Source organism: Leisingera sp. S2M4 (assembly GCF_055398055.1).
Map to the genome: position 1 here is coordinate 1,672,055 of NZ_AP040861.1, position 54,999 is coordinate 1,727,053.

57 protein-coding genes and 1 pseudogene (1 of these 58 running past the window's edge) are annotated in these 54,999 nt (G+C 63.9%); 24 read left to right on the plus strand and 34 right to left on the minus strand.

The features are described 5' to 3' along the window. Positions 1–11: the final stretch of a flagellar basal body P-ring protein FlgI gene (locus ACZ52D_RS08145; protein WP_222454336.1), read on the plus strand. It extends 1,096 nt beyond the left edge of the window; 11 of the gene's 1,107 nt are visible here — the last part of the coding sequence; its start codon lies beyond the left edge, outside the window; its stop codon occupies positions 9–11. A 435-nt stretch (positions 12–446) separates the two neighbouring features. Here the strand turns inward: ACZ52D_RS08145 and fliP are convergent, their stop codons facing one another. From fliP to fliF, 4 genes are read right to left on the minus strand one after another with little or no spacing between them, the layout of a single operon-like run. Further along, complete coding sequence (gene fliP / locus ACZ52D_RS08150) at positions 447–1,190, minus strand: flagellar type III secretion system pore protein FliP (RefSeq protein ID WP_222454335.1); 744 nt, start codon at positions 1,188–1,190, stop codon at positions 447–449. Further along, complete coding sequence (locus tag ACZ52D_RS08155) at positions 1,187–1,483, minus strand: FliM/FliN family flagellar motor switch protein (protein WP_222454334.1); 297 nt, start codon at positions 1,481–1,483, stop codon at positions 1,187–1,189. The genes fliP and ACZ52D_RS08155 overlap by 4 nt, the downstream gene beginning before the upstream one ends. Then, positions 1,476–2,075 (minus strand): FliH/SctL family protein, encoded by a 600-nt coding sequence (locus ACZ52D_RS08160; RefSeq protein WP_222454333.1) that lies wholly within the window; start codon positions 2,073–2,075, stop codon positions 1,476–1,478. Before ACZ52D_RS08160 ends, ACZ52D_RS08155 begins: the two co-directional genes overlap by 8 nt. Then, complete coding sequence (gene fliF, locus ACZ52D_RS08165; protein ID WP_222454332.1) at positions 2,075–3,751, minus strand: flagellar basal-body MS-ring/collar protein FliF; 1,677 nt, start codon at positions 3,749–3,751, stop codon at positions 2,075–2,077. The genes ACZ52D_RS08160 and fliF overlap by 1 nt, the downstream gene beginning before the upstream one ends. Positions 3,752–3,870: 119 nt before the next feature. Between fliF and ACZ52D_RS08170 the strand changes: the two genes are divergently transcribed. From ACZ52D_RS08170 to ACZ52D_RS08210, 9 genes are all read left to right on the plus strand, one after another. Then, positions 3,871–4,395: a flagellar basal body-associated FliL family protein gene (locus tag ACZ52D_RS08170; protein WP_369930220.1), complete on the plus strand. Its 525-nt coding sequence runs from the start codon at positions 3,871–3,873 to the stop codon at positions 4,393–4,395. 9 nt (positions 4,396–4,404) lie between these two features. Continuing rightward, positions 4,405–4,866, plus strand: a complete 462-nt coding sequence (locus tag ACZ52D_RS08175; protein WP_464443097.1) for a hypothetical protein — start codon at positions 4,405–4,407, stop codon at positions 4,864–4,866. Then, on the plus strand, positions 4,866–5,486 hold the full coding sequence (locus ACZ52D_RS08180; RefSeq protein WP_222454329.1) for a MotE family protein: 621 nt from the start codon (positions 4,866–4,868) through the stop codon (positions 5,484–5,486). Before ACZ52D_RS08175 ends, ACZ52D_RS08180 begins: the two co-directional genes overlap by 1 nt. An 83-nt stretch (positions 5,487–5,569) precedes the next feature. Beyond that, on the plus strand, positions 5,570–6,439 hold the full coding sequence (gene motA, locus ACZ52D_RS08185; protein WP_222454328.1) for a flagellar motor stator protein MotA: 870 nt from the start codon (positions 5,570–5,572) through the stop codon (positions 6,437–6,439). Beyond that, complete coding sequence (locus ACZ52D_RS08190) at positions 6,436–8,922, plus strand: hypothetical protein (RefSeq protein WP_464443098.1); 2,487 nt, start codon at positions 6,436–6,438, stop codon at positions 8,920–8,922. The genes motA and ACZ52D_RS08190 overlap by 4 nt, the downstream gene beginning before the upstream one ends. Positions 8,923–9,275: 353 nt before the next feature. Next, positions 9,276–11,309 (plus strand): flagellar biosynthesis protein FlhA, encoded by a 2,034-nt coding sequence (gene flhA, locus ACZ52D_RS08195; protein ID WP_464443124.1) that lies wholly within the window; start codon positions 9,276–9,278, stop codon positions 11,307–11,309. Beyond that, the gene (locus ACZ52D_RS08200; RefSeq protein ID WP_222454325.1) at positions 11,306–12,085 is read left to right on the plus strand and encodes a flagellar biosynthetic protein FliR; all 780 of its coding nucleotides are present in this window, start codon (positions 11,306–11,308) and stop codon (positions 12,083–12,085) included. The genes flhA and ACZ52D_RS08200 overlap by 4 nt, the downstream gene beginning before the upstream one ends. After that, positions 12,082–13,170, plus strand: coding sequence for a flagellar type III secretion system protein FlhB (gene flhB / locus ACZ52D_RS08205; protein ID WP_464443099.1), 1,089 nt, complete (start codon positions 12,082–12,084; stop codon positions 13,168–13,170). Before ACZ52D_RS08200 ends, flhB begins: the two co-directional genes overlap by 4 nt. Continuing rightward, on the plus strand, positions 13,167–13,565 hold the full coding sequence (locus ACZ52D_RS08210; RefSeq protein WP_369929667.1) for a hypothetical protein: 399 nt from the start codon (positions 13,167–13,169) through the stop codon (positions 13,563–13,565). Before flhB ends, ACZ52D_RS08210 begins: the two co-directional genes overlap by 4 nt. A 79-nt stretch (positions 13,566–13,644) precedes the next feature. Here the strand turns inward: ACZ52D_RS08210 and ACZ52D_RS08215 are convergent, their stop codons facing one another. Genes ACZ52D_RS08215 through ACZ52D_RS08255 form a run of 9 tightly spaced genes read right to left on the minus strand, consistent with a single transcriptional unit; the run spans position 13,645 to position 18,221 of the window. Further along, positions 13,645–14,139 carry a flagellar basal body-associated FliL family protein gene (locus ACZ52D_RS08215; protein WP_369929665.1) on the minus strand — a complete coding sequence of 165 codons (495 nt, stop codon included), beginning with the start codon at positions 14,137–14,139 and terminating at the stop codon, positions 13,645–13,647. An 8-nt stretch (positions 14,140–14,147) separates the two neighbouring features. After that, a complete protein-coding gene (gene flgH, locus ACZ52D_RS08220) occupies positions 14,148–14,888 on the minus strand; it encodes a flagellar basal body L-ring protein FlgH (protein WP_369929663.1) in 741 nt (246 codons plus the stop codon). Next, a complete protein-coding gene (flgA, locus tag ACZ52D_RS08225; protein ID WP_222454320.1) occupies positions 14,888–15,310 on the minus strand; it encodes a flagellar basal body P-ring formation chaperone FlgA in 423 nt (140 codons plus the stop codon). Before flgA ends, flgH begins: the two co-directional genes overlap by 1 nt. Next, positions 15,310–16,095 (minus strand): flagellar basal-body rod protein FlgG, encoded by a 786-nt coding sequence (gene flgG / locus ACZ52D_RS08230; RefSeq protein WP_222454319.1) that lies wholly within the window; start codon positions 16,093–16,095, stop codon positions 15,310–15,312. Before flgG ends, flgA begins: the two co-directional genes overlap by 1 nt. Before the next feature lie 10 nt (positions 16,096–16,105). Beyond that, positions 16,106–16,825 (minus strand): flagellar hook-basal body complex protein, encoded by a 720-nt coding sequence (locus ACZ52D_RS08235; RefSeq protein WP_222454318.1) that lies wholly within the window; start codon positions 16,823–16,825, stop codon positions 16,106–16,108. After that, positions 16,825–17,097 (minus strand): flagellar biosynthetic protein FliQ, encoded by a 273-nt coding sequence (locus tag ACZ52D_RS08240; protein ID WP_369929660.1) that lies wholly within the window; start codon positions 17,095–17,097, stop codon positions 16,825–16,827. Before ACZ52D_RS08240 ends, ACZ52D_RS08235 begins: the two co-directional genes overlap by 1 nt. A gap of 3 nt (positions 17,098–17,100) precedes the next feature. Next, positions 17,101–17,397 (minus strand): flagellar hook-basal body complex protein FliE, encoded by a 297-nt coding sequence (fliE, locus tag ACZ52D_RS08245; RefSeq protein WP_222454316.1) that lies wholly within the window; start codon positions 17,395–17,397, stop codon positions 17,101–17,103. A 27-nt stretch (positions 17,398–17,424) separates the two neighbouring features. Further along, on the minus strand, positions 17,425–17,817 hold the full coding sequence (flgC, locus tag ACZ52D_RS08250) for a flagellar basal body rod protein FlgC (RefSeq protein WP_222454315.1): 393 nt from the start codon (positions 17,815–17,817) through the stop codon (positions 17,425–17,427). 14 nt (positions 17,818–17,831) lie between these two features. Next, positions 17,832–18,221, minus strand: a complete 390-nt coding sequence (locus tag ACZ52D_RS08255) for a FlgB family protein (protein ID WP_369929657.1) — start codon at positions 18,219–18,221, stop codon at positions 17,832–17,834. An 88-nt stretch (positions 18,222–18,309) separates the two neighbouring features. Here ACZ52D_RS08255 and ACZ52D_RS08260 point away from each other — a divergent pair, with 88 nt between their 5' ends. Then, entirely contained in the window at positions 18,310–19,638 is a 1,329-nt protein-coding gene (locus tag ACZ52D_RS08260; RefSeq protein ID WP_222454313.1) for a FliI/YscN family ATPase, read from the plus strand. A 246-nt stretch (positions 19,639–19,884) separates the two neighbouring features. On the opposite strand, the gene flbT is transcribed toward ACZ52D_RS08260, so the two are convergent. The 5 genes from flbT to ACZ52D_RS08285 all read right to left on the minus strand — a co-directional run bounded on the left by flbT (position 19,885) and on the right by ACZ52D_RS08285 (position 22,377). Then, the gene (gene flbT / locus ACZ52D_RS08265; protein ID WP_222454312.1) at positions 19,885–20,289 is read right to left on the minus strand and encodes a flagellar biosynthesis repressor FlbT; all 405 of its coding nucleotides are present in this window, start codon (positions 20,287–20,289) and stop codon (positions 19,885–19,887) included. A gap of 2 nt (positions 20,290–20,291) precedes the next feature. Beyond that, the gene (flaF, locus tag ACZ52D_RS08270; protein WP_222454311.1) at positions 20,292–20,663 is read right to left on the minus strand and encodes a flagellar biosynthesis regulator FlaF; all 372 of its coding nucleotides are present in this window, start codon (positions 20,661–20,663) and stop codon (positions 20,292–20,294) included. A 78-nt stretch (positions 20,664–20,741) separates the two neighbouring features. Then, positions 20,742–21,551 carry a flagellin N-terminal helical domain-containing protein gene (locus ACZ52D_RS08275; RefSeq protein WP_417474562.1) on the minus strand — a complete coding sequence of 270 codons (810 nt, stop codon included), beginning with the start codon at positions 21,549–21,551 and terminating at the stop codon, positions 20,742–20,744. 204 nt (positions 21,552–21,755) lie between these two features. Then, positions 21,756–22,115, minus strand: coding sequence for a flagellar biosynthesis protein FlgN (locus ACZ52D_RS08280; RefSeq protein WP_369929652.1), 360 nt, complete (start codon positions 22,113–22,115; stop codon positions 21,756–21,758). Further along, positions 22,108–22,377, minus strand: a complete 270-nt coding sequence (locus ACZ52D_RS08285) for a rod-binding protein (RefSeq protein ID WP_369930216.1) — start codon at positions 22,375–22,377, stop codon at positions 22,108–22,110. Before ACZ52D_RS08285 ends, ACZ52D_RS08280 begins: the two co-directional genes overlap by 8 nt. 215 nt (positions 22,378–22,592) lie before the next feature. Between ACZ52D_RS08285 and fliK the strand changes: the two genes are divergently transcribed. From fliK to ACZ52D_RS08300, 3 genes are all read left to right on the plus strand, one after another. Beyond that, complete coding sequence (fliK, locus tag ACZ52D_RS08290) at positions 22,593–24,641, plus strand: flagellar hook-length control protein FliK (RefSeq protein ID WP_464443100.1); 2,049 nt, start codon at positions 22,593–22,595, stop codon at positions 24,639–24,641. A 4-nt stretch (positions 24,642–24,645) separates the two neighbouring features. Further along, positions 24,646–25,326 carry a flagellar hook capping FlgD N-terminal domain-containing protein gene (locus ACZ52D_RS08295; protein ID WP_222454306.1) on the plus strand — a complete coding sequence of 227 codons (681 nt, stop codon included), beginning with the start codon at positions 24,646–24,648 and terminating at the stop codon, positions 25,324–25,326. 147 nt (positions 25,327–25,473) lie between these two features. After that, positions 25,474–26,250, plus strand: a complete 777-nt coding sequence (locus tag ACZ52D_RS08300) for a phosphotransferase (RefSeq protein ID WP_464441014.1) — start codon at positions 25,474–25,476, stop codon at positions 26,248–26,250. Here ACZ52D_RS08300 and ACZ52D_RS08305 read toward each other — a convergent pair. From ACZ52D_RS08305 to ACZ52D_RS08325, 5 genes are all read right to left on the minus strand, one after another. Beyond that, the gene (locus tag ACZ52D_RS08305) at positions 26,223–27,542 is read right to left on the minus strand and encodes an NAD(P)/FAD-dependent oxidoreductase (protein ID WP_464441015.1); all 1,320 of its coding nucleotides are present in this window, start codon (positions 27,540–27,542) and stop codon (positions 26,223–26,225) included. The two genes, ACZ52D_RS08300 and ACZ52D_RS08305, sit on opposite strands and share 28 nt — an antisense overlap. Next, positions 27,542–28,357 (minus strand): ABC transporter permease, encoded by an 816-nt coding sequence (locus tag ACZ52D_RS08310; protein WP_222454303.1) that lies wholly within the window; start codon positions 28,355–28,357, stop codon positions 27,542–27,544. Before ACZ52D_RS08310 ends, ACZ52D_RS08305 begins: the two co-directional genes overlap by 1 nt. Next, complete coding sequence (locus tag ACZ52D_RS08315) at positions 28,354–29,235, minus strand: ABC transporter permease subunit (protein WP_222454302.1); 882 nt, start codon at positions 29,233–29,235, stop codon at positions 28,354–28,356. Before ACZ52D_RS08315 ends, ACZ52D_RS08310 begins: the two co-directional genes overlap by 4 nt. Further along, positions 29,235–30,362 carry an ABC transporter ATP-binding protein gene (locus tag ACZ52D_RS08320; RefSeq protein ID WP_222454301.1) on the minus strand — a complete coding sequence of 376 codons (1,128 nt, stop codon included), beginning with the start codon at positions 30,360–30,362 and terminating at the stop codon, positions 29,235–29,237. The genes ACZ52D_RS08315 and ACZ52D_RS08320 overlap by 1 nt, the downstream gene beginning before the upstream one ends. Before the next feature lie 135 nt (positions 30,363–30,497). Beyond that, on the minus strand, positions 30,498–31,586 hold the full coding sequence (locus tag ACZ52D_RS08325; protein ID WP_222454300.1) for a polyamine ABC transporter substrate-binding protein: 1,089 nt from the start codon (positions 31,584–31,586) through the stop codon (positions 30,498–30,500). Positions 31,587–31,689: 103 nt separating this feature from the next. Between ACZ52D_RS08325 and ACZ52D_RS08330 the strand changes: the two genes are divergently transcribed. The 6 genes and pseudogenes from ACZ52D_RS08330 to ACZ52D_RS08355 all read left to right on the plus strand — a co-directional run. After that, on the plus strand, positions 31,690–32,415 hold the full coding sequence (locus tag ACZ52D_RS08330) for a GntR family transcriptional regulator (protein ID WP_464441016.1): 726 nt from the start codon (positions 31,690–31,692) through the stop codon (positions 32,413–32,415). A 66-nt stretch (positions 32,416–32,481) separates the two neighbouring features. Further along, entirely contained in the window at positions 32,482–33,876 is a 1,395-nt protein-coding gene (locus ACZ52D_RS08335; RefSeq protein ID WP_369929637.1) for an aspartate aminotransferase family protein, read from the plus strand. Positions 33,877–34,253: 377 nt separating this feature from the next. Beyond that, positions 34,254–35,354: an ABC transporter ATP-binding protein gene (locus ACZ52D_RS08340; RefSeq protein ID WP_464441017.1), complete on the plus strand. Its 1,101-nt coding sequence runs from the start codon at positions 34,254–34,256 to the stop codon at positions 35,352–35,354. 76 nt (positions 35,355–35,430) lie between these two features. Further along, positions 35,431–36,531 carry an extracellular solute-binding protein gene (locus tag ACZ52D_RS08345; protein WP_222454296.1) on the plus strand — a complete coding sequence of 367 codons (1,101 nt, stop codon included), beginning with the start codon at positions 35,431–35,433 and terminating at the stop codon, positions 36,529–36,531. 89 nt (positions 36,532–36,620) lie between these two features. Next, on the plus strand, positions 36,621–37,892 hold the full coding sequence (locus ACZ52D_RS08350) for an ABC transporter permease (RefSeq protein ID WP_222454295.1): 1,272 nt from the start codon (positions 36,621–36,623) through the stop codon (positions 37,890–37,892). A gap of 14 nt (positions 37,893–37,906) precedes the next feature. Next, positions 37,907–38,752 (plus strand): annotated as a pseudogene (locus tag ACZ52D_RS08355) (ABC transporter permease); the annotation flags it as partial. 103 nt (positions 38,753–38,855) lie between these two features. Here ACZ52D_RS08355 and ACZ52D_RS08360 read toward each other — a convergent pair. From ACZ52D_RS08360 to dapE, 5 genes are all read right to left on the minus strand, one after another. Next, positions 38,856–40,178: a lytic murein transglycosylase gene (locus tag ACZ52D_RS08360; protein ID WP_464441018.1), complete on the minus strand. Its 1,323-nt coding sequence runs from the start codon at positions 40,176–40,178 to the stop codon at positions 38,856–38,858. Between the two features lie 140 nt (positions 40,179–40,318). Next, positions 40,319–42,601 carry a ribonuclease R gene (gene rnr, locus ACZ52D_RS08365; RefSeq protein WP_464441019.1) on the minus strand — a complete coding sequence of 761 codons (2,283 nt, stop codon included), beginning with the start codon at positions 42,599–42,601 and terminating at the stop codon, positions 40,319–40,321. A 10-nt stretch (positions 42,602–42,611) separates the two neighbouring features. Next, on the minus strand, positions 42,612–43,229 hold the full coding sequence (locus tag ACZ52D_RS08370) for a TIGR04282 family arsenosugar biosynthesis glycosyltransferase (protein ID WP_464441020.1): 618 nt from the start codon (positions 43,227–43,229) through the stop codon (positions 42,612–42,614). After that, complete coding sequence (locus ACZ52D_RS08375) at positions 43,226–43,651, minus strand: GNAT family N-acetyltransferase (protein ID WP_222454290.1); 426 nt, start codon at positions 43,649–43,651, stop codon at positions 43,226–43,228. Before ACZ52D_RS08375 ends, ACZ52D_RS08370 begins: the two co-directional genes overlap by 4 nt. Beyond that, a complete protein-coding gene (gene dapE, locus ACZ52D_RS08380; protein ID WP_464441021.1) occupies positions 43,648–44,793 on the minus strand; it encodes a succinyl-diaminopimelate desuccinylase in 1,146 nt (381 codons plus the stop codon). Before dapE ends, ACZ52D_RS08375 begins: the two co-directional genes overlap by 4 nt. A 197-nt stretch (positions 44,794–44,990) precedes the next feature. Between dapE and ACZ52D_RS08385 the strand changes: the two genes are divergently transcribed. Beyond that, positions 44,991–46,046, plus strand: coding sequence for a transporter substrate-binding domain-containing protein (locus ACZ52D_RS08385; RefSeq protein ID WP_222454288.1), 1,056 nt, complete (start codon positions 44,991–44,993; stop codon positions 46,044–46,046). A gap of 38 nt (positions 46,047–46,084) precedes the next feature. Here the strand turns inward: ACZ52D_RS08385 and ACZ52D_RS08390 are convergent, their stop codons facing one another. Continuing rightward, positions 46,085–46,432: a hypothetical protein gene (locus ACZ52D_RS08390; RefSeq protein ID WP_464441022.1), complete on the minus strand. Its 348-nt coding sequence runs from the start codon at positions 46,430–46,432 to the stop codon at positions 46,085–46,087. Positions 46,433–46,550: 118 nt separating this feature from the next. Here ACZ52D_RS08390 and ACZ52D_RS08395 point away from each other — a divergent pair, with 118 nt between their 5' ends. Continuing rightward, a complete protein-coding gene (locus tag ACZ52D_RS08395; protein WP_464441023.1) occupies positions 46,551–47,090 on the plus strand; it encodes a HutD/Ves family protein in 540 nt (179 codons plus the stop codon). On the opposite strand, the gene ACZ52D_RS08400 is transcribed toward ACZ52D_RS08395, so the two are convergent. The 4 genes from ACZ52D_RS08400 to ACZ52D_RS08415 all read right to left on the minus strand — a co-directional run bounded on the left by ACZ52D_RS08400 (position 47,091) and on the right by ACZ52D_RS08415 (position 51,122). Then, a complete protein-coding gene (locus ACZ52D_RS08400; RefSeq protein ID WP_464441024.1) occupies positions 47,091–48,458 on the minus strand; it encodes a formimidoylglutamate deiminase in 1,368 nt (455 codons plus the stop codon). 141 nt (positions 48,459–48,599) lie between these two features. Continuing rightward, positions 48,600–49,427, minus strand: coding sequence for a 2,3,4,5-tetrahydropyridine-2,6-dicarboxylate N-succinyltransferase (gene dapD, locus ACZ52D_RS08405; RefSeq protein WP_417474592.1), 828 nt, complete (start codon positions 49,425–49,427; stop codon positions 48,600–48,602). Between the two features lie 120 nt (positions 49,428–49,547). Beyond that, the gene (locus tag ACZ52D_RS08410) at positions 49,548–50,147 is read right to left on the minus strand and encodes a GntR family transcriptional regulator (RefSeq protein WP_464441025.1); all 600 of its coding nucleotides are present in this window, start codon (positions 50,145–50,147) and stop codon (positions 49,548–49,550) included. A gap of 54 nt (positions 50,148–50,201) precedes the next feature. Continuing rightward, complete coding sequence (locus ACZ52D_RS08415) at positions 50,202–51,122, minus strand: threonine/serine dehydratase (RefSeq protein WP_464441026.1); 921 nt, start codon at positions 51,120–51,122, stop codon at positions 50,202–50,204. Between the two features lie 148 nt (positions 51,123–51,270). Here ACZ52D_RS08415 and ACZ52D_RS08420 point away from each other — a divergent pair, with 148 nt between their 5' ends. Both ACZ52D_RS08420 and ACZ52D_RS08425 read left to right on the plus strand, forming a co-directional pair. Beyond that, a complete protein-coding gene (locus tag ACZ52D_RS08420) occupies positions 51,271–52,119 on the plus strand; it encodes an LOG family protein (RefSeq protein WP_369929615.1) in 849 nt (282 codons plus the stop codon). Positions 52,120–52,278: 159 nt separating this feature from the next. Next, a complete protein-coding gene (locus ACZ52D_RS08425; protein WP_464441027.1) occupies positions 52,279–53,745 on the plus strand; it encodes a M10 family metallopeptidase C-terminal domain-containing protein in 1,467 nt (488 codons plus the stop codon). A 33-nt stretch (positions 53,746–53,778) separates the two neighbouring features. Here ACZ52D_RS08425 and rlmN read toward each other — a convergent pair whose 3' ends face one another. Continuing rightward, positions 53,779–54,966: a dual-specificity RNA methyltransferase RlmN gene (gene rlmN / locus ACZ52D_RS08430; protein ID WP_222454280.1), complete on the minus strand. Its 1,188-nt coding sequence runs from the start codon at positions 54,964–54,966 to the stop codon at positions 53,779–53,781. Positions 54,967–54,999: the final 33 nt, after the last annotated feature.

Here is a 54,999-nt window from a genome sequence, read left to right on the forward strand (position 1 = left end):
TCGTCCGCTGATCAACTGCCCAAGTTTCTGCCAAAGCCCCGGACCTGCCTGTCGCAGCCGGGGCTTTTCGCTTTGGCAGGGGACACCCGGACAACGGGGGGCTGACAGCTGCGGCGGCAGAGCCAACCGCTCTGGCAGAGCTGCGGTGCCGCAAAGCAGGTGAACCCGCCAAGGGATCGCTCTGGCGATCGCCGTCAGCGCGCGCCCTTCCAGCAGCGCTTGTCTTCGCGATATCGGTGCCGCGCGCCAATGTCCGGGCCGGCCGGATCAGCGGCGTTCGCGGGGCTTTTCAGGTGGGAACGGGCCGGTTGCGGCGGCGATGCGTTAATTCGCACAGGCAAGCGACAAAGAGGGGCACGGAGGGCAAGGCGGATCGGGTGTCTGATGCAGACACGAAAAAACCGGGTACAGGGTACCCGGTTTCAGAAGGTCGCCAGAGTGGCGGATCAGGGGTAGTAGCTGCGGACCAGGGCGCTGGCGATCAGGCTCCAGCCGTCGGCAACCACGAAGAACGCCAGTTTGAACGGCAGCGACACGATGGCCGGAGGCACCATCATCATGCCCATCGACATCAGGATCGCCGCCACCACGAGATCGATCACGAGGAAGGGCAGGAACACCAGGAAGCCGATCTGGAAGGCCCGGGCGATTTCCGACAGCATGAAGCTGGGAATCAGCGCCGACAGCGGCGCGTCGGCCGTCGGGTCAATGCCCTGGGTTGCCGGGCGCAGATCCGCAATGGCGTAGAAGGTGTCCGGGTCGAGCCGGTTCGCCATGAAACCGCGGAACGGTTCGAGGCTTCGACTGATGGCCTCGCCGGGCTCTAGGCGCTCTTCCAGCATCGGGCTGATCCCGGTCTCCCAAGCCTCGGTAAAGACCGGCTCCATCACGAAATAGGTGAGGAACAGGGCGAGGCTGATCATCAGCATGTTCGGGGGGGCCTGTTGCAGCCCCAATCCCTGACGCAGGATCGAAAGCACCGTCACGAGAAACGGGAAACAGGTAATCATGATCAGCAGGCCGGGGGCCAGGCTGAGCACGGTAATCAGAAGTATCAGCTGGATCGAACGGGCCGAGATCGATTCGCCGTCTGCCAGCGAAAGGCTCAATTCTTGAGCCAGGGCGGTCTGCGGCATGGCCAGCAGGATCGCTGCCGCCAGTGCCGCCCGCACAAATGTCGTATGTGTCATCCCAGCCCGCTTTGCAGATCCGCGATCTCGGTCAGGCGCACGGCAAGCTGGCCTGCCTGGTCGCCCTCCAGCTCCTCCAGCTGGCCGCGCGCGACCAGCCGGTCGCCAACGTAGAGGTCAACCGGGTCTTCGACCCGCTTGTCCAGCGTCAGCACCGCATTTTCGCCCAGGTTGACCAGGTCACGGATCAGTGGCCGGGCCTTGCCGACCGAGACGACGACCTCGACCGGGACAGAGACAAAGGGATTGCCGGCGTCGGCAGATTTCATGTTGAGATCGGCAGCGTCATCCATAATGGCTGTCCTCTTTTGCGTGATAGGTGAAGGCTTCTATCGATTCGTGGATCGTTTCGAGCAGCGCATCGCAGTTGATTTCGCATTCCGACGCGCCAACCCGCAGGTAGGCCTGCCCGGCGGACAGGGTACTGTCTTCCTTGACGGTGACCGGCACCGCGAAATTTTCCGGCAACAGCTTGCGCACCGGGGCGCCTTCGCCGGGGGAGACCATGATCTGCATCGGCTGATCGGTCCGCCCCTTGGCCATCTCACTCAGCTGGTCGACGATATGGTGTCCGAAGGACGCGGCCATCGCATCGGGCAGGATCGCGCTGGTCAGGACCTTGAACATCGGGTCGAGCGATTCGAGCAGCTGATTCTGCGCTTCGTGGTAGGTGAAGTTGAGATCCTCCAGCGAGCTGGCCAGCTCGGCGGAAATGCGGCTGCTTTCCTTGTCCTTGGCGGCGACCGCATCTTCCCAGCCGGCCGTGTAGCCGCTTTCAAAGGATGCCAGCCGCTGTTCTTCGGCCAATTCCTCGGAGATCGTGGGCAGAGCAGGCTCCGCGGTGGTGTCGATCCCGAAGTTTTCCAAAAGATGCGCAATGGTCATCAGGCACGCTCCTCGTTTTCTTCCAGCCAGCCGCGCAGGATCTGGACGGTTTCTTCCTGGCGCTCACCGATCATGCTGCGCAGCCGGTCAACCGGATCGGCGGAGTTGCCGCCCAGGGCAGGCAGGCCCGCAGCGCCCATCATGTCACCGGCGGTGCCCATGGCAGGCAGGTCACCCATCGGTTCGAACTGGCCGGTTTCATTGTTCTGGATCTCGCCGTCCAGCGCCAGCCCGGCACCCAGGTCGGGCGGCGTCATGAAGCCGTCACCGCCGAGGCCCGGCAGGGCAGGCAGCGCGCCCGGGGTTGGACCGTCCAGCGCGGCGCCTGCCGCTGCGGGTTGGTTCGACAGGATCGGACGGACCACAAACAGTCCCAGGATCAGGCTGACGATGGCGAGGGCGGCGATCTGGATCAGCGACATGGCGTCGAAATAGAGGTTGTCCATGAAGGAGCTGGTCGCCACCGTGCCCTGCGGCTCGACCGCGGGCAGGTCCATCGATTTGAGCGTGATGACGTCGCCGCGCTCGGCATCAAAGCCGACCGCCGCCGAGATCAGCTCGCGCATGGCGTTCAGCTCGTCTTCGGGACGCGGCTGGAAGACGGTTTCGCCGGCGTCATTGGTGATGGTCTCACCATTGACCAGGACCGCAACCGTAAGACGCTTGATGGCGCCGGGGCCGCGCACGATTTCCTTCTCGGTCTCCGAAATCTCGTAGTTGATCCGTTCGCGGGTTGCGCTGGTGCTGGCCTTGGAGCCCTGGCCGGAGGCGGCATCCCCATCGGGAATATTGGAGGCAACAGTGACTTCGCCGGCCTGGTTGGTCGAGGAATCCGCGCGCTCCTCGACGTCGGTGCTGACCGCGACGCGGCTTTTCGGATCAACGCGCTTTTCGCGGATCGATTCGGTGTCGGTGACGGTCTCGACACTGACTTCGACCACGGCGTTGCCCTGACCAACCCGGGCTTCGACAAGGCGCAGCACGCGCTCACGAATCATCTGCGAGCGGTCATCGCTGCCTGCCCCGGCGGCCGCAGCCGCATCGGTGGAACCGATCAGGGCGCCATTGGCGTCGATCACGGCAACATTTTCCACCGCCAGACCGGTGACGGCCGAGGCGACCAGGAAGCGAATCGCGTTCGCCTGCGCCGGGGTGATCGGCGATCCCATCGGCACGATCGAGACCGAGGCGGTCGGCTCAACCGTGCGCTGGAAGGGATTCGAGCCGGTGTTGGCGAGATGCACGCGCGCCTGGCTGACATGCGGGCTGGCCACGATGGTTCGGGCCAGCTCGCCTTCCTTGGCGCGCCAGTATGCGGCATCGAACATCTGCGAGGTCGTTCCGAAACCGCTAAGAGAATCAAGGAGTTCGTACCCTTTGCCGCCATTTGCAGGCAGGCCTTCGCTGGCGAGGGTCATGCGAAGTTCGTCGCGTTGCACCGAGGGCACGTAAATCGAGCCGCCGCGCACTTCATATTGGGTGCCGCGCTGTTCCAGCGCCCGCACCACATCTCCTGCCGTGCCGCTTTCGAGCCCGGCATAAAGCAGTGTCATTGTTGGCTTGCTTGCCACATGGGACATGGCGATGACGCTGAGAAACATGATGACCGTGGCCCCCACGGCAATCAGGCGCTTCCGCATGTCCATTTCTGCCCAGACATTCTTGATCTGCTGCACATTAACCTCCGTCGCACCGGCGTTCTGTCCGGTCTGCAACCCTTTTGACGGATCGGCCTTAACATTCGGTTAGTCCCTCGCAGGTTATGAAGATGCTGCACGACGTTTTAGGGATAGCCATGACAGACGCTGCAGTAGACACAGAAGCAGAAGTACCGGCCAAGAAAGGCAAACTGCCCCTGATCATCGGGGTGGTGCTGGCTTTGGTGGGTGCAGGCGGAGGTTTCTTCGCCGTTCAGTCAGGCCTTCTTCCCTTTGGTCAGCAAGCAGCGCCAGAACCGGCGACTGTGACCGAAGAGGCGCCAGAAGGCGTGGACATGGGTGAGTCGGCGGAGGATATCGCCAATATCGCCTTTATCGAAATGGACCCGATTGTGATTACCCTGCGCAAAGCCAGCGGTTTGAAGCATTTGCGGTTCCGCGCGCAACTTGAGGTCGACCTGGTCCACCAGGCCGAGGTCGAGAAAATCCTGCCGCGGGTTGTCGATGTCCTTAACAGCTACCTGAGAGCACTGGAGCTTGACGATCTGACCGATCCGATGGCTCTGCCTAAACTGAGAGCGCAGATGCTGCGGCGGATCAACATTGCCACCGGCCAGGGCCGGGTGCGTGATCTGCTGATTATGGATTTCGTACTTAACTAGGAGGACAGGATGGACCTTATAGCTGATATCCTGCTTGCGGCCGGGGCGTTGGGCGCCGGATTCTATTGCTTGGTGCTGTCGCGCCGGCTGAAGCGGTTCAATGACCTGGAAAAGGGCGTTGGCGGCGCGGTTGCCGTGCTGTCCGCCCAGGTTGATGACCTGAACAAATCGCTGCAATCGGCGCAGCAGATCTCCGACGGCTCCAGCAAGGCGCTGCAGCAGCTGACCGGACGCGCCGAAACGGTGGCGCAGCGGCTGGAGCTGATGATGGCCTCGATGCATGACATCCCCGAGGCCGCGCCCCAAGCCCAGCCCCAGGCCCAGGCGCCTGCGGCGGAAGATGCCGCGATGGCCGCTGCCTATGAGGCCGAATCGCAGTCGCAAGACGCCGATCAGCCGCAACCGGAAGACGGTAAACCGTCCGGCCTGATGTTCGTGCGTCACAATCGCAGCCAGAATCGGGTGGCGTGATGGCCGGCAAGACCAAGACCAGAAAGCCGCGCCGGTTCCGGCGCAGTGGCACGCTGATGATGCTGGCGCTCCTGCTGATGGGCTCGGCCGTTGTGCGGCTCGCCCTAGAGGCGGGACCGGCCATCGCCCGCGAAGTGGCCAGTCTGCAGGACTCCGACAAGGCCGCCGCGGCGCATAACGGCGAACCAAACCGCGAATCGCTGCCGTCCTCGGCGGAGCTGCAGACCATGCTGGCAGCCTTCAAGGAGCGGGAAGCGGCGCTGGCCGCCCGCGAGGCCGAGATCCAGGACCGCGCCAAGGCGCTGGAGATCGCAGATCAGGCGATCGAAAAGAAACTGGCGGCACTGGAAGAGGCCGAATCGCGGCTGCGGGCGACCCTGTCGATGGCCGATGGCGCGACCGAGGCGGATGTGACCCGTCTGACCACAGTCTACGAGCAGATGAAACCCAAGGAAGCCGCCGCCCTGTTCGAGGAAATGGATCCCGGCTTTGCCGCGGGTTTCCTGGCACGCATGCAGCCGGAATCGGCCGCGGGTATCATGGCAGGGCTGAGCCCCGAGGCCGCCTATACCATCAGCGTGGTGCTGGCCGGGCGCAACGGTGCCGTGCCCAAGGAATGAGCCCAGGCGCAGGCGCCTGTTTAGTCTTTCCTTAGGACGACTCGCCTAAACTGGTAAAAACCAATGGAATTTGGAGTGGACCTATGATCGGTATTGTAGGCATCGTGGTGATCTTTGCCATGGTATTTGGCGGCTACCTTCTGGCTGGCGGCAAATTGGCGATCATCATCAAGGCGCTGCCGTTCGAAATGATGATGATTGGTGGGGCCGCCGTCGGCACTTTCCTGATCAGCAACGACATGGGCGGGATCAAGCATACGCTCAAGGATGTCGGCAAGGTCTTCAAGGGCCCAAAGTGGAAGCCGGACGACTACCGCGACCTGCTGTGTCTGCTGTTTGCCCTGATCCGGATCGCGCGCGCCAACCCGGTTGAGGTCGAGCAGCACATCGAGGATCCGGAAAACTCCGCCGTGTTCAACAAGTACCCCAAGATCATGGGCGACAAGGAAGCCATCAACCTGATCTGCGACACCATGCGCTCGGCGTCGATGAACTACGACGATCCGCACCAGGTGGAAGAGGTGCTGGAAAAGCGGATCGAGGCGAACCACCATCACGCCATGCACGGCAGCCATGCCCTGCAGACCCTGGCGGACGGCCTGCCCGCGCTGGGCATCGTTGCCGCGGTTCTGGGCGTGATCAAGACCATGGGCTCGATCGACCAGCCGCCAGAGGTGCTGGGCAAGATGATTGGCGGCGCGCTGGTGGGGACCTTTCTGGGCATCTTCCTGGCCTACTGCCTGGCGGCGCCCTTTGCCGGTAAGGTGAAGAACGTGGTCGAGGAAGACGCGCATTTCTACCAGCTCATCCGCGAGGTGCTGGTGGCCAACCTGCACAACCACGCGGCGGCGATCTGCATCGAAGTGGGCCGCCAGAACACGCCCTCACATTTCCGCCCCGGTTTCTCGGAACTGGAAGAGGCGCTTAAATCGGTGAAACAGGACGCAGCATGATCTGGCGTGCAATTGCCCTTACAGCTACCCTTCTGACGGCGGTCGGTGCCCAGGCACAGACCATCGTGACCCGCTCGGGCGAGCATGACGGCTTTACCCGGCTGGTGATGCGACTGCCCGGAAACGCGGATTGGTCCCTGACCCAGAGTGGTAAGACGGCGACGGTGAACATCGACGCGCCGGAGGCGGTGTTCGATACCTCCCGCGTCTTCCGCATGATCCCGCGGACCCGGCTGCAATCCCTGGGGCAGATCGGCCCCGGCCAGCCGCTGCGTCTGCAGTTGGGCTGTGACTGCAAGGTGACGTCCTACGTGCAGCAGAACGGCTACCTGGTGGTGGACATCCGGGACCTTGATACGCCGGTGCCGCGCGGCGCGACCGTGGCGACATCCTCGGCGCCTCTTGGCGGTGGCGTGCTGCCCCTGACCTCGCCCGGGTCCGGCTACAGGTTCCGGTTCTCGGGCGGCGCGGCCACCGATGCGCGTATGGCGCTGGAGCTGGCGACGGCAGCCAGCCAGCCCGCCAGCACCCGGGTGACCCCGCAGGCCGCGACGGAACAGACGTCGCAAAGCCCCGACCCCGTTGCCGCGCCGCCCGAGGCGCGGATCGAGGATCTGGGGGATGTGATGCTGGCCCAGGGCCGCGACAGCCAGCCGATCCGGACGCCGAAGCTTGTCCAGCCCGAGGCCGATCCGCAGGTGGCCACCAGCCGCATGCCGGACGCCGGTTTCCTGCTCGACATGGTGGAAACCGAACGGGCGGCCGTCGTCAACGAATCGGAGCAGCGCCTGCTGCAGCAGATTGGCCGTGCCGCGCGGCAGGGCCTGTTGAAGGTCGGCGCGGACGGCCTGCCAGAGGCCGCGATTGCCGGGCTGGATCCGCTGGGGCGCAGCGACCGGCCCCTGAACCCGCTGGATCATATCGCCGTGACCTCGGCCATCGACCGCGAAACCGGCCTGAAGGCGGGGCTGGACGGGGCGGCAAACCAGCAGATGCACTGTCTGCCGGATCGCGCCGTTGCCATCCAGACCTGGGGCGATGACAGCCCGTTTGCGGACCAGGTGTCTGCCCTGCGCAGCGCCCTGGTGCGGGAATTCGACGATGTGAACCCGGCCAGTGTCTACGCCCTGTCGCGGATCTATCTGTACTTCGGCTTTGGTGCCGAATCGCGTTCGATGCTGGAAATCCTGCCAGAGCAGGATCGTGACCACCCCGACGCGGCGCTGCTGACCGCCATGGCCAGCCTGCTCGACGGCGAATCGCTGCCTGTGAACCACCCGTTCTCGGGGCAGCAGGGCTGCGAAGGCGACACCGCGCTCTGGGGCGCGCTTGCCGATGGCGAAATCAAGCGCAACGCCAGCTCGGATGCCATTCAGCTGGCGTTCTCGAAGCTGCCGGTGCACCTGCGCGTGCATCTTGGCCCGCGGGTGAGCAAGATGTTTGCCAAAACCGGCGATCATCACGTGGCCGAAGCGATCCTGCGCGCCGTCGACCGGACAGGTGTCGAGGATGTGCCGGAGATCAACCTGGCGGAAGCCGCCATTGCCGAGCTGGAAGGGGACACGGAAAAGGTCGCCGAGGAGCTGACCAGTGAAGTGGCCGAGCGGACGGGCAGTGCGCCCACCGCCCTGATCGAGCTGGTCGCGCTGAGCGTGAAGGAACGCAAGGCGCTGTCGCCGGATGTGCCGGACCTCGTGGCCTCGTATGAACTGGAAAACCGTGACACCGAGCTGGGCGCGGATCTGCGGCTTGCGCAGGTGTCCTCCCTGGCGCTGATGGGCCAGTTTCACGATGCCTTCGAGGAACTGGATGACCTGACCGAGCGTGATGGCCCGGCCGCACGGGTGGCCGCGATCGAGCCGCTGATGCTGCTGCTGACCGAGCGCGCCGATGATGTGACCTTCCTGCAATACGCGCTGGTGTTCTCGGGCCAGGCCACGGCGGGCGAGGCCGCGCCGGTTGCCGCGGATGTGGCGCGTCGCCTGCTGGATCTCGGCTTTGCCGAGCAGGCACAGACAATGCTGAACAAGCTGTCGCTTGAGCCCGAGGACGAGCGCCGCCGCCTGATGATGGCGGAAGCGGCTCTGGAACTGGGCAAACCGCACCGGGCGCTGGTCGAGCTGATGGGGCTGGAGGGCACCGAGGCCAACCGTCTGCGCGCCGAAGCCCTGTGGCGCAATGGCGAATATGGCCGCGCCGGTGAGTATCTGCTGGCCGAGGACGACGCCAATGCGGCGGCGCGTGGGTTCTGGCATTCGGAAAACCTGGACGCCATCGAGGCGATCAACACGGACGAAGAACCCCAGTTCAAAGCGGTCGCCACCGTGACCACCCAGATCAGCGAGACCGCCCGCGACCCCGAGGGGCTGTCGCCGCTGGCCCACGCCCGGGCGCTGGTCGAAAGCAGCGAGGGCACGCGCGGCGGTATCACCGACCTTTTGCGCCGTGTCGGCAGCGCGCAGGGAGCGGCCAAGGTCAACTGACCGTTTTGCCTTCTTTTGATGGTCTTTTGCAGGTCGCCCCCGGGGCGGCCTGCGGCTGTCGTGATAACACTTTGTCAACGGCCTGCCGGTAATCTGAAGATCGGGTGAATCCTGATTTGGAATGGGCAGAATGCCGAAAAACGATACGATACAAGGCCTGCAAGGGCCGAATCCCTGTGGTACAGGCGCCGCCGGGTTCAATCTTGCACCAGCTGCGGCGCCCTTTGTTTCCGTAACTTCGGGGCAACCACGCTCAGTCGCGGATGCACCGCGCGGGACGCGAGGGCCGAGCCGTGCCTAAGCTGACAAAAGAACAACTTTTCAGTCCCACCGTGCTGCTGGCGCTGGCGCTGATGGCGATCATCGTGATGATGATCCTGCCGATGCCGGCCTGGGTGCTGGACGTGGGTCTGGCGGCCTCCTTTGCGCTGGCGATCCTGATCTTCACCATCACCCTGTTCATCGAGCGGCCGCTGGATTTCTCGTCGTTCCCGACGATCCTGCTGGCCTCGCTGATGCTGCGTCTGTCGCTGAACGTCTCCTCGACCAAGCTGATCATCGGCCAGGGCCATTCCGGCACCGATGCCGCCGGCAATGTGATCGAAGGCTTTGCCCAGTTCGTGATGGGCGGCAGCGTGTTCCTGGGCCTGGTGGTGTTCGGGGTGCTTCTGATCGTCAACTTCATGGTGATCACCAAGGGTGCGGCGCGGATGGCCGAAGTGGGCGCGCGCTTTGCCCTGGACGGCATGCCGGGCAAGCAGCTGGCCATCGACGCGGACATGTCCGCCGGCGCCATCGACCACCAGACCGCCAAGGAACGCCGCGAGCGCGAGCAGCAGGAGACCACCTTCTTCGGGTCGCTGGACGGTGCCTCGAAATTCGTCAAGGGCGACGCAATTGCCGGGCTTCTCATCACCCTGCTGAACCTGGTGATGGGTCTGATCATGGGCGTTCTCGTCCATGGCATGCCGGTCGGCAGTGCCTTCGAGACCTATGCCATCCTGACCGTCGGCGACGGTCTGGTGTCGCAGATCCCCTCGGTCATCATCTCCATCGCGGCGGCGCTGCTGCTGGCGCGTGGCGGGGCAACCGGCGCCACCGATACGGCGCTGGTGGACCAGTTCGGCCGTCACCCTGCCGCGCTGGCCACGGTTGCGGTGCTGATGGTGATGTTCGCGCTGGTGCCCGGCCTTCCGTTCCTGCCCTTCGTGCTGGGCGGCAGCGTGCTGGGCTTTGCCGCCTTCAAGATGGCCAAGAAGAAGCAGGACGACGCGGAAGCCGAGATCGAAGAGAAGATCGAGGAAGCCTCGGATCCCTCCACCGCGCGGCCCCTGGGCGATATCCTGGATCTCGATGACCTGCATCTCGAGTTCGCGCCGGACCTGGTCAGCATGGTGCTGGATGCCGGCACCGGGCTGGACGCGCGGATCGCCAACATGCGGTCCCATGTGGCGACCTCCTTTGGCCTGATCCTGCCGGAGATCCGGCTGACCGATCAGCATGATCTCGAAAAGGGCACCTATGTCATCAAGGTCCAGGGCGTCGAGCAGGTGCGCGGCTTCCTGCATCCGGACATGGTGCTGGCGCTGATGCCCGATGACCATGCCTCGCTGCCGCCGGGGACCGATGTCACCGAGCCGGTCTACGGCGCGCCTGCCCGCTGGATTCCCGCCAAGGCACAGGAGCAGGCGGCGTTGTCCGGCGCGACCGTGGTCAGCCCGCCGGAGATTCTGGCCACCCATCTGCTGGAAGTCATCAAGCAGAACTTCGGCCGTTTGCTGACGCTGAAATCGCTGCGCCGCCTGCTGGACGAGATGACCCAGCTGTCCGATACCTACCGGGCTGAGGCGAACCGCAAGCTGCTGGATGCGCTGGTGCCGGAAAAGGTCCCGATGGATACGTTGCACGCGGTGCTGCGACTGCTGCTGGAGGAACGCGTGTCGATCCGCAACATGCCGCTGATCCTGGAAGCCATCGCAGAGGCCCGTCAGCATGTGTCCCAGCCGGAGCTGATCTGCGAGCACGTTCGCCAGAGACTTGGTTTCCAGCTGGTCGCGGAAATGAAGCGCGAGGACGGCACCATCCCGCTGGTGCAGCTGGCGCCCGAGTGGGAGGACAAGTTCTCGACCTACCAGATCGACGGCCAGGGGGCCGGGCTGGACATCGCGCTGCCGCCGGACCTCTTCAACCGGCTCGCCGACGGGCTGACCGAAAAACTCTCGGGCATCACCGATCAGGGCATTTTTGCCGCCGTGGTCACCTCCACCCGCCGCCGCCGCTACCTGCGCACGATCCTGAAGTCTCGGGGCATCACCAACCCGGTGCTCTCCTTCGAGGAGATCGGTCTGGAGGCGCAGCCGTCGCTGGTCGGGATGGTGCAGGCATGAGCCTGAACTTTCTGCCCCCGGAGCTGGTCATGTTGCTGGGGGCCGGATTCTGGCATGCGGCGATTGTCTTTCTGCGGGTCGCGGCGATGGTGTCGGTGCTGCCCGCCATGGGCGAAATGTACGTGCCGGTGCGGGTCAAGCTGGCCGTCTCCATCGCGTTCACCTTCGTCGTCGCCCCGGCTTTGCCTGCCTTTGCGGAGCCGGATGGGGTGATGGGCTTTGCCCGCTTTGCCGCAACCGAGGCCCTGATCGGGCTGGCGCTGGGGGTCGGGGTGCGGATGTTCGTGCTCGCCCTGCAGACCGCCGGGGCGATGGCCGCGCAGAGTACGTCGCTCTCGCAGGTTCTGGGCGGCATCGGTGCCGAACCGATGCCCGCGCTGGGCGCGGTGCTGATGATCTCGGGGGTGACGCTGGCGGTGATGATGGGCCTGCATGTGCGTGTGGCCGAGCTGATGATCCGGTCCTACCAGCTGTTTCCCGCCGGGCAGTTCCCGGGTGCCGCCGGGCTGGCGGAATGGGGCGTCCACCGCGTCTCGCAGAGCTTTTCACTGGCCTTCACCCTGGCGGCGCCCTTCGTGATCACCGCGGTGATCTACAACCTGGCGCTCGGGGTCATCAACCGGGCGATGCCGCAGCTGATGGTTGCGATGGTCGGTGCGCCGGTGATCACCTTTGGTGGCTTGTTCATCCTGATGGTTGGTAGCCCGATGATTCTGGACGTCTGGTCGCGGGCCCTGGTGACCTTCTTCGCCGATCCGGGAGGCGGCATGCCATGAGCGGTCAGGACGACGATTCAGACAAGTCATTTGAGCCGACGGAACAGAAGCTCCGGAAGGCCCGCGAAAAAGGCGAGGTGGCCAAATCCACCGACCTGTCCGTTGCGGCCGCCTATCTTGGCCTGATCGTCGCCTTCTATGCGGCCGGCAGCAGCAGCGTCGAGGGGCTGGGAACTGCACTGATGGCATTTCTGGACCAGCCCGACCGGCTGGCGCCGCTGTTTTTCGAGGGATCCGCCGCGGCCCCGTCCGGGGGATTCGTCGGCAGTGCGATCAAACCGATTCTGCCCTGGTTCCTGGTGCCCTTCGTGTTCGTGCTGCTCTCGATCATCGGCCAGCGGGCGCTGGTCTTCGCGCCCTCCAAGCTGGAACCGAAGCTGTCGCGCATTTCGATCATCTCCAACGCCAAGAACAAATTCGGGCGCTCCGGCCTGTTCGAATTCCTCAAGAGCTTCGTCAAGCTGGTGTTGTATTCGATCTGCCTTGGCGTCTACCTGTCAAAGCGCCTGCCCGAGATGATTTCCTCGGCAGGCACCGGGCCGCAGTCGGTGGTGATGATGCTGGCGCAGCTGTCGCTGGAGTTCCTGTTCCTGGCGCTGATCATCGCGCTGGCGATCGGTATCGTCGATGCGGCGTTCCAACACGCCGAACATCACCGCAAGAACATGATGTCGCGCAAGGAGCTTCAGGACGAAATCAAGGACGCCGAGGGCGACCCGCACACCAAGGGCCAACGCCGCCAGCGCGGCATGGAGATCGCGATGGGCCAGATGCTGGCGGATGTGCCCAAGGCCGACGTGGTGATCGTCAACCCGACGCACTATGCCGTGGCGCTCAAATGGAGCCGCGAGAAGGGCACCGCCCCGGTCTGTGTGGCCAAGGGGGTTGACGAGGTGGCCGCGGCGATCCGCCGTGTCGCCAATGAGAACGGTGTGCCGATCCACAGCGACCCGCCAACCGCGCGGGCGCTGCATGCGACGATCGAGATCGGCGAGGAAGTCGAAGAAGAGCATTACGCGCCGGTTGCGGCAGCGATCCGGTTCGCCGAGGAAATGCGCAAGCGCGCCAAGGGGAAAGTGACATGAAGCAGAAGATGCTGGACCAGATGGCGGCAGTCACCGCCGCGCAGTACATGCAGGAACATGCCAAGGTGCAGCCGATCCTTGCCCGTGAGGCGCAGCTTCGCGGACAGCTGGCACAGCTGAACGCGCAGGTTCAGTCGGTGCGGGAGCAGGGCGACGGCGACCACGCGATGAAGGCGCTCGGGGCGGATCTCTTGTGGCAGGGCTGGCACACGCGCACCCGCAGGCAGCTGAACCAGGACCTGGCCAAGGCCACCGCGCAGAAGCTGCGGGTGATGGACCAGCTGCGCCAGGCCTTTGGTCGCAAACACGCGGTCGAGACCATGGCCGCCTCCGAACGCAAGCGCCGCAAGGCCGAACAGGCCAAGAGCTTCATGGATCAGTTGCTGGGGCAGTAAACCGACCGCCCGGCGAAAACGGGAAAGGCCGACCTGCAATGCAGGTCGGCCTTTTTCAGTTCTGGCACCATGTGACGGCTCAAACGTCCTGGCGGGAGATCTCCATGATCAGGACGTCATAGACATCCTTTCCGAGGTGTTTTTGGGCCGCCTCCCGCAGGGCGGTCCGAAGCGGGTCCAGCACGTCCGAGCGCGTAAAGGCGCCGCGGAAGCCGCCCATGTTGGCATGATCGAACAGCACCTGAAGGAACACGTCGCGCAGCTTCGGCTCATAGGCGTGGACCTTTTCGGTGGTGCCTTTCTTGGCTTCCAGGCTCAGCGACATCACGACCAGAGAGGTGAGATTCTCGCGCTCGACCACTGGCACCACGAACTGGTTGTTGATCTTGATGTATTCGCGCTGGTTCTCTTCGCTGAGTTCCTCGGGCTCCTTGGCTTCGGGCTTGGGCGCGGCGGGCTTGCTGGCCTCCGCGCTCTCGACCGGCTCGGGGGCAGGCGCCAGCATGATGCCGGCACCGATGCCGCCCCCGGTGCCGAGTATCAGCAAGATAACAGGGAGAAGTTTGGACAACATGGCGATCCTCAGAACGGCAGGACGACATCAAGCAGCTGCTGGCCGTAGCGCGGCTGCTGCACGTCGGTGATCTGGCCACGTCCACCGTAGGAGACCCGCGCCTGGGCGATCTTGTCATAGGTGATCTCGTTCTGGCGGCTGATGTCCTGGGGCCGGACATAGCCGGTTACCAGCAGTTCACGCAGTTCGAAGTTCACCCGCAGCTCCTGGGTGCCGCTGATCGCAAGCACCCCGTTGGGCAGCACGTCGACGACGGTGGCGGCAATCCGCAGTTCCAGCTTTTCGCTGCGCTTGACGGAGCCCTTGCCGCCGGAGGAGCTGGAGCTTCCCAGCTCGACCGCGTTGGCGGCAGAGGCGCCTTCGGGCAGTTTCTCGTCCAGCCGCTGGGGCAGGCCGAGCAGCTGCGGCACGTTCAGGCTTTCGGAACCGGAGCGCGAACGCTGGGTGTCGTTGGAGATCTCGGCTTCCTCGTCGATTTCGATGACCACGGTCATGATGTCGCCGCGTTTCATCGCCCGGCGGTCGCCCAGCAGTGATTGCTGGCCGCCGCTCCACAGCGAGGCTCCGTCCACCGTACGGCGGGTCTGGGTCTCGGTCGGCAGCCCCTGGTACAGCATGGCGACATGCTCGTTCGATTCGGTGGTGGGGGTGAAGGACGGTGCCTTGCCCAGGTGGTCCATCCGGCCACAGGCGCCGAGCACGACCAGGCCAAGAAGCAGCGGTTTGACGGGGGTGAGTTTCATGGTCATCAGTTTACCTCTACGGAGCCGTCTTGTTTGACCCGGCCGGTGACGGTGGTGCGGGAAGAAAGATTCATGACCCGGACGGCTTCGCCGACCGAGCCACGGCCAAGCGAGCGGCCTTCGGCGGCGATGGTCAGCCCGCCCTGACGGAAGATCAGGGTGACCAGGTCGTTGCGTTCGATGATGGCTGGCGGGCCGATGTCGCCGGGCCGCAGCGGGCGCCCGGCATAGAGCGCGACACGCGCTTCCATGCCGATCACCTCGGAAGGATTGGTCAGCGCGCCCATGATCTCGCCCTTTTTCAGCGCCAGATCTTCGGCGTTGACGATGTCCTTGGCACGGATCGTGCGCACCGGGACCAGGTAATCCGCGAGGGCGGGGGGCGCGCAGAAGGCGCCGGCGATCAGGAGAGCGAAGACCTGTTTCATCAGCGGACCTGCGTGGTTGCGCCCATCATCTGGTCAACCGCCGAGATGACTTTGGCGTTCATTTCATAGCCGCGCTGGGCGGCGATCAGTTCGGTCACTTCGCGCACCGCATCCACCGAGCTGGCCTCGAGATAGCCCTGGCGCAGGGTGCCAAGGCCGTCTTCGCCTGCGGTGGAGACGGTTGCCGGGCCGGAGGCCTCGGTCTCGGTGAACAGGTTGCTGCCGATCGCTTCGAGCCCCTTGGGGTTGGTGAACCCGGCCAGCGTGAGCTGCCCCAGCAGTTGTCCGGCGGAGGTTTCGTCGAAGTAGCCGTAGACCTCGCCCTCGGCATTGATCGAAATGCTCTTGGCATCGTCGGGGATGGTGATCTCGGGAGAGACTGCAAAGCCGTCGTTGGTGACGATCAGCCCCTCGGCGGACCGTTTCAGCGAGCCATCCCGGGTATAGGCGGTCTGACCGGAGGGCAGCGTCACCTCGAGATAGCCCTTGCCATCGATGGCGACGTCCAGATCGTTGTTGGTCTGCTGCAGCGCGCCCTGCGACAAGTGAACGGACACGGCCGCCGGGCGCACGCCCAGGCCCACCTGCACGCCGGTCGGCAGCACGGTGCCGTCCGAGGCATTCACCGACCCCGCCCGCGACACCTGCTGGTAATGCAGGTCGGCGAACTCGGCGCGCCGTGCGTTGTAGGCGGTCGTGTTCATGTTTGCGAGGTTGTTGGAGATGGTCTCCACCCGCAGTTGCTGGGCGCTCATGCCGGTGGCTGCGATCTTCAAGGCGCGCATCTGGATTCTCCTAGGTGGTCTTGATCAGGTTTTTGATGGCATTGCGGACGCGTTCGTCTTCCGCCTGCAAAAAGCTCTGGCCCATTTCATAGGCCCGCTGGACTTCGATCATGCGCGACACTTCGGAGATCGCGTTCACGTTCGAGCCTTCGAGGAAGCCTTGCAGCACCTTCGAATCGAAGTTTTCCTCGATGTCGCCTTCGACGCGGAACATCACGCCGTCCTCCCGGACCAGCGTGTGCTGTTCGACGGGCTGGAACAGGCCCAGCTGGCCCAGAAGGCGGCCATTGGCGCTGAGCGACCCATCGGAGCCGACCTCGACCTTGCCTGCATCCGGCGGCACGAAAACCGGAGCGCGGCCCGCGTCCAGCACCCGGTAGCCATCCATGGTCACCAGATCGCCTGCCGCGTTCGTGGAAAAGGCGCCCGAGCGGGTCAGCCGTTCGCCCTGCGGTGTTTCCACCATGAAGAAGCCGTCCCCTTCGATGGCGAAGTCGAAATCGCCACCGGTCTGGGTCAGCTGGCCCTGCTCCATCGAGGTGTTGAAGATATTGGCGCGCGACATCGACAGCGATTCCTGTCCGGGCGCGGATTTCACGAATTCGGAAAAGATCAGCCCCTCCTGGCGATAGCCGGTGGTGGCCGAGTTGGCGATGTTGTTTGCGATCACCCGCATTTCACGCATCAGTCCGGACTGACGGGACAGCGTGGCGTAACCTGTTGTTTCCATTACAGACCTCCGGCAATCATCGGAACGACGTGACCATCAAAAAAGGCCACGAGGGTTTGGGTCATGAAGCCCATGGTCATCCAGAACACGACCAGGATCGCAGTCAGCTTCGGGACGAAGGTCAGCGTCATTTCCTGCACCGAGGTCAGCGCCTGGAACAGGCCGATGACGACACCCACGACCAGCGCCACCAGGAGGATCGGCGTCGACATGGTGACTGCGGCCCAGAGGGCCTGACGCAATGTGTCGTAGAACAGGCTTTCGCTCATCATGGCTCAGACCGGCATTCTCAGAATTTCCTGGTAGGCCTCGACCACCTTGTTGCGCACGGTGACCGCGGTTTCGACCGCCAGTTCGGTCTGCGCCAGGGCCTGCACCAATGCGTGCGGATCGGCTTGGGAAGTCATCGCCTGCACCGAAACCTGCTCGCTTTGCTGCAGGGTGGTGGCGAAGTCCTGAAAGCTCTGTTTCAGCTGGGCGCCGGCGCTGGTGCCGGCATAGTCAGGGTCAACCTTGGTGGCCGGACGTGCCGCGGCATAGCCAGTGGCGGCGGAAAGACTGCGAATATCCATTCTGGATCTCCAATTGGCTTGGGGGAATTATCGTCTCAGAAGTTCCATGAGAGAGGAGGACATCGAGCGGGTCTGCTCGAACATTTTCAGGTTTGCCTCGTAGCTGCGCTGGGCCTCGCGGGCGTCGGCAATCTCGATCATCAGATCGACATTGGAGCCTTCGTAATGGCCGCTTTCATTGGCCAGCGGATGCGACGGGTCGTAGATTTCTTCGAGGTCGCTGCGGTCCAGGGTGACCCGGCCAGTGCGGACATGTTCCACGTCGGTCTGCAGCTCGCGCACCGATTCGAAGGGGACCGTCTTGCGGCGGTAGCCGGGGGTGTCGGCGTTGGAGATGTTCTCCGATACGTGACGCAGGCGGGCGGCCTGGGCCTTGAGACCGCTGGCCGTGACGGAAAGGGCTCTGGAAAATTCACTCATCGATCAGCTCCTCCTCAGGGTTTGCCCAGGCTTGCGCGCAGGATGTTCATGGAGGACTTGTAGATCGCCATTGCCCGCTTGTGCTGGCGTGCCACCTCGACCCCTTTCAGCATCTCGGTTTCGATCGAGACGGAGTTGTCATTGGGATCGCTGCCTGCGTCCGAGCTGGTGATCGCCCAATCCATGCCGCTGCCTGCGCTGCCATTGAGGTGGCTGTCGCGGGTGGCGATCATGCTGCCGGGGCGTGCGCCTGCGGCGAAAACTTCCGTGAAGGGCTTGATGTCCTTGGCGTGGTAGCCAGGCGTGTCGGCATTGGCGATATTCTGTGACACCAGTGCCTGGCGGGTGCCGGCATGGGTTGCCATGGAATAGGCAATTTTGAATACGTTCAATTCTGTGAACACCAGGGTTTCTCCCTTGATCGATTTCAATCAAGGCTTAACCCCGATTCCTTTAGAAATTGTTTTCAGGACGCCAACGGAGACCGCCGCAATGAAAGCAGAGCTGACTGCACTGACCCGCCAGATTGCCGGCAAGCGGCTGACCACGCAGATGGGTCGGGTCGCCGGGATCGCCGGTGGCGAGATCGAAATCTCCGGGCTGGCCTCGGTTGCCCGCATCGGTGATCGACTGATCCTGCGACGTGGCCCCGGTGACGAGTTGCACGGCGAGGTCCTGAAGATTAACGGCAGCAGTATCAGTATGTTACCCGATCGCGCGCCGGACCGTGTCGCAATCGGAGACCCGGTTTTGTTGCGCCCGTCGCCGGATTTCGCGCCCAGTGATCATTGGATCGGGCGAGTGATTGACCCGTTCGGCGAGCCGCTCGACGGGCGGCCGCTGCTGCCAGGGGCGGAGCCGCGCGACCTGATGGCCGCGCCGCCCAAGGCCGCCGAACGCCGACCGCTGGGAGAGCGGCTGGCAACGGGGCAGGCGGTTCTGAATACGATTCTCCCCATCGTGCGCGGTCAGCGCGTGGGCCTTTTTGCCGGCTCCGGCGTTGGTAAATCGTCGCTCCTGGCGAAACTGGCCAAAAGCATGGAAGCCGATGTGGTGGTGATGGCGCTGGTCGGCGAGCGGGGGCGCGAGGTGAATCACTTCGTCGAAGACGTGCTGGGACCGGAGGGCATGAGCCGTGCGATTGTCGTCGCGGCCACCTCGGACCAGTCCGCCCTTGTGCGCCGCCGCTGTGCCTGGTCGGCGATGACCGTGGCAGAACATTTCCGGGACCAGGGCAAACACGTGCTGTTCCTGGCCGACAGCGTGACCCGCTTTGCCGAAGCCCATCGCGAGATTTCCGCGGCCTCGGGCGAGGCGCCGGCCCTGCGCGGCTATCCGCCCTCGGTGACGCCGCTGATTACCGGCCTGTGTGAACGCGCGGGCCCCGGCAGCGCCGATCAGGGCGACATCACCGCCGTGTTCAGCGTTCTGGTGGCGGGCTCGGACATGGATGAGCCGATCGCGGATATCCTGCGCGGCGTGCTGGACGGCCATATCGTGCTGAACCGGGAAATTGCCGAACGTGGTCGCTTCCCGGCCATTGATGTCTCGCGTTCGGTCTCGCGCAGCCTGCCAGCCGCGGCGACCGCCGAAGAGAACGCGGTGATCCAGGATGTGCGCAAGTTCCTCGGCGCCTATGAGCAGTCGGAGGTGATGATCCGGGCGGGCCTGTATTCCGAGGGCAACGATGCGGTGCTGGACAAGGCGGTCAAGCTGTGGCCCGAGCTGGACGCGTTCTTCGGTCGTGAAGACCCGGAGGGCATCACCAGCAGTTTCAACCGCCTGCTGCTTCTGATGCGCCGCGCGAAGGCAGGGCGTTGAGGTTGCCCCTGCCCCTGGCAACATTGAAACGTTGCGGCGTTCGCTGAAATGAAAAAGGCTCCCAGTCAATTCTGGGAGCCTTTTTCAATTTGGATCTTCAAGGGCCGGTGAAAGGTCTCGGGGGCTTGTTCCAAGCCCTGTGTCTCTTTCGGGGCCAGCCTTGTGATGTTTCAGATGGGCCGCCCGCATGGCGGGCGTTTGAGGCCGCATCGACGCCGCGGCGCGGGGCCGCGGCCAGGTCATGGATCAGGAAGGGCGGACCGCAAACAGGCGGTCTTCGCGGGCCAGAAGCGTGCGCAGTGCCTTGAGACAGCGGTAGTGGTTGTCGCCGATCAGGGCTTCGGTCGCCTCGGCCAGGGAGGCGCGGCTGTCGGGGTCGGTGAAGACCTGGCTCAGCTCCTCGATGCGCCGCAGCATCGGCAGGCGCTCTTCTTCGGGGTCGGCGTCGCCGGAAAGGATCAGCTGCGCCGCGTAACACACCCGGCGCACCGGGGTATTGGCTTCTTCCGGATGGATTGCATCGCGCAGGCGCAGGATGTTGGCGTCCGGGGTGACAATCGAAAGGCGGCTGCGACGGTCGCCGTTTTCGATCACCGCACCGTTCACAAGGACACGCTCCTTGGGGGCGAGTTTCAGGACAAGTCCGCTCATATTCAGGATGCTCCGCTGCGGAGGCCACGCATGATGGCCGTATTGATTTCCACCAGCGGGCGTACGTTGGCCTTGCGCTGCAGTACCTTGCTGGTGTGTTGTCTTGTGAATTCCGCCAGTTCGAAGAGGCTCAGCTTCAACTCGTCCGGGTAGGGGTTTCCCTTGTTGGCAAGATCGGCTGTGAAAATGGACCAGAGTTTGCGGTTGTCATTCAGGGCGGCAACCAGATCCTGGAACCCGTCGCGGCCTTGTTGCGCTGATGTGATCATTCGACGCGTAATGCGGGCGATCACTTCGTATTCGAAATTCTTTGCTGTCCGGGTCGGGGCCTTTGCCGCCGAATAGGCACTCTTCGCCTTCAGAAGGGCATTCACGTGTTTTCCTAACGTTTTATTCTTCAGATTCTCTGAGAGGGGAAGACCGGGGCGCCGTCAGCGCCCCGGTTGGAGCTGTTAACGGAACAGCTGCTGCAGGGTCGAAGGCGCCTGGTTCGCGATGGAGAGCGACTGCACCGCCAGCTGCTGCTGGGTCTGCAGTGCTTTCAGTCGCGCCGACGCTTCTTCCATGTTGGTGTCGGCCATGGTGCTGACACCGGATTTCAGCGAGTCGTTCAGTTTCGACACGAAGTCGTTCTGGTCGCTCAGACGGTTGCTGTCGGCACCCAGCTGGGCTGCGCTGTCGATTGCGAAGGACAGCATGGTCTCGATTTCCGACAGAACAGTCGCCGCGTTGGCGCTGGTCAGCGAGGTCATGCCGGCGGTGTTCAGGCTGGACGAGCTGTCGATACCGGTGATCGTGATGGTATCGCTGGCCGCGTCCAGGCCGCCCAGAACGTCCAGCTGCGCGGTGACGTTGTCATCCAGCAGGTTGGCGCCGTTGAACGAAGCGGAGTCGATGATGGATTCGATCTGCTCGCGCTTCTTCGCCAGGTCGGCCTCGATCTTGTCGTGGTCGACGTTCTGCGAAACGCCTGCGACTGCCAGTTCACGCATGTCTTTCAGGGTTTCAACGATCTGTTCCATGCCCGAGGACGCAACAGCAACAGTGGCTTCACCAAAGTCCAGGGCGTCAGACACGGCTTCGTATGCCTGGATGTCCGATTCCATCGACTTGGAGATGGCCCAGACAGCGGAGTTGTCCTTGGCGCTACCAACTTCTTTACCAGTGGAGATCTGGTTCTGGGTCTCTTCCAGGTTGCTGTTGACCGACTTCAGGGTCTGCAGAGCAACCATTGCGCCGTTGTTGGTCAGAATGCTGGTCATAGCTTTTTCCTTTAGCTGCGGAGCACTTTGGCCCCTATTATTCTGTGCCCTCAGGGGGCGTTTTTTGACGTCTTTCTGACTGTGCGTTCCACCGTCCGGCTTCCGCGCCACCCGTCATCAGGTGCAAGGAGACATTGGCCCAACAGTTGCTAAGGGAGTGCTAATGCGGAGATTTGCTTCCGTAGAATTTTCTCCAAATTGCATTTAGGCTTTTTTCTCCAGCTTTCCGGTGTTGCGGGTGCCGTAACGGGTGCGACGACCGCTTTGGTCATAGACATCCAGGCCTTTGCGGATCTTGCGCAGTTCGGCCATGCGTGCAGCGACGCTGCGGATGCCTTCCATGGCGCTGTCGAGGAGATCCTGATTGCGCGACACCTTGGTCTGGACCCTGGCCAGCGTGTCGCGCTCCAGGTCCGAGATCGTGTTGAGCTTGGCGATGATCTTTTCTTTCTTGGCGAGCAGGTCTTCCAGCTTGCCAAGGTCGCCTTTCATCAATGCGGCGCGTTCGCGGTCCAGGATCTGGTCCAGCTCATCCGTGAGCTGCTGAGGTTCGGATTTAGTCACCTTGGGTCTCCTTCAATGCGTGATACAGGGATTCCGCGAGGCCGATGCCGCCCGAGCGGGCGATCTGGTTGGCCTGTTCGCGAACGAGAAAGCTGGAAAACTGATCTTCGCCTGCACCGCCGCCGAAGCCTTCGCGTGATTCGCCAAGGCCCGCCGATTTCAGCATCTGCGCCAGAAAGGATGCTTCCAGTTCCACCGCGGCCTCACGCAATGGGTCGGCGGGTGGTTTGCGGACCGGGGTATATGACTGCGCGGTCTGCATATGTGTGGTCAGTAGATCTGACATGTCCGGTTCTCCGGTTGTTCATCGAACTTCATCGAGTTTTTACAGTTTGCCGTGGAACCGGTTAAAATTGCCGTAACCGCTTTGCGTTAAGTCTGACCGGGTCGAGATAGAATATCTGGAAGCCGATCATGATGATGAATCCCCTCCTTGGCCCGGAAGCAGGCCCAATCGGAAAAGCGCGATCGCCTTCCGTGAACGACGTGGAAAACGCTAGCAAAAACAGAAGGTTCGAGGACGTTCTGGCGGCTGGTGAAAAATCGGCCACACAGGTGCCAGACCCGGAGGTTGCACAGGAGCAGCCAGGTGATTCTCCGGCGCAGGCAAAGCCGGGCGAAGTGGCTGCCAAGGAAGAGGGCCGAAGCGTAAAAGGCGCTGAGACCGGTTCAGATGTCGTGAGTCAGAGTGACGTTGAAGCCGGCGGGCACGCTGAGTTCGCTGGCCGGCCCTCCACTGTGGGTGTCAGATCCGTAGGTTCATCCATCGAAAACGCAAAAACCCTTGGCGAGGCGCACGTCGAGCGAGGCGCGGACCGTCTGGAGGATGCGCGCCATGCAGACGGTGCAGACACAGCCGTAGGCGTGTCCGATTCCTCGCAAACGTCGAGAGCAGAACGCGGCCAGCCGGAGCCGACCGATACGGCCGAGATCGACGAGACCGCCGTGTCTGCGGCTCTGGCCGTTGAACAGGCCGGGACATCGCGCCCGCGCGGTATGGAGGGAGACACGAAAGAGGACCTTTCCGCCTCCCTGCCGACGCGCGGTTTCGGGTCCGTCGCGGAAACCACGAATGCGGGGGCTGCCCGGGCGTCGAAGGATATCGAACCATCCGAAGCGGCATCCGGAAGCGCATCTGGTCGCTCGCAGAATGGTATTTCTTCCAGCGTAGCGCGGGGAGCTGGAGCGGACACCGCACTCCCCATCGAGGGAAGGATCAATCGGGCGTCGGTCAAATCGGAGGAAGACATTCCTCTGGGTTCGGTCGCGAAACCAGCTGAGGCGGTCGGTACCACTCGCACAATGGCGGGCGAGCCAACAACCCGGGCCGGTGATCTGACAAGCAGTCGCGCACTGGGCGGCGCTGGTGCCACGGCGGCAAGTCCGGCTGTCCAGGCATCTGCTGGCGCGGAAACATCGGGCCGCATGGCCGACATGGCAACGCTGCCGCCTGATGGTCAGGAAAGCACGACTGGCAAAGCCGATGGGGCCTTCGTGCCCCAGAACGCGGTTTCTGGCGATAGCAAGCTTTCACAACAGGCAGCCGTGGCGGGCGCCTTTGGCCGTGAAGCCTCCGTGACATCCGCGCAGGTGGCAGCGGCGGGGCATGCACAGTCCAGCGGATCCATGGATACTTCTGCCGGGGCGTCTGCGCGGGCTGCGGCCGCCGAGGCGATCGAGATCCAGCAGGATAACGTGACCGGGGCACCCCAGGCGACCGGCCGCGCAACAGCGGAGACGCTGCAGGCGGCCTTCGTGCGCCAGTCCTTGAGTGAACCCAAGGTCGGCGCAGCGGCCCAGCGACAGGAAACTGCAGCGATCACGGAAGCAAGGGTCGAAGACGCAGCCGACCTGGATGTGGCCATGCAGGAAATCCGGGCAGCCGAATCGAATGCAAAGGCGAATGCGCTGCGCAGCAGCGCCGCCGCCCTCGGCACCCTTGCCATGCAGTCCACGTCCGTCGCATCGCAAGCGATGCTGGCCGGTGGGGTGATGGAGCGTGAAGCCGGCGACCTTCTGGATGCCTCGCTGGAGCGGTTCAATGAGATGCCGGGGCTGTCGCAGATGCTGACCGAGGCTGTCATCGGAACCGGGGCCGGGCACCGCCCCGAAACGCCTCGCATGATCGCAGCGCAGATCGCCGAGGCCTTTGCGGCCAAGGGGGAACAGAAGGTCGAAATCTCGCTGAACCCACAGGAACTAGGGCGGGTGAAGATACGCGTTGCGACCAGCGAGACCGGGATCACCATGATCATCCATACGGAGCGGCCGGAAACCGGGGATCTGATGCGACGCCACATCAATGAGCTGGCCGAGGAGTTCCGCCGTATGGGCTACGAGGACATCTCGTTCGAGTTCAGCGGCGGCGAAGCTGAAGGTGGTCAGAGCCGCAGCGGCTCGGACCATGCGGCGGCCGGCGGATCTTCCGGCTCGGGCGAATCGCTCCGCGACGGGGAGGCCCCGGCTTCTGAAATCATCACGCAAAACCTGCAGCTGGGCGCTGCCGGGCTGGACATGAGGGTCTGAGACCATGACAACAGCAGTCACATCCGCAAACACCAATCCCCTGCAGCAGTCGCAGACACGTTCCACCGCCACCGGAACAACCTCTGGCCTGTCGTCGGACTTTGAGACCTTCGTCAAGATGCTGACGGCGCAGGCGACGAATCAGGACCCGCTGGAGCCGCTGGATTCGACGGAATATGCGGCGCAGCTGGCGCAGTTTTCGATGGTGGAGCAGCAAACTAAAAGTAACACGCTGCTGGAGGGGCTTCAGTCGCAGCTGGGGCTTGCGAATATGGCGGCCCTGTCCGGCTGGGTCGGTATGGAAGCCAGAGCGGTGGCGCCGGGGTATTACGACGGCAGCAACAGCATTACGATCGCGCCGAACCCGGCCGCGGCGGCGGATAGCGTTTCGCTGGTCGTACAGGACAAGAATGGCCAGGAAGTCCAGCGTGTCAGCCTGCCGGTCTCTGCCGAACCCTACGAGTGGACCGGCGTGGACAAGGATGGCAACCGCCTCGAGGCCGGCGAATATTCCTTCATGGTGGAGAGCCGCAAGGGCGATGACGTGCTGCTGCAGGAATATGCCGAGATCTATTTCAAGGTGAATGAAACCCGGATGCAGGGCGGCGACGTCGGCCTGATTACCGAAGGTGGCTCGGTTGTGCTCGCCTCGTCGGTCAGCGCGTTGCGCGATCCGAAGTCCTGATTGGCCGATAGGCGTCGCTAGAAAAACGGTCTAGAACGGGGCGGTCAGACATCGGAGGCCGCCCTGCAAACCCTGTCCGAAGATTTCGAAGCCCGCTTTTTTGCCCATCTGGCGGCACAGGGGCTGCATGTCCCGGCGCCCCGGCGGTTGGCCGGTGGGCGGTCCAATCACGTCTGGCGCGCCGGAGCGGTTGTGATCAAGCTTTATGCCGCCGATGCGGGCAACCCGCTGTTTGCCAATGATCCGGCACGGGAACGTGCGGTGCTGGCGGGGCTGTCGGGCACCGGCATGGTGCCACCGCTGGTGCAGGCCGGGACGTTCGAAGGGCGGCAATGGTTGAGCTATGCCCATATCAACGGCCAGCCCTGGCGACAGGCACCGGGTCATGTGGCACAGGTGTTGGGGCGGCTGCATGACTGCGCGCCGCCCGCAGGTTTGCCGCCGGGCGTGAACGGCAGCCTGGCGCTGGAGGCGCAGGTCGCGGGCATTCTCCGGAAGTGCCGGGATGGGCATTGGCTGGCGGACTTGCGCCCGCTGGGGCGTGTGCCGCCGGTACCGCAGCCGGTGCTGATTCATGGTGATCCAGTGCCGGGCAACCTGCTGGCCCATGACGGGACGCTTACCTTGATCGACTGGCAGTGCCCGCAAATCGGTGATCCGGCCGAGGATCTGGCGCTGTTTCTGTCACCGGCCATGCAGTTGACGTACCGCGGCGCGCCGCTGAGCCGGAGCGAGGAGGACGCCTTTTTGCAGGCATACCCCGACCCGCGGATCGTCGGGCGCTATCTGGCCCTGCGCCCCTGGTATCACTGGCGCATGGCCGCCTACTGCCAATGGCGGATGGAGCAGGGCAGCGCGGCCGACCGGCAGGCGCTGGCGCTGGAGTGCGCCGCGCTTCAGTCCATCAGCCCCAGGGCCGCATAGGCGGGCGGCATCAGGATCCGCCGCGCCCGGCCAAAGGGAAAGCGCGGCATCTTCTGCACCGCGGTCGAATACGGCAGCTCCGGCTGCCTGCCCTGCACCAGATCGCTGAGCAACCGGCCCGAATAGCTGCCCATGGCCACCCCGTTGCCGTGATAGCAGAGGCCCGCGAACAGCCCCGGCTGGTCCGGCACCGCCCCGATGAAGGGCACCAGATTGCGCGAGAGGCACACCATACCGGACCAGCAATGAGTGGCCGCCACGTCGCGCCAGGCCGGGAACATCGCCTCGAAATCTTGCCGTAGCTTGCGCCGGATTGCTGCCTCGGAGCGGGGCGACGCCCGCAGCCCGCCGCGCATGCCGAACAGGAAACGCCGGTCCGGCATCAGCCGGAAGTAGTGCAGCAGGTTGCGGGTGTCATAGGCCATCTGGTCGGAAAACCAGCCCTGTGCCGACAGCTCTGCATCGGTCAGTGGGCGGGTTACCATGACGGTGGACTGCGCGGGCATGTAGCGGCCCGCCAGCCAGCCCGGCACATCCTCGGAAGAGTAGCCGTTGGTGGCGATGATGACTTGGGAAGCCCGCAAAACCCCTGTGTCAGTCTCTATTTCAAAGCCGCCGCTGACGGAGCGCACATGGCGGGCCGGGCTGCGCTGATAGAGGGCCGCGCCTGCCTTCCGCGCCGCGACGGCGAGGCCGAACAGGTACTTGCGCGGGTTCAGCGCAAAGCCCTCCGAGGTGGTGAGAGCGGCGTGAAAGCCACCGTTCAGCCCGTGATCGGCGAGCTGGTCGCCGGAGACGAACTGCGCGGCCTCCCCTGCTTTTTGCAGCTGGTCGGCCTGTGCTTCCAGGCGGCGCGCCGCCTTGGGGCTGTGCGCCATCTGGGTTTCACCGTGCGAATGGGTATCGGCATCGATGCCATGCCTGTCCAGCAGGCCGCGCACCAGTTGGATGGCCGCGCTTTCGCTGGCCGCATAGGTCTCGGCGGCCTCGGCACCGAAAAAGCGCCGCATCGCGGCGCCTGACAGTTTCGACCCGCCGAGGCAGCAGAAGCCGCCATTGCGCCCGGAGGCGCCCCAGCCCGGCGTTCCGGCTTCCAGCACCGCCACCTGGACACCGCTTTCTGCGAGATGCAGCGCGGCTGACAGGCCGGTAAAGCCGCCGCCGATTATGGCCACATCGGCACTGGCCCCGCCGTCAAAGCGGGGCCAGTCCGGTGCGGCGATGGTCTCGTCCCACCAGCAGTTGCTGCGGGGACCAGCCCCATAGGCGTAGTCGGGGTAGATCCGGCGCATCAGCTGCGCACCGCTTCCATCTCCTCGCGCCGCTGGCGGGCCACCTGATGCTTGGTCACCAGCGAGGCGGTGATGACGCCGACGGTGACTACGGCGATCATGATCGTCGACAGCGCGTTGATCTCGGGGCTGACCCCAAGGCGCACGGCCGAGAAGATCTTGATCGGCAGGGTGGTGGCGGCGGGGCCGGAGGTGAAGGAGGCAATCACCAGATCGTCCAGCGACAGGGTAAAGGCCAGCAGCCAGCCGGAGATTACCGCGGGCGCGATGATCGGCAGGGTCACCAGCCGGAAGGCCTCGGCGGCGGAGCAGCCCAGATCCAGCGCCGCTTCCTCGAGCGAGCGGTCAAAGCTGACCAGCCGCGACGAGACCACGACCGAAACGTAGCACATGGAGAAGGTGGTATGCGCCAGCACGATCGTCAGCACGCCGCGGTCCAGCCCGATGCCGATGAACAGCAAGAGCAGCGACAGGCCGGTGATCACCTCTGGCATCACCAGCGGCGCGTAGATCATGCCGGAGAACAGCGTCCGCCCCATGAACCGCCCGCCGCGCACCAGAACGTAGGCCGCAAGGGTGCCCAGCACCGTGGCCAGCGTCGAGGAGAAGACCGCCACCTTGATGGTCACCCAGGCGGCATTCAGAAACGCCTCGTTCTGCATCAGCTCGGCGTACCAGCGGGTCGAGAACCCGGCCCAGACGGTGACCAGCTTGCTTTCGTTGAAGCTGAAGATCACCAGGATCACCATCGGGATGTAGAGGAAGGCAAAGCCAAGCGTCAGCGACACGGCGTTAAACCAGCTCAGGCGTTTCATTGTTCGGCCTCCTGCTGTTTCTGCTGGTTGCGCTGGAACAGCACGATCGGGATGATGAGCAAGAGCAGCAGTACAACTGCCACCGCCGAAGCCACCGGCCAGTCGCGGTTGGAGAAGAACTCCTCCCACAGCACCTTGCCGATCATCAGCGTGTCGGAGCCGCCCAGAAGCGAGGGGATCACGAATTCACCGAGCACCGGGATGAACACCAGGAAGCTGCCGGCGATGATACCGTTCTTCGACAGCGGCACCGTGACCAGCCAGAAGGCCGACAGCCGCGAGCAGCCCAGATCCTCGGCCGCCTCGATCAGCGAGCCGTCCAGCCGTTCCAGCGCCGAGTAGATCGGCAGGATCATGAACGGCAGATAGGTGTAGATCACGCCGATATAGACCGCGGAATTGGTGTTGAGGATGGTCAACGGCTCGGAGATCACGCCGGTCCACAGCAGGAACTGATTCAGGAAGCCCTCATTCGACAGGATCCCCATCCAGGCGTAGACGCGGATCAGGAAGGAGGTCCAGAACGGCAGGATCACCAGCATCATCAGGGTCGGGCGCCATTCATCCGGGGCGCGCGCCATACCGTAGGCGATGGGATAGCCCGCCAGCAGCGTCAGAAAGGTCGAGATCAGCGCGATCTTCAGCGAGCTGAGATAGGCTTTCCAGTAGAGGTCGTCTTCAGTCAGCCAGATGAAATTCTCGAAATCCAGCTGGGCGATAAAGGTGCCGATGCCCTCTGCCCAGTCGAACTGCGGCACATAGGGCGGGATCGACACCGCATAGTCCGACAGCGAGATCTTCAGCACTATGGCAAAGGGCACCAGGAACAGCGCCAGAAGCCAGGCATAGGGGATGGCGATCAGGAAAAAACGGCGCATCATTCAGCCAGCAGAACGCCTGCCGTGGCGGTCCAGGACAGCCAGACAGTGTCTTCCCAAGTGAAGGCGCGGCGGGCGATGCGGCGGGTGTTGGCGGTCTGCGCCTTGATCACCGCGCCGGTCGGCAGCTCCACGTGGTAGGTGGAGATATTGCCGAGGTAAGCAATGTCGAGAATGCGCCCCTGCACGGCGTTGTCGGCGTCGGCTGGCTTCTCGGCGTTGATCGCGACCTTTTCCGGCCGGATCGCCAGATGGCATTTCTGTCCGTCGCTGAGGCTGTTGGGCGATTGTACCTTGAGCGGCGGCAGACCCTCGTGCCAGCTCATGGCGTAGGTGTCGCTGCCGGTTGGCCTGGCGGTGCCTTCGATCAGGTTCACATCGCCGATGAAGTCTGCGACATAGACCGAGTTCGGCGTTTCGTAGATCCGGTCGGGAGTCGCCACCTGGATGATCTTGCCGTGGTCCATCACCGCCACGCGGGAGGCCACGGTCATCGCTTCCTCCTGGTCGTGGGTCACGATCACGAAGGTGGTGCCGGTCTTTTCCTGGATGTCCATCAGCTCGAACTGGGTGTCCTGGCGCAGCTTCTTGTCCAGCGCGCCCAGCGGTTCATCCAGCAGCAGGAGTTTCGGTGCCTTGGCGAGCGAGCGCGCCAGCGCTACCCGCTGCCGCTGGCCACCGGAGATCTGGTGCGGCTTGCGACGGGCGAATTTTTCCAGCCGGGTCAGCCGCAGCATTTCCTCCACCCGTTGCTGGATGTCGGCCTTGGCCATGCCTTCGCGTTTGAGACCAAAGGCGATGTTCTCCCAGATCGACAGATGCGGAAACAGCGCATAGGACTGGAACATCATGTTCACCGCCCGCTTGTTCGGCGGCACCGGGGCGATGTCCTGGCCAGCGAGGAAGATCTTGCCCTCGGTCGGGGTCTCGAAACCGGCGAGCATCCGCATCAGCGTGGTCTTGCCGCAGCCTGAGGGACCCAGAAGCGCGTAGAACTCCCGCTCGTAGATGTCGATGGTCAGATTGTCGATGGCGGTGAACTCACCAAATCGTTTGGTGACGTTCTGGAAGTGGATCAAGGGCTTAGCCTCGGGATCGTTCCAGGGTTCGAATACGGAAGCAGTCAAGCCGGGCCTCTTCTACGAAGTGTCGCAAGCATTTCGGTATTGGCCGCGCCCGGGATGGTCAGGCGCGTCAGGCGGAATCGGATGTCTCGGGAGGCGAGGCGGCTGACGCCGCCCCGCAGAGAGGGGTGAGGCCGGTCAGGTACCGGACTTGATCTTGGTCCACAGCCGGGTGACGACCCGCTGCACTTTCGGCGGGTAGGGCGTGGTGGTGTAGAGGTTGTTCAGCGTTGCTTCATCCGGGTAGATCGCCGGATCGCCGATCACGTCCTCGGCTAGATGCTCCTGGCTCGCCTTGTTGCCGTTGGCATAGTAGACGTAGTTGGAGGCTGCGGCCATGTTCTCGGGATCCATGATGAAGTTCAGGAACTTGTGCGCGCCGTCCGGGTTCGGGGCGTCGACCGGGATGGCCATCTGGTCGAACCACATCTGGGCGCCTTCGACCGGCGCGTGATAGGCGATTTCCACGCCATTGTCGGCCTCGGCAGCGCGGTCACGGGCCTGCAGGATGTCGCCGGACCAGCCGACGGCCACGCAGATGTCGCCGTTCGCCAGCGCGTTGATGTACTCCGAGGAGTGGAACTTCTGGATGTAGGGGCGGACCGGCATGAAGACCTCTTCGGCCTTGGCGATCACGTCCGGGTCATGGCTGTTGGGATCTTCGCCGATGAACTTCAGCGCGGCGGGGATCATCTCGGCCGGGGCATCGAGGAAATGCACGCCACAGGCGGACAGCTTTTCCATGTTCTCCGGGTTGAACACCAGTTCCAGAGAATCGATGGGTGCGTCCTCGCCGAGGATTTCCTTGACCTTGGGAACGTTCACGCCGATGCCGGTGGTGCCCCACATGTAGTTGATCGAATAGGCGTTGCCGGGATCATATTGCTCGGTCCGGCTGGAGACCACGTCCCACATGTTCTCGTGGTTGGGCAGCTTGGACATGTCCAGCTTCTGGAAGGCCCCCGCGGCGATCTGGCGCTGCAGGAAGGTGCCGGTGGGCACCACCACGTCATAGCCGGAACCGCCGGCCAGCATCTTGGTCTCCAGCAGTTCGTTGCTGTCGAACACGTCGTAGATCAGGTCGATGCCGGTTTCGGCTTCGAATTTTTCCAGCAGGCTCTCGTCGATGTAGTCGGACCAGTTGTAGACCCGCACCTCTTCGGCAGAAGCGACGGCTGCAGTGCCCAGGGCAACGGCGGCGGTCATGGTCAGCTTTTTCAGTGTCATGAAGTTCTCCCTGTGGGTGCCGGCTTCAATGTCCGGCCGTGGAAGGATTTGATCAAGTTTTGCCGCGTTCGGCAATACTCTTTATGTTTTCACTTGCCTCTGGATGGTGCAAGCTGGCGAAAATCAAGGAGGATATCCACAGGTGACAGAGACGCATTCAGCGGCTGGCAGCGCGCAGGAAGGCCCGACAAAACTGCCCGCGCATGAGATCGTATACCAGAAACTTCGCTCGCAGATTCTGTTTGGGGACCTGGTGCCGGGGCAGGCGGTGACGATCCAGGGGCTGGTGGAGACGCTGGGCGCGGGCATGACGCCGGTGCGCGAAGCGATCCGGCGTCTGATCTCCGACGGCGCGCTGGTGTTTCAGGGCAACCGGCGCGTGTCGGTGCCCGTGCTGGGCGCGAAAGATCTTGAAGAGCTTATTTTCGTAAGAAAAACAGTGGAATGCGAGCTTGCGCGGCGGGCCACGCCGCATGTGACCGAAGCGGTGATTGCGCAGCTTACCGCCATCGATACCGCTTTGGATACTGCGATCAACACGGGCGATGTCGCGGGCTACCTGGTGCAGAACTACAGTTTCCATTCCCTGCTCTACGCCCATGCCGAAGCCCCTATTCTGACCGATATCGCCGACCGGCTGTGGTTGCGGTTTGGCCCATCGCTGCGGGTGGTAAGCGGGCGCCTGGGCACGCAAAGCTTCCCAGATAGGCACAAGGACATTTTGGAGGCACTTCGGCGCCGGGATGCGGATATGGCGGCGCTGGCGATGGAAAGAGACGTCTGCCAGGGCATGGAGCAGGTCGCGCAGGGATTGCAGGTCGCCAACTGATTCGATTGACATGGGGCAATTTGATCATATTCTAGGCGCAGTTTGATTTTCGCAGGAGTGCCTCCCATGACCGTGATCACCAATCACATGCCGACGGCCGAGCTTCAGGCGCTGGATGCCGCCCACCACATGCATCCGTTCACTGCCAACGGCGAACTGTCCCAGAAGGGCGCGCGTGTGATCACCCGTGCCAGCGGGGTGCACCTGACCGACAGCGAGGGGCATCAGATCCTCGATGCGATGGCGGGGCTGTGGTGTGTCAACATCGGCTATGGCCGCGACGAGCTGGCCGAGGTCGCCGCCCGCCAGATGCGCGAGCTGCCGTATTACAACACTTTCTTCCAGACCACCCACGTTCCGGCGATCGCGCTGGCGAAGAAGATTGCGGAACTGGCCCCGGGGGACCTGAACAACGTGTTCTTTGCCGGTTCCGGCTCGGAGGCCAATGACACCAATATCCGCATGGTGCGCCATTACTGGGCGCTGAAGGGCAAACCGTCGAAATCCATCATCATCAGCCGCAAGAACGCCTATCACGGCTCCTCTGTCGGCAGCGGCAGCCTCGGCGGGATGAGCGGCATGCACGCGCAGGGCGGCATGCCGATTCCCGACATTCACCATATCAACCAGCCGAACTGGTGGGCCGAAGGCGGCGACATGCCCGAGGAAGAGTTCGGCCTGCAGCGCGCACGCGAGCTGGAAGAGGCAATCCTGGAGTTGGGCGAGGACCGCGTTGCCGCCTTCATCGCCGAGCCGGTGCAGGGCGCAGGCGGCGTGATCGTCCCGCCCGCCAGCTACTGGCCGGAAATCCAGCGGATCTGCGACAAGTATGAAATCCTGCTGATCGCGGATGAGGTCATCTGTGGTTTCGGGCGCACCGGCAACTGGTTCGGCAGTGAAACCCTGAACATCCGCCCCGACATCATGACCATCGCCAAGGGGCTCAGCTCTGGCTATGCGCCGATCGGCGGCTCGATTGTCAGCGACGAGATCGCCAGCGTCATCGCCAGCGACGAATTCAACCATGGCTACACCTATTCGGGCCATCCGGTGGCCGCGGCCGTGGCGCTGGAAAACCTGCGTATCCTGGAAGAGGAAAACATCCTCGGCCATGTGCGCGACGTGGCGGCGCCGTACCTGAAGCAGAAATGGGAATCGCTGCTCGATCATCCGCTGGTCGGCGAGGCCAAGATCGTTGGCATGATGGGGTCGATTGCGCTGACACCGAACAAGGAAACCCGGGCCGCCTTTGCCTCGGATACGGGGACCGTCGGCTATATCTGCCGCGAGCGCTGCTTTGCCAACAACCTGGTGATGCGCCATGTCGGCGATCGGATGATCATTGCGCCGCCGCTGGTGATCACGCCGGAGCAGATCGATGTCCTCATCGAACGGGCGACCCGGTCTCTGGATGAATGCCACGCGGAACTGAAGAAACAGGACCTTTTGCACAGCGCCTGATTTTCGTCCGCGCGTGCGGAAAAACAGGGCCCGGGAAGACGCGTCCTGGTACCGATTCGGAGGATACCCGGCCCCTGTAGGTCGGGTATTTTTCTTTCTTGAGTTTGGGTGGTTGCCTCAAGATATGTCGTGCATCTCGCCCAAGTGGCGCAAAACATCCCGACTGCGCCGCAAAAAGTCTGATTCTGCCCTCGAAATCGATCCTAAGATCACGTTAGGGTGGGGATGTCGGATGGCGGCATAACAAACGCAAAGTGTCAGTAACCCGCCTTGGAAAGAATATTTTTTCTCATCTAGCGCTGACTGCCGCTGGTGTGATTAACTCCAGATAAGTGCAGAGCTAATCTGCCGGACTGACAAAACACGGGGAGCCTGCTTTGGCTGATGCATCTAATGTTGATGCGTTCGTTGAATTCGAACGCGTCCAAAAGAGCTATGATGGCGAAAATCTCGTTGTCAAAGACCTGAACCTCACCATGCCCAAGGGCGAATTCCTGACGATGCTTGGCCCGTCAGGTTCAGGCAAAACAACATGTTTGATGATGCTGGCGGGATTTGAAACCGCAACCCATGGCGACATTCGCCTCGGGGGGACATCGATCAACAATATTCCGCCCCATAAACGGGGCATCGGCATGGTGTTCCAGAACTACGCCCTGTTCCCGCACATGACGATCGCGGAAAACCTGTCCTTCCCGCTGGAAGTGCGCAAGATCGGCAAATCCGAGCGTGAGGCAAAGGTGAAGCGGGCGCTCGACATGGTGGAAATGGGTGCCTTCGGTGGACGTCGTCCGTCGCAGCTGTCCGGCGGGCAGCAGCAGCGGGTCGCCTTGGCCCGGGCGCTGGTGTTCGAACCGGAACTGGTGCTGATGGACGAACCTCTGGGCGCGCTGGACAAGCAGCTGCGTGAAAAGATGCAGTTCGAGATCACCCACCTCGCGCACCAGCTTGGCATTACCACGGTCTACGTGACCCACGACCAGACCGAAGCGCTGACGATGTCGGATCGGGTGGCCGTCTTTGACGACGGGCGCATCCAGCAGATCGCGCCGCCGGACCAGCTGTACGAAAGCCCGGAGAACAGCTTCGTGGCCCAGTTCATCGGCGAGAACAACACGCTCGAGGGGACGGTCAAGGAAATCAACAACGGCATCGCGCTGGTGCAGCTGGACGATGGCGAGCTGATTGATTGCAAGCCCGTCAACGTTTCCCGGCCCGGCGAGCGCACGCGCGTCTCGATTCGCCCCGAGCGGGTGGAGTACAACCGTGAACGCCTTCAGGAAGGCGTACATACGCTCAAGGCGGAAGTGCTGGAGTTCATCTACATGGGTGACATCTTCCGCACCCGCCTGCGAGTGGCGGGCAACGATGAGTTCATCATCAAGACCCGCAATGCCCCGGACCAGGTCCGGTTGCAGCCCGGTCAGCAAATCGAAATCGGTTGGCTGCCGGAAGATTGCCGCGCGCTGGACGCCTGATCCGCGCGCGCCGAACCCCCGGCATGACAACGACCGGGGGTCTCACACACGTGAAATCAACAAGGAGAGATACTCGATGAAACTCAGCAAGATGTCTGCACTGGCGGTGACAACTGCGCTGTGCGCGCCGTCGGCCTTTGCACAGGAAATGGCCAATGAACTGACGCTGGTCTCCTGGGGCGGCGCCTACCAGGCCAGCCAGAACAAGGCCTATGTGGAGCCCTACCTGGAGGCCAACCCCGAGGTCAAAATCGTCTGGGACGAAAGCTCGGCCGAAGCCGTGGCCAAGCTGCGTGCGATGAACGAAGCCGGCAACGTGACCTGGGACCTCGTCGACGCGGTGGCCTCGGACGCCATGCGCCTGTGCGACGAGGGTCTGGCGGAAGAGCTGGACCATGACGAAGTGCTGGCGCCCGCGCCCGATGGCACCCCGGCCAGCGAAGACTTCGGCGACCTGATCGTCAGCGACTGCTTCGTGCCGCAGATCGTTTACTCGACCACCTTCGGCTATCGCACCGACCTGATCGACAAGCCGGATTCGGTTTGCGCGATCTTCGACACCGAGAAGTATCCGGGCAAGCGCGCGCTGCAGAAGCGCCCGATCGACAACATGGAATGGGCCCTGTACTGCGACGGTGTCGCCAAGGACGAGATCTATGACGTCCTGAGCACCGACGAAGGCGTGAACCGCGCCCTGGCCAAGCTCGACACCATCAAGGACCAGGTGGTCTGGTGGTCGGCGGGTGCGGAAACCCCGCAGCTGCTGGCGGACGGCGAAGTTGTGATGGGCTCGACCTTCAACGGTCGCCTGTTCTCGGCGATTGCCGAGCAGAACCAGCCGATCGGCATGCTCTGGGACATGCAGTCCTTTGACCTCGACGGCTGGGTCGTACCCGCCGGTCTGCCTGCGGATCGCAAGGCGCGCGTGATGGACTTCCTGAAGTTCGCCACCGACACCCAGCGCCTGGCCGATCAGGCCGCCTACATCTCCTATGGTCCGGCCCGTGCCTCCTCGGCTCCGCTGGTCGGCAAGCATGCCGAACTGGGTATCGAAATGGCACCGCATATGCCGACCGACCCGGCCAACGCGGGTAACGTGCACACCTACGACTACGAGTGGTGGGCCGACAACCGCGATGATCTGGACGCCAAGTTCCAGGCATGGCTGGCCAAGTGATCTGATCCCGATCGGGATCCAAGTGTTCGGCGGGGGCCACCGTGACGGTGGCCCCCGCCCCAAAAAATAAAAGTCCGACGGGGAACCCCATGAGCGATACCACCCATTCCGGCCCGGTGCTGGCTGCGGACGGCACGCCGCTGAAGCGCAGTCTGGCGCGGGCGTTGCGAATGCAGAAGCTGCGGGCGCTGATGCTGATCGCGCCGCTGTTGCTGTTCATTCTTCTGACCTTCATCCTGCCGGTTGCCGACATGCTGTACCGGTCGGTGGACAACCGGATTGTCGAAAATACACTGCCGCGCACTGTCGAAGCGCTGGAGGAATGGGACGCCAGCCTGAACCAGCTGCCCGACGAGGCGGTCTATGCGGCCCTTGCCGCCGACCTCAAGGAGGCAGCGGAAGCAAAGGTGCATACGCGGGTCGGCAAGCGGCTGAACTATGAAAACCCCGGTATTTCCTCGGTGTTTCGCAAATCCGGTCGCAAGGTTCGCAAGTGGGACATGGATGCCGACGCGCCGTTCAAGGAAAAGCTGATCGACATCGACGAAGGCTGGGCAGACATCGAACTGTGGCGCACCATCAAGACCTATTCCGCGCCCCGCACGGCCGGCTATTTTCTGAATGCTGTGGACCTGAAACTCGGCGCTGATGGCGTGGAGGTTCGGCCCGAGAACGAACGCATCTACAACACGTTGCTGATCCGCACCATGCGGATGTCCCTGATCATCACCTTCAGCTGTATCCTGCTGGGCTACCCTGTGGCCTGGCTGCTGGCAAACCTGCCCACCAGCAAGGCAAACCTGCTGCTGATCCTGGTGCTGCTGCCGTTCTGGACCTCGCTGCTGGTGCGGACCTCGGCCTGGAAGATCCTGCTGCAGCAGCAGGGGGTCATCAATGACACATTGGTCTGGATCGGATTGGTGGACGACGCCAACCGGCTGGTTCTCATCAACAACGAGCTCGGCACCATCATCGCGATGACGCATATCCTGCTGCCGTTCATGATCCTGCCGATGTATTCGGTGATGCAGACCATCAACCCCTCCTACCTGCGCGCGGCGAAATCGCTGGGGGCGACCAACTGGACCGCGTTCTGGCGGGTCTATTTCCCGCAGTCGGTGCCGGGCATCGGCGCGGGGTCGATCCTCGTCTTCATTCTGGCGGTGGGCTACTACATCACGCCGGCGCTGGTTGGCGGCACCAAGGGCACCTTCATCTCCAACCTGATTGCCTATCACATCTCGACCTCGGGCAACTGGGGACTGGGCGCGGCGCTGGGCGCAATCCTGCTGGCCGTCGTTCTGATCCTCTACTGGGTCTATGACAAGATCGTCGGCATCGACAACGTGAAGCTGGGGTAACGGACATGAGCGCACTTCCTCCTTATGCAACCACCGGCCAACGGATCTGGTACTATTCCTTCCGGGTGATCTGCGGGCTGATCTTCTTCTTCCTGATCGCGCCGATCGTGGTGATCATCCCGCTCAGCTTCAATGCGCAGGACTTCTTCACCTTCACGCCGGAGATGCTGCGGCTTGATCCCGAGGGCTTCTCGCTCAAGCATTACCGGAACTTCTTCGGTGACAGTTCCTGGCAATCGGCGATGTGGAACTCCCTGAAGATCGCGCCGATGGCGACGCTGGTGTCGGTGACGTTTGGCACGCTGGCCGCCATTGGCCTCAGCCAGCCGCATGTGCCGTTCCGCCGGGCGATCATGGCGGTGCTGATCTCGCCGATGATCGTGCCTTTGATCATTTCGGCTGCGGGCATGTACTTCTTCTACAGCCGCATCGGTCTGCAGGGCACCTATCTTGGCGTGGTGCTGGCGCATGCCGCCCTGGGCATTCCCTTCGTGATCATCACCGTGACGGCGACCCTGGTTGGCTTTGACCGTTCGCTGACGCGTGCGGCGGCTAATATGGGCGCGGATCCGGTGACCACCTTCTTCCGGGTGCAGATGCCGCTGATCCTGCCGGGGGTGATCTCGGGTGGTCTGTTTGCCTTCATCACTTCGTTCGACGAGGTGGTGGTGGTGCTGTTCGTCGGCTCCGCCAGCCAGAAGACCTTGCCGTGGCAGATGTTTATTGGCCTGCGCGAGCAGATCTCGCCGACCATTCTCGCGGTGGCGACGATCCTGGTGGCGATCTCCATCGCCCTGCTGACGACGGTCGAACTGCTGCGCCGCCGTTCCGAGCGGCTGCGGGGCATGTCCCCCAGCTGAGGCTGGGCTTCGGCTGAAAACAACAAGGCCCCGCTGCATGCGGGGCCTTTTTTTGTTTGCGGTTGTTTTCCTGCGCCGTCGGGCGTGTGGTCGAGCCTCGCGTTCAGCGCAGCCGTTGCAGCAGTCGCAACGAAGCATAGCCGTCCGGCGTCAAGCCATTGGCCACCTGGTAGGCGCGCACGGCGCTGATGGTCTTGGGGCCGATCTTTCCGTCGATGCCGTCAGTGTCGAACCCGGCACGGGTCAGCCGCTGCTGCATTTCCTCGCGTTCGCCAAGGGTCAAGGCCCGGTCGCCCCGCGGCCAGCCGCCCTGCAGCGCATCGCCGCCGCGGAGCCGGTCGGCCAGATGGCCCACCCCGATGACATAGGCATCGGCGGAGTTGTAGCGCTCCAAGACTGCGAAGTTGCCAAAGATCATGAATGCCGCGCCCTTGCTGCCCGCAGGCAGCAGGATCGACGCGGGCCCATGGTCGGCCACCGGGCGACCATCCATGGCGCGGATCCCCAGCGCCGCCCATTCCGCAGCGGTGCGTTTGATCTTGCGATCCGCCAGCCGATAGTCGAACCCGTCGGGCAATATCACCTCGACGCCCCAGGGCTGGCCTTTGACCCAGCCGAATTTCTTCAGGTAGGCGGCGGTTGAGGCCAAGGCATCGGCCGGGTTGTCCGACCAGATGTCGCGCTTGCCGTCGCCGGTGAAATCCACCGCATACTCGAGATAGGAGGTCGGCATGAACTGGGTGTGGCCCATGGCGCCGGCCCAGCTGCCCGTCATCCGCCGTGCTTCGACGTCACCGGCCTGCAGGATCTTCAGGGCCGCAATCAGCTGGCCCTCGAAAAAGGTCGCACGGCGCCCCTCGTAGGCCAGCGTCGCGAGGGAGCGGATCACGTCGTCCTTGCCGCGAAAGCTGCCATAGCTGCTTTCCAGCCCCCAGATCGCCACAACGATCTCCTTTTCGACGCCGTACCGGGCCTCGATCTGGTCCAGCCGGGCCTGTTGTGCCTGCAGGGCGGCCTTGCCGTTCCGTATCCGCAGGTCAGATACCGCGCTGTCGAGGTAATCCCAGATCGTCTTGGTGAATTCGGACTGGTTGCGGTCCCGGCGGATCACCTCGGGGTCCAGGCGCACACCGGCAAAGGCGGCATCCAGCACCCCGGCGCTGATCCCCTGGGCCATGGCCCGTGCGCGGAACTCTCGGATCCAGTTCTGGAAACCGACCTCGGTGGTGGGATCTTCCGCCTGATCCGACGCTTGTGCCTGCGGTCGCGCCGCCGGGCGCAGCGCCGCGGCGAGCTGCGCGGAATCCGTTGCGACGGCCCGTTTCAGTGCCTCTGGTCGTTGCGCGGGCCTCAGCGAAGTGTCCGGAGCGGCCTGCGCCACCGCTGCGCCGCCTGCGATCAGCGACGCCATCACCCAACTGCGCATCTTGCACCTCATTCTTGACTGCTCGGATCCAGTGTATCGCTGCAGCAGGGCGGGTAAAGAGCGCATCCGTCGGATGTGCGGACTGCCGCCTGTGCCGCGTCCGGACGACCTGTTTCGCGTGCAGGATGGGGTGGCGGCGCCTATTTGCGCCGCTTGCGTTCCACCTTGCGCTTGACCTTGGCGGCCTTCAGCTTGGATTTGGCGGCCTTGCGTTTCACGGTCCGGCCAGCCGGGCTGCGACGGCCGCCCTTGCGGGACCCGCCTCCACCACCCGGAAGCTTCTGATCCTCGATCGACAGCAGTTCCAGCTCCAACCCGCCGGTGACGGGGGCCGCCTGCACAAGGCGGACCGTGACCCGCTGGCCGATGCCCAGCTGCATCCCGGTCTCGCTGCCGGTCAGGGTTGCGGCCTCGGCATCGAAGTGGAAGAACTCCCGCCCGATGGAGCGCACCGGCACCAGTCCGTCGGCACCGGTTTCGTCCATCTTCACAAAGGCGCCAAAGCGCGCGATGCCGCTGATGCGGCCGGTGAATTCGCTGCCGACGCGTTCGCTCAGATAGGCGGCGAGATAGCGGTCGGTGGTGTCGCGCTCGGCGATCATTGAGCGCCGCTCGGTGTCGGAAATATGGGTGGCGGTCTGCTCCAGCCGCTCGATTTCGTCGGCGGTCAGCCCGTCATCGCCCCAGCCATGCGCCGAGATCAGCGAGCGGTGCACGATCAGGTCGGCATAGCGTCGGATCGGCGAGGTGAAATGCGCGTAGTTGCGCAAGGCCAGGCCGAAATGGCCAAAGTTTTCAGGGTTGTAATAGGCCTGCTGCATCGAGCGCAGGGTGGAGATGTTGACCAGTTCCGCGTCATCGGTGCCGGCGGCCTGGTTCAGCAGCGCGTTCAGGTGCCGGGTTTGCAGAACCTGCCCCTTGGCCAGGTTCAGACCCGCGGCACGGGCGGTTTCCCGCAACGCCTCGAGTTTTTCCTGGGTCGGCTCCTCATGCACGCGGAACAGCAGCGGCGAGCGCTTCTTGATCAGGGTTTCAGCTGCGGCGACATTGGCCAGCACCATGAATTCTTCGATCAGCTTGTGCGCGTCCAGCCGGTCGCGGAACGCAACCGAGACCACGGAGCCGTCGTCGTCCAGCACGATCTTGCGCTCGGGCAGATCCAGGTTCAGCGGCTCGCGCGCGGCGCGGGCGCGGGTCAGCGCCTCGTAGGCGGCGTACAGCGGGCGGATCACGTCGTCGAGGAAGGGCGCGGTCTTGTCATTTGCGTCGCCATCCATCGCCGCCTGCACCTCGGCGTAGTGCAGCGAGGCGGCGGAGCGCATCAGCCCGCGCACGAAGCGATGGCCGATCTTGTTGCCATCCGCGTCGATCTGCATGCGTACGGCAATACAGGGGCGCGGCACGCCTTCGTGCAGGGAGCACAGATCACCGGACAGCCGATCCGGCAGCATCGGCACCACCCGGTCGGGGAAATAGCTGGAGTTGCCGCGCTTGCGCGCCTCGCGGTCGAGCGCCGAGCCGGGGCGCACGTAGGCGGCAACATCGGCAATCGCCACCCAGATGACATGGCCGCCGGGGTTCTTCGGGTCGTCATCGGCATGGGCATAGCAGGCGTCGTCATGGTCACGTGCGTCCGCCGGGTCGATGGTGACCAGGGGCAGGTCGCGCAAATCCTCGCGCCCCTTCAGGCCCATCGGCTTGGCGGCGTCGGCCTCGGCCATCACCTTGTCGGGGAACTGGTCCGGGATGCCGTGCTGGTGAATGGCGATCAAGGACACCGCCCGCGGCGCGGAGGGGTCGCCCAGGCGTTCGACGATGCGGGCGCGCGGCAGGCCCATGCGGCCCTTGGGGCCGGCCTGTTCGGCCTCCACCAGTTCCCCGTCGCGGGCGCCGTTTGCGGCATCAGAGGCCACCATCCATTCGTTCGAGGCGGCCTTGTCGATCGGCACGATGCGCCCGCCTTCGGAGCCTTCGCGGTAGATGCCCAGCACCCGTTTGGGGTTGCTGCCGATGCGGCGGATCAGGCGGGCCTGGTAGTCGTGGTCCTCGCCCTGCATCTTTTGAAGCTTGACCAGCAGCTTGTCGCCCTCGCCCAGGGCCGGATCGGAGGCGCGGGGCAGGACCAGGATACGGGGCTCCTCGCCCTCGCCATGCCATTCCAGCGCGCGGGCGTAGAGATCGCCGTCTTCATCCGGGGCCTTCACCTGCACCACGGTGACCGGCGGCAGCTGTTCCGGGTCGCGGTAGGTCTTCTTGCGCTTTTGCAGGTGACCTTCGGCCTCCAGCTCCTTCAGGATCCGCTTGAGGTCGATCCGGGCAGCCCCCTTGATACCAAAGGCCTTGGCAATGTCGCGCTTGGAGGTGTGGGTCGGGTTGGCGGAGATCCAGTCGAGGATCTCGGCCTTGGTCGGTATACGGCTCATGCTTTCCGCCCTAGCACGGCGAAGGCGCGGCGTCATGGTGAAAAGATGCAGACGGCTGTCGCGGCAGGTCGGCGACCGTGTCGACATCGCGCAGTGTGTCCACCAGAGCGATGCGCCATCCCGGCAGGGTGGCCAGGGTGTCGGTCAGCGCGTGTTCGCTGGACCAGCGCACGTCGGAAAACAGCCCCTGCGGCAGGCGGGCGGGATGTTTCGCCCCGACCAGCCAATAGCCGCCGTCCGCCGCCGGGCCGAAGACCGCGTCATGGCTGCCGAGGGTGGTAAAGGCACGGGCGATATGTGTGGGGCGGATGCCGGGAATGTCGGCGCCGATCAGGCAGACGGGGCCGTTGCCGACGGATCTGAGCATCCGTTTCATACGTGCGCCCAGATCGCCGTTGCCCTGCGGCAGTCGGGGCAGATCGGCGGGCCAGACGCGGGAGGCAACCGCCCGATCCGGTGCCACGGCCAGCAGCGTCTGCCAGCGCGGATCGCGAAGGGTGCGGAGCAGCCGGGCGGATTGATGGCGAAACCACCAGGTGGCCGGAATCGCGCCGATGTCGCGGCCCAGCCGGGTCTTGACCCGACCGGGGCGCGGTTCCTTGACCATGACGATCAGGGTGCGTTTCACGTGAAATTCCGCACCATGTCCCGGTGGTCGATGCCGGCGTCATCGTAAACCGGGCCAAAGGCCTCAAAGCCCAGCTTCTCGTAAAAGCCGATCGCATGCAGCTGCGCGCCGAGCTTGGCACGCTTGATGCCGGGGCGTTGGCGCGCGATCGACACGGCGGTCTCAATCAGCTGCGCCCCCAGCCCGGTGCCGCGCTGCGATTGCAACACGCAGACCCGGCCGATCTTTGCGGTGTCCTCGCCAAACACGATGCGCGCGGTGCCGACCGGGGCGCCGTCGCGAACGGCCAGCAGATGCGTGGCCGTGGCATCCAGCGCATCGCGTTCTTCCTCTTCGGGCACGCCCTGTTCATCGACGAATACCTGAAACCGCAGGGCGAGACAGGCGTCGAGGTCGTCGGTGATCGAGATCGCGAGGCTCATGCGAAGAAATCCCGCAGGATACGGGTATAGATCGACTTCAGCTGGTGGATCTGCGCCACCTCGACCCGCTCGTCGACCTGGTGCATGGTCTTGCCGACGAGGCCGAATTCCACCACCGGGCAGTGGTTCTTGACGAAACGCGCGTCCGAGGTGCCGCCGGTGGTCGACAGCTCCGGCTTGCGGCCGGTCTCGGCCTCCACCGCGGCAGAGACCAGATCCGACAGCGCGCCGGGCGGGGTGATGAAGCTTTCGCCGGAGATCTGGATCTTCAGTCCGATCTCGACCCCGAACTCGGCGGCGACCTTGTCGGCTTCGGCCTGCAGCCAGTCCGTCAGGCTGGCACCCGAGTGGGAATCGTTGAAGCGGATGTTCACCGTGGATTTCGTCTGCGCCGGGATCACGTTGGTGGCCGGGTTGCCGGTGTCGATGGTGACCACGGCCAGGGTCGAGGCGTCGAAATGCTCGGTGCCCTGGTCGAGTTCGTGGCTCGCCAGCCGGTCCATCAGCCGCGCCATCGCGTTCAGCGGGTTGTTGGCGCGGTGCGGATAGGCCGAATGCCCCTGCACCCCGGTTACGGTGAACCAGGCGGTGAGCGAACCGCGGCGACCGATCTTGATCATCTCGCCCATCTCGTTGGGGCAGGTGGGCTCTCCCACCAGGCAGACGGTCATCTGTTCGCCGGTCTGGTTCATATGGTCCAGCAGCGCCGTGGTGCCATCCACCGCATCGCCTTCCTCGTCGCCGGTGATGGTCAGGATGATGGCCCCGTCCGGCGGCGTGTCCTTGACGAAATCGATGGCGGCTGCGGCAAAGGCGGCTACGCCGGATTTCATGTCGGTGGCCCCGCGGCCATACATGTAGCCGTCTTTCTCCTCGGCACCGAACGGCGGCATGGTCCAGGCGGCTTCATCGCCGAGGGGCACGACGTCGGTATGGCCGTTGAAGCCGAAGGTGCGGGCGTGGCCCTTGGCCCCCCAGCGCGCAAACAGATTGCTGACATCGCCGCGGTCGACCCGTTGGCAGTCAAAGCCGGCAGCGCTCAGCAGTTGCTCCAGCAGCACCAGCGCACCGCCTTCCTCCGGGGTGACGGATGGGCAGCGGATCAGGTCAGCGGTCAGGCGGGCGGGGTCGGTCTGCGGCATTGCGGGCTCCTGGATGTCGTCTTGGCCAAGGCCTAGCGTGGATTGCGGCAAGGCGCAATTCACAGGCGTGGCAGGACCGCCGTGGCGCAAATGCCAGCGTCGCCGCGGCTGCGCCTCAATCACGCTTGCGTGAAAAAGGGGAAGCGCCTAAGGACTGGTACCCAGTTGCCGTCACCCGGCCCAACACGAGTATTTCCGTGCTGTACGTCCGCCTGACCTTCGCCGCCCTGTTCCTGTTCTGGGCGCAGCTGCTGTCTGCCCAAGTTCTGACGGTACAGACCGTCACCCGTCCGCCGTTCTCTATGGTCGAGGAGGGGCGGGATACCGGGTTCTCGATCGAGCTGTTGCGGCTGCTGTCCGAGCGGCTTGGCTGGGAGTACCAGATCGAGCGCAGCGAGAGTTTCGCGGACATGCTGCAGAGCGTGCGCGAGCGGCAGGCGGATCTGGCGGTGGCCAATATCTCCATCACCGCGGCGCGCGAGGTGGAGATGGATTTCAGCCATCCGATCTTTGAAAGTGGCCTGCAGATCATGGTGCAGGCGGATGAGATCCGGCAACCGTCGCTGCTGCGGGCGCTTTTCTCCTGGGACTTGGCGGCGGCAATCGGCATCGCCTTCCTGCTGCTGTTCACCGGCGGGATGTTCATGTGGATGTTCGAGCGTCGCGCCCAACCCTATTTCGACCGGCCTTTGAAAGAGGCCTGGTTTCCCTCGTTCTGGTGGGCGCTGAACCTGGTGGTCAACGGCGGTTTCGAGGAGCGCGTGCCGCGCACGCCGGTGGGGCGCATGTTCGGCGTGGTGCTGGTGGTGTCCTCGCTGTTCATCGTCTCGGTCTTCGTGGCCAAGATCACCGCGGTGATGACGGTGGAGGCGATCAGCGGCTCGGTGAACTCGGTGAACGATCTGTATGGCAAGCCGGTCGGCACCATCGAAGGGTCCACCGCGGCCGGTTTCCTGGACCGTCGCGAGATCGACTATGCCGCCTATCCGGGGCTGGATGCGATGCTGGAAGGCTTCGAGGAGGGGGAGGTCAAGGCGGTGGTCTTTGATGCGCCGGTGCTGAACTACTACGCCCAGAAGGGCGGTCACCGCTATGGCCATACGATCGGCCAGCCGTTCCTGAGGGAGAACTACGGTCTGGTGTTCCCGTCAGGATCGCCGCTGGTCGAGGACGTCAACCAGGCGCTGCTGGCCGTGCAGGAAGACGGCAGTTATGACGCACTGTACCGCGAGTGGTTCGGCAGTCGCGACTGAAGCGTGTTGGGTCCGGCTGCACCCCAGCGGGTCGGGCTTCAGTGAAACACCGGCTCCTCGCCGTCGAAGAACGGGGTCATCTGGGCGACGATCACGGCGTTTTCGTCCAATGCGCGCTGCATCAGCTGGCGCTCTTCGTCGCCGATTTCATGTCCTTCGGCTTCGCGCTCGGCCAGGGTGCCGTAGCCTGTCACATCCAGCGGCGCGGTATCGGCCTGTTTCAGGATGGCCACCGTTTCCCGCACGGCCTCGGCCTCGTCCACGCCGGAGGCATAGATCATCAGCGCCGCACCGGTGGCGCCGTCAGGCAGCCCGTCTCCGTCCTTGCGACCGATCTGGACAAGCAGGGTGTAGACTTGCTGGCGGGAGGGTTTCTTCTTTTCCATGGCGCCGCCATAGCGCCGGGGGTGTGGGGGGTCAATCCTGTTCAGCGATCACGGGCTTGCGGTCGTTGCGGTCCGGGCATTATGTCTAGGCATAAACCCGGTGCCAAAGGATCCTTCCATGCGCTTTTCTGCTGACACTGCCCGGCCTGTCGCCTGGAAAAACGGCGGCGGGGTGACGCGCGAGCTGGCGCTGCACGAGGACGGCGGAAAGATGGTCTGGCGGCTGAGCCTGGCGGACATCGCACAGAGCGGTCCGTTTTCGCCCTTTCCCGGCCTGTCGCGCATTCACACGGTGGTGGCGGGGGCCGGGCACCGGCTGACAGGCGATGGCGTGAGCCTCGCGGCGCAGCCGATGCAGCCCTTGGCGTTTGACGGCGGCCTTGCGCTGGATTGCCAGCTGCGCGACGGGCCCTGCCGGGCGTTCAACGTGATTTACGATCCGCAGGCCACCCGCGCGCAGGCCAGCGTGCTGCGCGGCGGCAATTGGGCCGGCGAGTCCGGGCCGCGGGCGCTGTTTGTGGCGGCGGGCAGCCTGGTCCTTGACGGGATCGGCGGATTTGCCTGCGGTGAAGGGCTGGTACTGGACAGCGCCGCCCGCGGTCGGGTTTCCGCAGACGGCGCCGTGATCTTGGTGCGTTTTTTCCCAGTTAGAGACTGATTACAGGCTCTCCATCAGCGCCTTGATGGCCGATTTGTAGCCGGAAACGATCTGGTCGCGGTGGATGTGGCGGCCGTGCTGCACCATGTGGCGGCCGCCGCTCCAGACGTCGGTGACGGTGTCGTCGCCCGCGGCAAAACACAGCCCGTCCAGCAGCTGTTCCGGTGCCAGCGCGCAGAGCGCCGGGGTCTCGCTGTCGATGGCCACCAGGTCTGCCAGCGCGCCGGTCTCGATCCGGCCGGCATCGCGCCCCAGTGCCTGCGCGCCGCCGTGGGCTGCGCCCAAGTAAAGGGTCTCGCCGACCGACCCTTCGCCAGGCACCAGCACGTTGCGGGCGAGGTCGCGCAGTCGCTGGGAATATTCCAGCGTGCGCAGCTCCTCGACCAGCGAAATCCGCACGTTAGAGTCTGAACCGACCCCGAAGGCCCCCCCGTTCTGAAGGTATTCCACGCCGTTGAAAGGCCCGTCGCCCAGGTTGGCCTCGGTGATCGGGCAGAGACCCGCGACGGCACCGGATTTCGCCATGCGGGCGGTTTCCGACGCGGTCATGTGGGTCGCGTGGATCAGGCACCAGCGGCCATCCACCGGGGCGTTGTCGAGCAGCCAGTCGACCGGGCGCGCGCCCAGCCAGGCGGAGATGTCGGCAACTTCCTTGGGCTGTTCGGAGATATGGATGTGGACCGGCTGCCCGTGCTGGATCTGCAGCACTTCGGCCAGATCCTCGGGGCAGGTGGCGCGCAACGAATGCGGTGCGATACCGACCTTGGCGTCCTGCGGCAGATCGCGGGCGGCGAGGTCGCGGGCGCGTGTGACCAGCTGTGCAAACTCTTCTACCGAATTGCCAAAGCGTTGCTGGCCACCGTTCAGCGCCTGCTTTCCGGCGCCGCCATAGGTGTAGAGCACCGGCAGATGGGTCAGGCCGATGCCGGTCTGGCTGGCGGCGGCAAACACCCGCTCGCTCAGCTCGCTGAGCGAGTCGAAATGCGCGCCGCCCGGCTGGTGGTGGACATAGTGGAACTCGCCAACAGAGGCATAGCCGGCCTCCTGCATCTCCATGAAGACCAGCGCGGCGATGGCTTCGTATTGCTCCGGGGTGATGTGGTCCATGAACCGGTACATCAGCTCGCGCCAGGTCCAGAAACTGTCCTTGCCCGCGGCGCGGACCTCGGTCATGCCGGCCATGGCACGCTGGAAACTGTGCGAATGCAGATTGCCCAGTGACGGCAGCAGGACATCGGTGCGGGTGTCGCCCTCCTGCGGCGGCACGCCGGTGGTCAGGGCACTGATTCGACCATCCGCAACCGTCAGGCGGAGATCCTCTGCCCACCCCTGGGGCAGGCGGGCGCGTCGGGCATGAATTGTCTGCATTTGACCCTCTTATGTCTAGGTATAATATCTTTAACGGCAGGTTTAACCTGCGGCAAGGGTCTTGCTGTCGGGCGGTGCGCCACAAAGAAAAACGCGCCCGGCTGGCGGGCGCGTTGCGATGATTTCCGAGAATAGCGCGGATCAGTCGCGCAGCAGCTCGTTGATGCCGGTCTTGGAGCGGGTCTTTTCGTCCACGCGTTTCACGATCACCGCGCAGTAGAGATTCACGTTGTTCTTGGACGGCATCGAGCCGGCCACCACGACCGAGTAGGGCGGCACTTCGCCGTACATCACTTCGCCGGTCTCGCGGTCGACGATCTTGGTCGACTTGCCGATGAAGACGCCCATGCCGAGAACCGAGCCCTCGCGCACGATGCAGCCTTCGACCACCTCGGAGCGCGCACCGATGAAGCAGTTGTCCTCGATGATGGTGGGGCCGGCCTGCATCGGTTCCAGCACGCCGCCGATGCCGACGCCGCCGGACAGGTGCACGTTCTTGCCGATCTGCGCGCAGGAGCCGACGGTGGCCCAGGTGTCGACCATGGTGCCTTCATCGACATAGGCGCCGAGGTTCACGAAAGAGGGCATCAGCACCACGCCGGGCGCGATGTAGGCGGATTTGCGCACCACGCAGTTGGGCACCGCGCGGAAGCCTGCGTCCTTCCACTGGCTGTCGCCCCAGCCTGCGAACTTGCTGTCGACCTTGTCCCACCAGCCAGAGCCCTGCGGGCCGCCGGACTGCAGTTCCATGTCCTTGATGCGGAAGCCCAGCAGCACCGCCTTCTTGGCCCACTGGTTCACATGCCAGTCGCCGTTGTCCAGCTTTTCGGCCACGCGCAGTTTGCCTGAATCCAGTGCATTCAGGGTGTCTTCGATGGCGTCGCGCTGTTCACCGGTGGTGGCGGGGGTGATGGTGTCGCGCGCCTCCCAGGCGGCTTCGATTGCTGCTTCCAGCTGGGCGTTGGACATGGGGTCGTTCCTCCGGCGTCGGTTAGATTCGGGGTTACATAGCTGCAATCCGCCGTCAGGTCATGCCCGTATTGCGTCCAAAATGCCGCGCCTGACGGCGTTTTGACGATCTCTGGCCGATCAACGCACCCGGCGCAGATGGCGTCTGAGGATGTCACAGGCGGCGGCGGCGTCGCGGCGGTGCAAGGCCTGCACGATCGCGGCATGGTCGCTGTCCACCCGCCGGGTCCACTGGTGCCGCCAATTGGCAAACAGGTGACGGGCCGAGGCGATGTGCAGGTCGTCAATGGCCGCCAGCAGGCGCGGCATCTCGCAGGGGGCCAGAATCACCTTGTGGAAGGCGCGGTTCAACCGCTCCCAGCTGGCCATGTCCTCCGCCGCGTCGCAGGCGATCCGGGCGGCTTCGGCGGCCTCGATGTCAGCGTCGGTCAAGCGGGCGAAGCCGTGGGACAGGGCGAGGATTTCCAGGGATACCCGCATCTCGATCACTTCGCGGATTTCAGAGGGGTCGAGGGCGCTGACCCGGGTGCCGCGGCGCGGTTCGGAACGGGCCAGCCCGTGCGCCTCGAGCCGCAGAAGGGCTTCGCGGACGGGGACGTGGCTGGCGTCGAATTCGCGGGCGATGTGCTCCTGTCGCAGCTTCTCACCGGCGGCCAGGTGGCCGGTGATGATGCGCTCGCTGAGCGCATTGTAGATCGTATCGGCAATGGTTGCGGACATGCCCTTGGCGATACAACTGCCGGTGTGATGCTGCAAGAGTTATCCCCGGCAGGCTCAGCTCAGAGGGTCAGGCGCGATATTGCCGCCGCAGATCAGCACCGCCACACGCTCCCCCGGCGCGGGTTGGTAGGCGCCGCAGGTCAGCGCCGCCAGCGCGGTCGCGCCCGCCGGTTCCACCAGTATGCGCCGTTCGCGCCACAGGGCCGTCTGGGCCGCCGTGATCGCCTCGTCGGGCACGGTCACGGATGTGACGTCCTGTGCAAGGGCAAGCCCGAGGCAGATGTCGCCGATCCGTCGCGCTCCTAGCGCGTTGGCGGCCACGCCGGACACCTCGACATCGACTGCGGCGCCTGCCGCCAGCGCCTGGTGCAGGGCAGAGGAGGTTTTCGGTTCCACCGCGACGATCTTCTTGCGGCCCTGGAACCAGGCCAGCGCGCCACCGATCAACCCGCCGCCGCCGACGGCAACGAGCAGCGTGTCGGCCGCCAATCCCTGGCTTTGCCATTCGGCAAAGCAGGTGCCCTGTCCCGCGACCGTGGGGGCGGCGTCATAGGCATGAACCTGCATGGCACCGGTTTCCTGCTCGTAGGCCTGGGCCAGTTCGAGCGCATTGGCATAGGCGCCGGGGACAACCTGCAGATCAGCACCGGTTCGTTCGATCAGGGCGATCTTGGAGGGACCGGCCATTTCCGGCACGTAGATGCGCGCCCTGTGCCCCAGCTGGTGGGCGGCATGCGCAACTGCGGCGCCATGGTTGCCACCCGAGGCCGCAACCAGCCCGGCGTCGGGCACAGGCTGGCTGAGCAGCGTGTTGAAGGCACCACGGGCCTTGAAACTGCCGGTGTGCTGCAGGTGTTCCAGCTTCAGCTCCACCGGGTAGGTCAGGCCGAAACCCTGCGTCTCAATCACCGGGGTTTGCTGCACATGCGGGCGGATCCGCGTTGCCGCGGCCGTGATCTGTGCCTGCCAGTCCATCTGCGCTCCTGCAAAAATCGTTTGTGACGCGCAAGCTTAGCGCGGTGACGGTGGGGCGCAAGCCTGTCGCCTTTCCTGCATTCTTGATTGGCGTATGGCGGCAAGGAAGGCTACAAGGGAAGTCCTGATATTGTTGTTTGGATTGACCATGACCGAAGATCGCCACAGCCGTTTCCGCGATGCCCATTCCGATCGCAGCCGGGCCGAGCACGTGCCCGCCACGCCGCAGACGCAGGCGTCGGCCTACCGGCTGGCCTTTGCGGACGAGGAATTCCTGTGCCGTGAAGAGCTGCGCCCGGTGCGCTTGCAGCTGGAGCTGTTGAAGCCCGAGGTGCTGCTGAACGAACATGGCATCAACAGCACCATCGTGATGTTTGGGGGCGCGCGCATCCCCGATCCGAAGCACAAGGATCAGGCCCGGACCCAGACGCTGGCGGACCTGTCGCATTTTTACGACGAAGCGCGTGAATTCGCGCGGCTGATGACGGAGAAGTCCAAGCAAAGTGGTGGCCGCGAGAATGTCGTGGTGACCGGCGGTGGTCCGGGCGTGATGGAGGCAGGCAACCGTGGTGCGCATGATGCCGGTGGTCGTTCGATCGGCCTGTCGATCGTCCTGCCGCATGAGCAGGCACCCAACGGCTATGTGACGCCGGATCTCAGCTTCAATTTCCACTATTTCGCCATTCGCAAGATGCATTTCCTGATGCGCGCCCGCGCGATCACGGTGTTTCCGGGCGGCTTTGGCACGTTGGATGAGCTGTTCGAGAGCCTGACCCTGATCCAGACTGGCCGTATGGAGCGTGTGCCGTTCCTCCTATTCGGCAAGGCGTTCTGGGAGAAGATTATCAACTGGGATGCCCTGGCTGATGCGGGCACGATTTCGGATCAGGATCTGGACCTGTTCCGTTTTGTCGATACGGCCAAGGAAGCCGTCGACATCATCGACAACTGGGATCCGGCACCGCCGCGCGACAGCATCCCCGGTCGGGAAGGTTAAGCGGCCTGCCCATGGTGCAAATTGCGCCTCTTAGCGCGGGGCAAGATGTTTTGGAGTCTTGCCCGGCGCTGCCTTGTGCCGCATCCTAGTCATCCAACATAACGATAACGGTCACCGCAGGGCTGTGTCCCGCTGGCCAGTACCAGAGGCGTCCTTGATATGCCCGTCGTCCGCGACCACACTGCCATTCTCGCCATGCTGGAAGATGACAGCTTCCGTTGGAACAGCGGCGTCGATGCCGGATTGGGCATGGTGGTCACCTACAGTTTCACCGAAGGCGACGCGCTGGGCAGTGCTTGGGATGACCCGTATGGCGCCAGTGAGTATATCGCGTTCTCCGAGGCGCAGAGATCCTACGTGCGAGCGGCCTTTGACCAGTTTGAACAGGGCATTGGCCTGCGCTTTGTCGAGGTCGACGGTCCTGCGATGATCAACCTTTACGGCAGCCCGTCGTTTTCCAACAGAATAGCGGGGTGGGGGCATTACCCCTGGGCGAGCCTGGAGCAGGCTGGCGGCGGCGACATCGTGGTCGAACTGGACCAGTATGGCGTCACCTCCGTTGCGCCGGGTACTTTCAACTACGAGGTCATTTTACATGAAATTGGCCATGGCCTCGGTCTGTCACATCCCCACGAAGGAGAGCTGACCCTTGCTGGGGATCTGGACAACAACATCCAGACTGTAATGACCTACAATTCCAGCGGAAGCTTTGCGCTGGCCCCCGGTCGGCTGGATTATGATGCGCTGCGGCATATTTACGGCAGTGACGAACAGTTCGCTGGCTGGACCTTTGGCACGACCCTTGATGGCGGTGTCCGGATCGAGGCCGCCGACCTGGCGGATACCATTCTGGCACCGGCACAAGACAGCCGCATCCTGGGGCGCGGTGGGGCTGATACCCTGCTGGGCCGGGAAGGCGATGATGAACTTCTGGGCGGCGTCGGCGCCGACAGCCTGACAGGTGGTATCGGCAACGATCACTTGCTGGGCAATGGCGGCAACGACCGGCTGCTGGGAGGAACCAGCGAGAGCGGCTATTCAGGCAGTGAATCGGATACTTTGGACGGTGGGTCCGGGCACGATACGCTCTACGGCGGGGGGGGAGATGACTCGCTGTTGGGCGGAAATGGGCGGGACACGCTCTATGGCGGTTCCGGGCGCGATGCGTTGCGCGGCGGGGATCGGGGCGATCTGCTGATCGGCGATTTCGGCACGGCGGGAACCGATGGTTATGATCGAGATCGGTTGTTCGGCAACAGGGGCAATGATTCGCTGTACGGCGATGGCGGCAACGATGTGCTGAAAGGCGGCAGCGGAAATGACCTGCTGAGCGGCGGCCGCGGCCGGGATTTCCTGACCGGCGGCAATGGGGCTGACGTGTTTGTCTTCAGCTGGGCCGATATCGGTTACGAAGACGTCATTCGGGATTTTGAAGCCGGGCGCGATCTCATCGATCTCAGTGACGGGATCCTGAACCTCGACGGGTTCGAGGACCTCACGCTGACCACACAGTCCGGCAGCACCTTCATCACCGGCGGCAGCCTGAGCATCAAGCTGTCGGGCTATGCCGACGCGCTGGATGCCGATGACTTCATCTTCCAGCCCGTCGAGTTCTTCTACGTCTGATCTGCGCCGCACAATACAGGCGGCGTGCCGGGATCATTTCATCCCGGCTTCAGCCTCGATCTGCTTGCGGCTCTTGCGGGCACGTTCGGTGGCCGACTTCAGCTGGCCGCAGGCGGCCATGATGTCATCGCCGCGGGTCTTGCGGATCGGCGAGGCATAACCGGCCTGATAGATGATGTTGGCAAAGGCCCGGATGCGGTTGTTCGACGACCGCTTGTAAGGCGCGCCGGGCCATTCATTGAACGGGATCAGGTTGATCTTGGCCGGGATATTGTAGCGCTTGATGTGGTCCAGCAGCCGATAGGCGTCCTCGTCGCTGTCGTTCACCCCGTCCAGCATCACGTACTCAAAGGTGATGCGTTCCGAGTTCGACGCCTTGGGATAGTCCGCCAGCGCCTGCAGCAGCGCGTCGATGTTCCAGCGCTTGTTGATCGGCACCAGAACGTCGCGGGTCTCATTCGTGGTCGCGTGGAAGGACACCGCCAGCAGGCAGCCGATTTCCTCGGCCGTGCGGGCAATTTCCGGCACCACGCCGGAAGTCGACAGGGTGATGCGGCGGCGGCTGAGGGAGATCCCCTCGGGGTCCATCGCGATCTTCATCGCGTCGCGCACGTTGTCGAAGTTATAGAGCGGCTCGCCCATGCCCATCAGCACGATGTTCGACAGCAGCCGGGTTTCGTCCTTGGGGGCGCCGGGGGTGGGCCATTCCTCCAGATCGTCGCGCGCCATCATCACCTGGCCGATAATCTCGGCCGGGGTCAGGTTGCGGACCAGTTTCTGGGTGCCGGTGTGGCAGAAGGAGCAGGTCAGCGTGCAGCCCACCTGGGAGGAGATGCAGAGCGTCCCGCGGTCATCCTCGGGGATGTAGACCACCTCGACCTCGTGGCCGCCGTTGATCCGCACCAGGTATTTGCGGGTGCCGTCGGTGGACACCTGCTTGCTCACCACTTCCGGGATGCGGATCTCGAAATGCTCTGCCAGCTGGGCGCGATAGGCCTTGGCCAGGTTGGTCATCTCGGCGAAGTCGCGCTTGCCCCACTGGTAGATCCACTGCCAGATCTGCCCGACACGCATCTTGGCCTGCTTTTCCGGCGTGCCATGCTCGATCAGCACCTCGCGCATGCGGTCACGGGTCAAGCCGACAAGATTGATCTTGCCGCCCTCGGGTTCCTTGCGGGGCAGGGTCAATACGTCTTGGGTAATCGGCGCGCTGGCGGTCATGGCATGAGCCTCGGTGCTGGTGGGCGGATGCGG

Bases quoted from the DNA above. Each gene is read 5' to 3' on its own strand.
- fliP (WP_222454335.1), bottom strand. From the start codon at position 1,190: ATGACACATACGACATTTGTGCGGGCGGCACTGGCGGCAGCGATCCTG.
- ACZ52D_RS08155 (WP_222454334.1), bottom strand. From the start codon at position 1,483: ATGGATGACGCTGCCGATCTCAACATGAAATCTGCCGACGCCGGCAAT.
- ACZ52D_RS08160 (WP_222454333.1), bottom strand. From the start codon at position 2,075: ATGACCATTGCGCATCTTTTGGAAAACTTCGGGATCGACACCACCGCG.
- ACZ52D_RS08170 (WP_369930220.1), top strand. From the start codon at position 3,871: ATGACAGACGCTGCAGTAGACACAGAAGCAGAAGTACCGGCCAAGAAA.
- ACZ52D_RS08175 (WP_464443097.1), top strand. From the start codon at position 4,405: ATGGACCTTATAGCTGATATCCTGCTTGCGGCCGGGGCGTTGGGCGCC.
- ACZ52D_RS08180 (WP_222454329.1), top strand. From the start codon at position 4,866: ATGGCCGGCAAGACCAAGACCAGAAAGCCGCGCCGGTTCCGGCGCAGT.
- motA (WP_222454328.1), top strand. From the start codon at position 5,570: ATGATCGGTATTGTAGGCATCGTGGTGATCTTTGCCATGGTATTTGGC.
- ACZ52D_RS08190 (WP_464443098.1), top strand. From the start codon at position 6,436: ATGATCTGGCGTGCAATTGCCCTTACAGCTACCCTTCTGACGGCGGTC.
- flhA (WP_464443124.1), top strand. From the start codon at position 9,276: ATGGCGATCATCGTGATGATGATCCTGCCGATGCCGGCCTGGGTGCTG.
- ACZ52D_RS08200 (WP_222454325.1), top strand. From the start codon at position 11,306: ATGAGCCTGAACTTTCTGCCCCCGGAGCTGGTCATGTTGCTGGGGGCC.
- flhB (WP_464443099.1), top strand. From the start codon at position 12,082: ATGAGCGGTCAGGACGACGATTCAGACAAGTCATTTGAGCCGACGGAA.
- ACZ52D_RS08210 (WP_369929667.1), top strand. From the start codon at position 13,167: ATGAAGCAGAAGATGCTGGACCAGATGGCGGCAGTCACCGCCGCGCAG.
- ACZ52D_RS08215 (WP_369929665.1), bottom strand. From the start codon at position 14,139: ATGTTGTCCAAACTTCTCCCTGTTATCTTGCTGATACTCGGCACCGGG.
- flgH (WP_369929663.1), bottom strand. From the start codon at position 14,888: ATGACCATGAAACTCACCCCCGTCAAACCGCTGCTTCTTGGCCTGGTC.
- flgA (WP_222454320.1), bottom strand. From the start codon at position 15,310: ATGAAACAGGTCTTCGCTCTCCTGATCGCCGGCGCCTTCTGCGCGCCC.
- flgG (WP_222454319.1), bottom strand. From the start codon at position 16,095: ATGCGCGCCTTGAAGATCGCAGCCACCGGCATGAGCGCCCAGCAACTG.
- ACZ52D_RS08235 (WP_222454318.1), bottom strand. From the start codon at position 16,825: ATGGAAACAACAGGTTACGCCACGCTGTCCCGTCAGTCCGGACTGATG.
- ACZ52D_RS08240 (WP_369929660.1), bottom strand. From the start codon at position 17,097: ATGATGAGCGAAAGCCTGTTCTACGACACATTGCGTCAGGCCCTCTGG.
- fliE (WP_222454316.1), bottom strand. From the start codon at position 17,397: ATGGATATTCGCAGTCTTTCCGCCGCCACTGGCTATGCCGCGGCACGT.
- flgC (WP_222454315.1), bottom strand. From the start codon at position 17,817: ATGAGTGAATTTTCCAGAGCCCTTTCCGTCACGGCCAGCGGTCTCAAG.
- ACZ52D_RS08260 (WP_222454313.1), top strand. From the start codon at position 18,310: ATGAAAGCAGAGCTGACTGCACTGACCCGCCAGATTGCCGGCAAGCGG.
- flbT (WP_222454312.1), bottom strand. From the start codon at position 20,289: ATGAGCGGACTTGTCCTGAAACTCGCCCCCAAGGAGCGTGTCCTTGTG.
- ACZ52D_RS08275 (WP_417474562.1), bottom strand. From the start codon at position 21,551: ATGACCAGCATTCTGACCAACAACGGCGCAATGGTTGCTCTGCAGACC.
- ACZ52D_RS08285 (WP_369930216.1), bottom strand. From the start codon at position 22,377: ATGCAGACCGCGCAGTCATATACCCCGGTCCGCAAACCACCCGCCGAC.
- ACZ52D_RS08295 (WP_222454306.1), top strand. From the start codon at position 24,646: ATGACAACAGCAGTCACATCCGCAAACACCAATCCCCTGCAGCAGTCG.
- ACZ52D_RS08305 (WP_464441015.1), bottom strand. From the start codon at position 27,542: ATGCGCCGGATCTACCCCGACTACGCCTATGGGGCTGGTCCCCGCAGC.
- ACZ52D_RS08310 (WP_222454303.1), bottom strand. From the start codon at position 28,357: ATGAAACGCCTGAGCTGGTTTAACGCCGTGTCGCTGACGCTTGGCTTT.
- ACZ52D_RS08315 (WP_222454302.1), bottom strand. From the start codon at position 29,235: ATGCGCCGTTTTTTCCTGATCGCCATCCCCTATGCCTGGCTTCTGGCG.
- ACZ52D_RS08325 (WP_222454300.1), bottom strand. From the start codon at position 31,586: ATGACACTGAAAAAGCTGACCATGACCGCCGCCGTTGCCCTGGGCACT.
- ACZ52D_RS08330 (WP_464441016.1), top strand. From the start codon at position 31,690: ATGGTGCAAGCTGGCGAAAATCAAGGAGGATATCCACAGGTGACAGAG.
- ACZ52D_RS08335 (WP_369929637.1), top strand. From the start codon at position 32,482: ATGACCGTGATCACCAATCACATGCCGACGGCCGAGCTTCAGGCGCTG.
- ACZ52D_RS08345 (WP_222454296.1), top strand. From the start codon at position 35,431: ATGAAACTCAGCAAGATGTCTGCACTGGCGGTGACAACTGCGCTGTGC.
- ACZ52D_RS08350 (WP_222454295.1), top strand. From the start codon at position 36,621: ATGAGCGATACCACCCATTCCGGCCCGGTGCTGGCTGCGGACGGCACG.
- ACZ52D_RS08360 (WP_464441018.1), bottom strand. From the start codon at position 40,178: ATGCGCAGTTGGGTGATGGCGTCGCTGATCGCAGGCGGCGCAGCGGTG.
- rnr (WP_464441019.1), bottom strand. From the start codon at position 42,601: ATGAGCCGTATACCGACCAAGGCCGAGATCCTCGACTGGATCTCCGCC.
- ACZ52D_RS08375 (WP_222454290.1), bottom strand. From the start codon at position 43,651: ATGAGCCTCGCGATCTCGATCACCGACGACCTCGACGCCTGTCTCGCC.
- dapE (WP_464441021.1), bottom strand. From the start codon at position 44,793: ATGCCGCAGACCGACCCCGCCCGCCTGACCGCTGACCTGATCCGCTGC.
- ACZ52D_RS08390 (WP_464441022.1), bottom strand. From the start codon at position 46,432: ATGGAAAAGAAGAAACCCTCCCGCCAGCAAGTCTACACCCTGCTTGTC.
- ACZ52D_RS08395 (WP_464441023.1), top strand. From the start codon at position 46,551: ATGCGCTTTTCTGCTGACACTGCCCGGCCTGTCGCCTGGAAAAACGGC.
- ACZ52D_RS08400 (WP_464441024.1), bottom strand. From the start codon at position 48,458: ATGCAGACAATTCATGCCCGACGCGCCCGCCTGCCCCAGGGGTGGGCA.
- dapD (WP_417474592.1), bottom strand. From the start codon at position 49,427: ATGTCCAACGCCCAGCTGGAAGCAGCAATCGAAGCCGCCTGGGAGGCG.
- ACZ52D_RS08410 (WP_464441025.1), bottom strand. From the start codon at position 50,147: ATGTCCGCAACCATTGCCGATACGATCTACAATGCGCTCAGCGAGCGC.
- ACZ52D_RS08415 (WP_464441026.1), bottom strand. From the start codon at position 51,122: ATGGACTGGCAGGCACAGATCACGGCCGCGGCAACGCGGATCCGCCCG.
- ACZ52D_RS08420 (WP_369929615.1), top strand. From the start codon at position 51,271: ATGACCGAAGATCGCCACAGCCGTTTCCGCGATGCCCATTCCGATCGC.
- ACZ52D_RS08425 (WP_464441027.1), top strand. From the start codon at position 52,279: ATGCCCGTCGTCCGCGACCACACTGCCATTCTCGCCATGCTGGAAGAT.
- rlmN (WP_222454280.1), bottom strand. From the start codon at position 54,966: ATGACCGCCAGCGCGCCGATTACCCAAGACGTATTGACCCTGCCCCGC.